Source organism: Helicobacter sp., from assembly GCF_029067145.1.
Classification (GTDB): domain Bacteria; phylum Campylobacterota; class Campylobacteria; order Campylobacterales; family Helicobacteraceae; genus Helicobacter_D.
In genome coordinates this window covers 1-57,671 of sequence record NZ_JAIEFA010000036.1, presented here as the reverse complement: position 1 = coordinate 57,671, position 57,671 = coordinate 1, and the positions used below count along the sequence as shown (strand labels likewise).

Below are 57,671 nucleotides of genomic sequence, written 5' to 3'. Positions count from 1 at the left end.
ATAGAGATTCAAGACAATCGGGCAAAGATAGCTTTTGAGCCTTTTGTGGGATTGGAGCAAAGTGCCTTTCCAACACCTGCTTTAACGCCACAAAAGAATGATGAAGTAATTTTTCGCAGTTTCAACGATCGCGCATTTTTAATTGCGCCAACACAAGATATTTATGAAAAAATTAAAGCCGCCTATCCAGAGATTACTTGGTTGCACCCTGATTTGTTTGCGGCTTATTTAATGGATGTAGGACATACTGCGCCTGTGAGGGGAGATTTTCGCAAAATCTGCACGCAATATGCGGCGGGAATTATATATATGGTGAATCTCAATGAGGGGCAAGCGTTGGATTGTCAGACTTTTCGTATGATTAAAAAGGACTACATTACAGGACGTGCACCAGTGGAGGAGCGTATGTTGCCATTTTTCTCGCGCATTGGAAGAGGCAATCAAGAATGGTTTTCTTATCTTTTTAATGATATTAAAACGCAAGACTATTATGTATATTTTGACGCTTTAGTTAAGGGTGAGATTCGCGATGAAGACGCAACATTTTTTGGAAGAATTACAAATTATTTTCTTGATGGTATAAAAGATATTTTTTAAGGATTGATGATGACAGAACAAAATATCAAAGACTTAAAAACCATTGTAGGTGAGGGTGAATGCTTTAGTGATAAAGCGCATTTGAGTGCTTATTGCTATGATGCAACAAAAGAGAGAAAGTATCCCGAATGCGTTGTTTTTCCGCATAATGAAGAGGAAGTTAGCCGTGTGCTAAAATATTGCAATGAACATTTAATACCGATTATTCCACGAGGTGCTGGAAGTGGATTTACAGGTGGAGCGCTTGCAGTGCAGGGCGGAGTGATTTTGGCACTAGAGAAACATATGAATCAAATTTTAGAGATTGATATGGAAAATATGGTAGCACGCGTGCAACCCGGTGTGGTAAATATGCAATTGCAAAAAGCAGTGGAAGCAGTTGGATTGTTTTATCCGCCAGATCCCGCAAGTGAGCATTATTCTACTTTGGGGGGAAATGTCAGTGAAAATGCAGGAGGAATGCGTGCAGCAAAATATGGAATCACAAAAGACTTTGTGATGGCATTGCGCGCAGTGTTGCCAAATGGGGATATTATCCGAGCGGGCAAAAAGACAATCAAAGATGTTGCGGGCTACAATGTTGCAGGGATTCTTATTGCGAGTGAGGGAACATTGGCTGTCGTTACAGAAATTACTTTAAAGTTGCTTAGTAAGCCAAAATATAAACAAAGTGCAATGGGGGTTTTTCCAAGTATTCAATCTGCGATGAATGCGGTGTATAAAACAATGGCAAGTGGAATCTCGCCTGTGGCAATGGAGTTTTTGGATAATCTTAGCATTAGGGCGGTAGAGGAGAAATTCCACAAAGGTTTGCCAAAAGAAGCAGGGGCGATTTTGATTACTGAAGTAGATGGAAATTTGCCCGAAGAGATTGATTATCAAATCCGCAAAATAGAGGAAAAATTCTTTGAAAATGGAGCGAGTGAGTTTGTGAAAGCAAACAATGAGCAAGAAGCAGCAGATTTGTGGTTTGCTCGTAAGAATGCAAGTCCAAGTATTACGATTTATGGAAGCAAGAAATTAAATGAAGATATTACGGTTCCGCGCTCTAAGCTCCCTGAATTATTAGAAAGAATCGCAGAGGTTTCCAAAAAATACGATGTTGTGATTCCTTGTTTTGGGCATACAGGAGATGGAAATGTGCATACAAATGTAATGGTAGATGGAAGTAAATTAGAGGAGTTAGAAAGGGGACACAAAGCAATTGAAGAGATTTTTAAAATCGCGGTGGAGCTTGGAGGCACTCTAAGCGGGGAACACGGCATTGGAATCTCAAAAGCACCTTTTATGCATCTTGCTTTTTCGGAGGAGGAAATGAATCTCTTTCGTGCGATTAAAAAAGCCTTTGACCCTAACAATATTTTAAATCCGGGTAAAATGGCATTATAATCAAATGAAAATTATGTTAAAATTTAATTTTAGTTTTAAGGATTTTGAATGATTTATGATGTGCAAAAAATTCGTGAGATTCTACCGCATCGCTATCCTTTGTTACTCGTAGATAGGATTGTTTCTATGACGCCTAATGAAAAGATTGAAGCGTATAAAAATATTACAATCAATGAAGAAATTTTTAATGGGCATTTTCCTACACAACCTATTTATCCGGGTGTTTATATCATTGAGGGAATGGCGCAAGCAGGCGGCGTGTTGGCATTTGTGAGTATGTTTGGAGATAATGCGCAAAATACAGGCGATAAAATTGTTTATTTTATGAGCATTGATAAGGCAAAGTTTAGAAATCCCGTAATTCCGGGCGATAAATTAACTTATAAATTAGAAGTTTTGAAGCATAAAGGTGGAATCTGGGTATTGCAAGGCTATGCCTATGTAGAAGAAAAATTAGTCGCTGAAGCGGAGTTAAAAGCAATGGTAGTAGATAACGCAGAGAAAAAGGCATAAAAGTGAGTGTAGCAAAATCAGCAAAAATTGCGCAAACCGCTATCATTGAAGAGGGTGCGATCATTGGTGAAAATGCAGAAATTGGGCATTATTGTGTGATTGGCAAAGATGTGAAAATTGGAAAAGGTTGTAAGCTGTATAACCATGTAACGATTCTTGGCAACACAACTTTAGGGGAAGGAAATGAGATTTTTCCAAATGCGACTTTGGGCACAAAACCGCAGGATTTGAAATATCGCGATGAACCTAATGAGTTAATTTTTGGCGATTTTAACAAAATCCGAGAATTTACGATGATAAATCCGGGCACAGAGGGCGGTGGAGGCAAAACAATCATTGGTAGTAATAATTTGTTAATGGCGTATGTGCATATTGCGCACGATTGTATTGTTGGGGATTCTTGCATTTTGGCAAATGGCGCAACACTTGGTGGGCATATCGTGTTGGGTAGTCATATTAATGTAGGTGGTTTAACACCGATTCATCAGTTTGTAAAGGTGGGAGATTATGCAATGATTGCAGGAGCGAGTGCGCTTTCACAAGATATTCCTCCTTTTTGTATGGCAGAGGGGAATCGCGCGGTCATAAGAGGGCTAAATCTGCATCGTTTGCGCAAACATTTTGAACACCACGAAGTAGATAAAATTCACAATGCCTATAAACGTCTTTTTTTTGGTAATGCACCAATTAAAGAAATCGCACAAGAAATTCTTGACGAGGGCGTAAAAGACACAAATGTCAAAAAAATGTGTGAATTTATTATTCAATCCACAAGGGGAATCCCTTTTACAAGGAAAACTAATGAGTGAAAAAGTTTGTGATTTTTGCAAGTCTAAAGAATCTCACAAAAATCCATTGATTGCTGGAAATAATGTTTGCATTTGCAAAAATTGCATCATTGCTTCTTATAGTTTGCTTGTCGGGGGTGAGCAACACTTTGAGGAAGAGTCGGAATCTCTTGAGCAAGAGCTAAATATCGTGCCTCCCAAAGAATTAAAAGCAGTTTTAGATGAGTATGTTATCGGTCAGGAGAAAGCCAAAAAGGTTTTTAGCGTCGCAGTTTATAATCATTACAAACGTGTATTGCAAACTAAAGGGCAATCAGAGGAGGACGATACAGAGATTGCAAAATCTAATATTTTGCTAATTGGTCCCACCGGAAGTGGTAAAACGTTAATGGCGCAGACATTAGCAAAATTTTTAAATATTCCTATTGCAATTTGTGATGCAACAAGTTTAACAGAAGCGGGCTATGTGGGCGAAGATGTGGAAAATATTTTAACGCGTTTGCTACAAGAGGCTGATGGCGATGCGCAAAGGGCGCAAAGAGGAATCGTATTTATTGATGAGATTGATAAAATTTCAAGGCTTTCAGAGAATCGTTCCATCACGCGAGATGTATCAGGGGAGGGAGTGCAGCAGGCATTGTTGAAAATTATAGAAGGTAGCGTTGTGAATGTTCCACCAAAAGGTGGCAGAAAGCACCCCAATCAAGAATTTATCCAAATTGATACTAAAGATATTTTGTTTATCTGCGGAGGTGCTTTTGATGGGTTAAAAGACATTATTGAACGGAGAATTGGCGGAAATAGCTTAGGATTCCACCATAAAGCAAACGAAAAAAATGCGCAAGAAAATGTTTTAGAGCAAGTAGAGCCAGATGATTTGGTGAGTTTTGGGCTGATTCCAGAATTAATCGGGCGTTTGCATTTGTTTGCGACTTTGGAGGAAATCACCAAAGAAGCAATGATAGAGATTCTACAAAAGCCAAAGAACGCATTGACAAAGCAATACAAAAAACTTTTTGCTTTTGATGGAGTGGCTTTGACTTTTAAAAACGAAGCATTAGAAGAGATTGCGAATCTTGCGATTGCGCGTAAAACAGGGGCAAGAGGGTTGCGTTCAATTATGGAAGAAATTATGCTAGATATTATGTATGAGCTACCAGAATTGAAAGGTTATGAAGTGATTATCACTAAAGAGGCGGTTTTAAAACTTGCAAAACCAATGCTAGTAAAGCAGAAAAAAGCAAGCAAAAAAAGTGCTTAAATCCATTATAAAGAGAGAAGGATATGTTATTAGATAGAGTTATTGGGTTGTTTTCACACGATATTTCAATTGATCTTGGGACGGCAAATACGATTGTTTTGGTAAAAGGGCAAGGTGTTATTATTAATGAACCCTCTGTTGTCGCTGTGCATAATGATAGGCACGGCAGGAATAAAATCCTCGCCGTAGGACACGAAGCAAAAGAAATGGTAGGTAAAACACCCGGAAGCATTTTGGCGGTGCGTCCGATGAAAGACGGCGTGATTGCGGACTTTGATATGACAGAAAAGATGATTCGTTATTTTATTGAAAAAGCACACAGAAGAAAAGCATTAATGCGTCCGAGAATTATTGTCTGCGTGCCTTATGGCTTGACAGGAGTAGAACGCAAGGCAGTTAAAGAATCTGCAATTAGCGCAGGAGCTAGGGAAGTCTTTTTGATTGAAGAGCCAATGGCAGCGGCGATTGGTGCAGGTTTGCCGGTTAAAGAACCTAAAGGAAGCCTAGTCGTAGATATTGGAGGAGGGACTACGGAAATCGGTGTGATTTCTCTAGGTGGGCTTGTGATTTCCAAATCTTTACGCGTTGCAGGAGACAAATTAGATTTGGCGGTTGTGGATTATGTGCGTCGCAAATATAGTTTGTTGATTGGGGAGAGAACAGGAGAGGAAATTAAAATCCAAATTGGTTCTGCTGTAAGTCTTGAGGAGCCACTTGTAATGCAAGTAAAAGGGCGCGACCAAGTGAGTGGATTGCTCAATACGATTGAATTAACAAGTGAAGATGTCCGTGAAGCGATGAAAGAACCGCTAAAAGAGATTTCAAATGCCCTCAAAGATGTATTGGAGCAAATGCCACCAGATTTGGCAGGAGATATTGTTGAAAATGGAATCGTCTTAACAGGCGGTGGAGCATTGATTCGTGGGCTTGATAAGTATCTTTCAGATGTCGTAAAACTTCCTGTATATGTGGGTGATGAGCCTTTGTTATGCGTGGCAAAAGGCACAGGAAAGGCGCTAGAAGAGATTGATGTTTTACAGCAATCTTCTTACGAGTAAGATTTTTTTAAGATACAATAATATAGAAAAGAGATGAAAAAAGTTTTTCTTTGGACGATTTTTTTATTCATTGCATTGTTTATTTCAATGAAAATTTCTACCGAAGTGCAAAATAGGATATTGTCTTTAAGTGATAGCATCAAGATAGGGATTTTTAACTTCAATAGCAATATATTAAAGGCAATTCAACGTCATTTTCATCAAGCAGAACAAATCAAACAGCTTTCGGATTCTTTGAGAGATAAACAGCAAATAGAATATTTGCTTGAAGCTCTAAAGATTGAATATAATGATTTGTTAGACTCTATTAATTCTCCTTTGCGTTTAAATATGCCAGAACTCGTATTTGTGCGTATGATTTCATTTGTACGTATGAATGATTATAAAAAAATATGGCTAGAATACAAAACTAATAAAACTTATCAGAATGGAACGATTTTTGGATTAATTAATGATAACAAGGTTGCGGGAATTGCGATTCTGCAAAATCGGCGTTTGGAAGGCTTTTTGAATGGAGATGAGAAATGCAATTATAGCGTTGTAGTAGGTGATAGAAAATCACAAGGAATCGCAAAATATGATATTAATAAAGGTTTTATTGTAGATTATATTCCTCTATATCCTAAAATTGAAGTTGGCGAGATTGTGCGAACAAGTGGCAATGACAATATTTTTTATCCCGGAATTTTAGTGGGTGTTGTAGAATCCATTGAGTTGCGACAGGGTTATCAGATTGCTAAGGTCAAGCCTGCTTTGGACGAAGCCACAAGATTTTATTGGCTTGTTGATGTAAATATTCCCCCTCTTGTTACTAGTGCAGAGAGCAATGCCACAGAATCCCAAGAAATGTCAGAGGAGGGTTTGGACATATCTAATCTAGCGATTCCACATTAATATTCTTCGTTAAACTTCATAAATCAGTAGTCGATTGGTTTTCCACTATTTTCGTAAAAATTGATTGTTTTAGAATCTCAGATGATAAAAGAGGAATGAAATTTGCTTCTTATTTGATAGATTAAATAAGGAGTTAAAAATGGAATTTCTTGATGAGGGACTTAGCTTTTGTAGTTTTTTTGAAGTGGTAGAACTAGAGGCGAACAAATCCACAAACCAAAGTAAAAGCGAGAATAAAAGCGGAGGTGCAATCCATCTAAACAGCACAGAACAGAATGAAAGATTGATGATTTTGTATTCCAAAGCTCAAGCTGCAAACTCAGCAAAATAGTAAAATTAACAGGGCTATTGCGGATTTGCTTGGTGGCTTTGCACACAAGGACACGATGGTTTGCTTGTCAAATCGCTTGCGATTCGTGGCAATCTATAATTTTGGATTACTTTAAGCCTGCGCCATTGCAAAAGGTGGAATCCTATTTCCTTTTTTCCTTAAACTTCTCATAATGATACAAAAATAATCATTCTTGATAATTTTGATACAAAATTCTCACAATACACTTAAAAGATTGTAATTTGTTGTTATAATATAAGCTCAAAACTTAATATTTGGAGTTTGTATTATGATAAAAATCACTGAAAATAGCCTAAGAGATGGACATCAATCCTTGCTTGCAACGCGTATGCGCACGGAAGATATGATAGAAGCGGCGCAAGCTTTTGAACAAGTGGGATTTTATAGTGTAGAAGTGTGGGGTGGAGCGACTTACGATGCCTGTTTGCGATATTTAAAAGAAGATCCTTTTGAGCGATTAGCAATCTTTAAAGAAATTTTCAAAAAAACTCCAATCCAAATGCTTTTGCGCGGACAGAATCTCATCGGTTATCGTCATTATGCTGATGATGTAGTGCGCGAATTTGTGCGACTTTCTGCTCAAAATGGAGTAGATATTTTTAGAATCTTTGACGCATTAAATGACATTCGGAATTTAGAGGTTTCTATTGATGAGGTTAAAAAGCAAGGCAAACACGCACAAGGAGCGATTTGCTATACCACTTCGCCCGTGCATACGATTCAAAGCTTTGTAGAATATGGCAAGGAATTGGCAAAACGCGGTTGCGATTCTTTGGCAATCAAAGATATGGCAGGTTTGATTACGCCCAATGCTACCTTTGAGCTTGTCAAAGCACTCAAAAGCGAGATTGGTTTGCCTTTGGCTTTGCATACACATTCCACCGCTGGATTCGCCTTTGGCTCACATTTAAAAGCCATTGAAGCGGGGGTGGATAGCTTGGATTGTTCTAACTCCGCGCTAGCAGAGGGCACAAGCCATCCTTGCACGCAATCCATTGTGGCGACATTGCAAGGCACGCAGTGGGATACAAAATTAGATTTAGAAATTATGGAAAAAGCCGCAGAGATTTTAAAGCGGAATCGCAGAAAATATAAAAAATTTGAATCTGAATACAATCAAATAGATACCCGTGTGCTTGTCAATCAGATTCCGGGCGGTATGATTTCTAATATGGCACATCAGCTCAAAGAGCAAAATGCGCTAGACAAAATGGACGAAGTCTTAGCAGAGATTCCCAATGTGCGTAAAGATTTTGGTTATCCTCCACTTGTTACTCCCTCTAGTCAGATTGTCGGCACACAAGCGGTGTTAAATGTCTTAGCGCAAACGCGTTATAAAACACTCACAACGGAATCTAAGAATATTATTAAAGGCTATTATGGCAAGACACCAGCTCCAATCGCAAAAGAATTAATAGAAAGAATCCAAGCAGAGGGAGAGGAAATCATCGCAGAGCGTCCAGCAGATAGGCTAGAGCCAGAGCTACAAAAGGCGCGTGAGGAATCTCAAGGCTTTGCCAAAAGCGAAACAGATGTGATTTCTTATGCGATTTTTGGTGGAATTGCAAAGCAATTTTTAAGCGAACGCAATGAAAATCGTCTAAGCCCAGAAGCTCTTACAACCTTTGAGGGCGCAAATGCTCCAATGGCAAAAGAATTTACCATTAATTTGCACGGAGAAACTTATCATATTAAAATTGAAGGAAGCGGGGCAAAAGATGAAAATGTGAGACCATTTTTTGTGCGCGTGAATGGAGACTTGAAAGAAGTGCTTGTAGAATCTAGCGAGAAAGATTCTAGCAAAGCCCCTAGCAAAAAATCCGATTCTTTACCCCAAGCAAGTCTGCCGGGGCATATTATTTCGCCAATGCCGGGAAATTTGACGAAACTTAAGGTGCAAGTGGGAGATAAAATCAAAGAGGGTGATGTGCTAGCAATCGTGGAAGCAATGAAAATGGAAAATCAAGTGCTAGCAACCATTGGTGGAGAAATTAAAGAAATTTATGCTAAAGAGGGGCAACAAATCAGCGCAAACCTTGCGATTATGCTTGTAGAATAATGAAAACTCTAAGTGTGAGTGAACTCAATGCGCAGATAAAAAGTCTGCTAGAGGCAACTTTCTTGCAAGTGAGCGTAAGCGGGGAGGTGAGTAACTTCACCCACCATTCTAGCGGGCATTTGTATTTCACATTAAAAGACAAAGATTCTAGCATTAAATGCGTAATGTTTCGCGGAAATGCTGTGCGTTTGCGATTCCAAATCCAAGAGGGAATGAGCCTAACATTACAAGGAGCAATTAGCGTTTATCCTCCGCACGGGGACTATCAGTTGAATTGTATTAGCGCATTGCCAAGCGGAATTGGCGAGCTTACATTGGCTTTTGAGCAGCTCAAAGAATCCTATAAAGCCAAAGGTTATTTTGAAAATAAAAAACCTTTGCCAAAGTTTCCCCAAAAAATCGCCTTACTGACTTCAAATACGGGTGCTGTTCTGCACGATATGTTGAAAGTCGCAGAAAAAAGATGGAATCTTGTAGAATTTATTGCAATCAATACGCTTGTGCAAGGCGAGGGGGCAAAAGAAAGTATTGCGAAAAATATTCAAATTGCGGACGAATTAGGAGTAGATTGTATCGTATTGGCGCGTGGTGGTGGGAGTTTGGAGGATTTGTGGGCTTTTAATGAGCCTTTAGTTATTGAAAGCATTTTCAATGCAAACACTCCCATTGTTTCGGCTATTGGGCACGAGCCAGACATCGTGCTAAGCGACTTTGTAGCGGATTTGCGCGCTCCCACTCCTTCGGCGGCAATGGAGATTTTGTTGCCAGACAAAAACGAATGGTTGATGAACCTAGACGCAATGCAAAACGCGCTTAGTGAGCGATTCTCAAGAATTTTGCAAGGGAAAGTAAATCAACTCCAAAAAAGTGCATTTTTGATAGAAAAAAATTTGCTTTTTAATAAAATAGAGCAGGCAAAACAGAATCTTAACAATCTTGATTTGTTTTTAGGGCAGAGGATTGCGCATAAGATTGCCTTGTGTGCGTTGAAATTGCAGAATCCAAGCTTCCAGATTCATTTAAAGATTCCGCAACTAATAGGCAAAAAATCTATGCAGTTAGAAAGGTTGAAGGCTGAACTTTGCGCAAAGAATCCTGAAAATTATCAGAAAAATGGCTATGCTTGCGTTTTGCGCAATGGCAAGAGGATTCAATGTTTGTCAGAGATTGCACCATATACCATTTTGGAATTGCAGGATAAGAGTGCGACGCTTCAAGTAGAAGTGAAACAGGTGTCCGTTGTAGGATTTTGTTGTGATTCTGAATAGAAGTGTTTTACTGCGTCTTTACGAGACTTCGCAAGGACGCGCACAAATCGTCATTGCGAGGCAGTGCGTAAGCACCACCTTAATAAAAGCGTTGTCTGGGTGGGGGATTTTAAGGGGGAGGGAGCGACTTCGCAATTTAAGCCCCTCCCTTAAGAGAATGTATCTTTAAATTTTGTATTTCATTTACAATTTCATTATAGAATCCTCTTTGTGCGGAATTATAGATTTGCGCTAAAGCGGGCAAACTGCTTTGCAGTGCGCCACGACTTGATAAATCAAGTTTCGCAATGACGACAAGCTAAAACTCCAAATATTCTGAAATATCCTTTTTGGAAGTTTTCCATTCCCCAATGTTTTTCCATTTGGCTAGATTGCAGAATCTGCAAAAGGGAATGGGTTTGGCTAAGAATTGCAGAATCTCATTATAATCTTTTGCCTTGTAAATATCTATGGAATCTAGCGGAGATAAGGGCAGGCTTTGATTGAAAGCGGAGTTGAAAATTTCAATGTTTGCAGCGATATTGCAAGGATAAAGTTTTCCATTTTTTAATTGCACGCAGTTGTTTGCCATTCCGCATTTTGTGAAGCTCTCTAGCGGATTACAATTTCCCTTTGGCTCTAGGACGAATTTCAAAGAAATCTTTTCTATCCGCGCATCGTTGAAAAATCGTAAGGGAATCCCATAGGTTTTGCATTTGGATTCTATGAGATTCCAATCTATTTTAATGGGATATTTTGTCGGGCGAATTTCTATGTTGTTTTCTTTGCAAGATTCCCAAAACTCCTTAGATTGTTTTTCAAGCAAGATTCCATTCGTAACAAGCCAAATAGCAGAGTTTAGAAAATACTTTCTGGTGATGGCAAAGAAATCTTTGCAATTTGGATTGAGCAAAGGTTCTCCTCCCATTAGGTGGAATCTCTCAATCAACCCATTTGTGATAAGGCTTAGTTGGCGAATGTCCTTTGTGAATTGCTCTAAAGAGGGAAACTCCTCCTTAGAAAGTTGCGAAAAATGCGAACAAGAGAAGCAGTTGAGATTACAATGCTCTGCTAAATGAATCTCTACAAGCTTCAAATAGGCTTGTGGGGTAAGTTTGATGAGTTTATTATGGGTTGCATTGTTTTGTAAGATGAGATTTTCATTTTGCTGCTCTAGTCTTTGAATCTGTGTTTTAGAATCTTGGATTATCTTTTCAAGATTTTGAAGTTTTTGCTCTGTTAAATGAAGTTTAGATTTTATCTTTTGGTGCTGTTTGGCGTTTTTAAAGAGTGAGAGAATCCAAAGCTTTTTATCGTGGATAAAGGATTCTAATTTATTTTGCCCCCCCCCCATTATTTTGTTTAGCATATTTTTCCTTTAAGGTGAAGTTTGGTTGAAATTTATAGTTTGATTTGAATAAATTTTTGGGTAAGTGGTACGCCCAAGAGGATTCGAACCTCTGACCTACGGCTTAGAAGGCCGTTGCTCTATCCAGCTGAGCTATGAGCGCACTTGGTACCAAAGGGGAGACTTGAACTCCCGACCTCCGGCTTATGAGACCAGCGCTCTAAACCAGCTGAGCTACCTTGGCATACCAAAAGCGGAAATAAAATTTTATCTTTTTTTCTTTAAAGGGGCATAAAACTTTAATGGATTTCGTTTTTATTTCGTAAAGCTATCAAAATAGCGCTCCATTCTTGGCAGAGTTTTTCAAGATTCCATTTTGCATTGGCGGGACTTGTGGAGGGTAAAGCAGTATGAGACAAAGAGGATATTACTTTAGAATCCTTAAAGGCTTTTTGGTAGATTTGTGCTGCTTTTTTGCCATTAAGAAAAATGTGTTGGATTTGTGTGTTTTGCATCAAGCTTTCTAGTGGTGCTATTTTGATGGGTTTTAGAGTGCTATCGCTTGAGTTTGTGATTTGACATTCTACACAAACATCATAGAGTGCGATTCTATGTGCTAACAAAAAGGCACATTTTTCCTCTTGCTTTTTGTTTTCTAGTTCGCATTTCAATAGATTTTCAAGCACTTTCCAAAAGCGATTGCGTGGATGAGAATAATAAAAATCTTGTTCCCTTGAAGCCACAGAGGGAAAAGAACCTAAAATTAAAATTTTGGAGTTAGAATCTTTGACTGGTTTAAAAGGGTGGTGTATGGATTCTAAAGTTTTGTTTTGGAGATATTGACTTTGCACAGAATCTTAACCTAAATCAAAATTGCTCATAGAGTAATTTTGCCGCCATTACAAAAGAAACAATGACAATTAAAGGCTTGATAATGCGGATTCCATAGGTAATTGCGGCGCGCGAACCTAGATTTGCGCCGATAAATTGTCCTAATGCCATTACGATTCCGACAACAAAAAGTATCTTTCCACCGAGCGCAAAAAAGACTAAAGAAGCAATATTGGTAGAAAAATTGTAAAACTTTGCTTGGGCTAGACTTTGTGTGAGCCCAAATCCACCCAATAGAATGAGTGCAAGCATCAGAAAAGAGCCCGTGCCCGGTCCAAAAAAGCCATCGTAAAAGCCAATGCAGGCAAAGACTAAAACTAAGAATCCTTGATGAAAGGTTGTTGCTCTTTGTTCTTCAGTAATCTTGGGTGAAAATAAGAAATAAATACCAAAGATAAGGATTAAAAAAGGCAGAATCTTGGAGAGTGAATCTGTTTGGATAAACTGCACACTTATCGTGCCAAGTGCTGAAAATGCAAAGACAAGCAGAGCAAAAGGAAGTGAGCGTTTGAGATTCAAATAACCTTTCTTGTAGAAGTGGTAAGCCGCAGAAAAGCTACCAAAAGTAGATTGAAATTTGTTGGTCGCTAAGGCTTCAATGGGCGGGATTCCACTAAGCAGAAGCACTGGGATTGTAATCATTCCACCGCCTCCCGCAATAGAATCCACAAATCCCGCTACAAATGCCGCAACAAACAAAAAAAATAACATCAAGAAATTAAATTCAGATAATATTTCTTGCATTTGTAATCCTTAGCTATTTCTGGGCAATAAATGACTGACACAATGGTTAGTTGTTATCAGTCATTTGGAGAAAAATTAATCCATTTGTCGGCGTAAGAATGCAGGAATATCCAAATAATCGTCATTAGCAAATTCTCCACCACTGACTTTTTTCCTTGCAAGTGTAATGCTATCTTGTTGATTGATTTTTTGGCTCATATCTTTAGGATTTACAAGCTTTAATGTGGAGCTTTCTTCGTTTGGACTAACTTCTTGAGGATTGGAAGTAGATTGTGCTACATCGCGTTCAAATCCTGTGGCGACGATTGTAATTCTAACTTTATCACGTTCTAAACTTGAATCGGTAGTTGTCCCAAAGATAACCTCTGCTTCTGGGTCTGTATTGCCTTCTACGATTTCCATTGCATTAGAAATTTCAGCTAATGGATAATCAGGATTGAAATAGAAATGCACCAAAACACCTTTTGCACCATTAATGGACATATTGTCAAACAGAGGAGATTCAATCGCCATTTTAATTGCTTCTTTCGCAGCATCTGCGCCGCTAGATTCACCAATTCCCATAAGTGCCATACCTTTGTGGTGCATTACGGTTTTAACATCGGCAAAATCCACATTAATATCACCGGCGCTATGGGATAAAATCACCCCACTCATTCCATTTACAGCTCGCACAAGCACATCATCAACGATTCTAAAGCTATCTTTTAATCCAAGATTTTTATCTACAATAGAGAGGAGTTTTTCATTAGGAATTACAACAATAGAATCGCTTTCTGCTTTTAATTCGCGATAGCCTTCTTCGGCTAGTTTGGCGCGTTGTCTTCCTTCCCAGCGGAAAGGTTTAGTAACAATAGAAACGGTAAGTGCGCCTACTTCTTTTGCCGCTTTAGCAATCACAGGTGCTGCACCTGTCCCTGTTCCTCCACCAAGTCCAGCAGAAATAAAGACAATATCAGTATTTTCTAAGAATTGTTTTAGCTCCTCATAGCTCTCTAATGCTGCGTCTTTGCCTACTTGAGGTTTCATTCCCGCGCCTAAACCTTTTGTAAGTTTTGCTCCAAGTTGGATTCTAATGGGTGCGCTAGAGCTATTGATAGCTTGTGCATCTGTGTTTGCAACTGCCAATTCAATTCCTTCGTAGGTTCCTGTATTGATTAGATGCCCAATCATATTGCTACCGCCACCACCGACACCAATTACTTTAATATTTGCGCCGAATTTTGGGCTAACTTCTTGAACTTCTATCATTGCTTTATTCCTCCTAAATTAAATCAAAACATTTGGGTAAGTTTTTCCCACATCTGTCTTATGAAATTGTTATTTTTGGGTTGGATTTTCTTAATCTCTGTGATATTGCTTAAATCTTGTTTAATATCTGCCGCACTTTTTGGGACGCTATTGACGGGATTTGCAATACTTGATTGCTTATCTTGCAAAGGATTGATGAGATGAATGTTTTTTGATAATTGCTCTGTCTCTTCCCCTAGCTTTTCATTGAGATAGCGAATGCGTTTTTCCGAATCAATTTCATAGTTGGTATATTTGCCTGAAGCATAAAGAACCAGCCCAATTGCTGTGGAGCATTCTGGTCCCTTTAAGTCTGTAAATAAACCATCAATTTCTATTGGATTCGCAAGACGCACAGGCGCGTTAAAGAGTGCAGCCGCTAAATCACGGATTCCATCTAGTTGCACCATACCACCTGTAAGCACGATTCCACTTCCTAGTTGGTCTTTTAGGTTGCTATGCTCTAATGATTTAGCTAGAATCATTAGAGTTTCTTCTACGCGTGCATAGACAACATTATGCACCACTGCAAGTGAAACTTGATGTTTGTCATTGTCGCTACCGCCAATGCTTGGAATCTCAATTAGATTCTCTGTATCCTCTGAAGTTCTTGGAAAGCCACCATATTGAATCTTTACTTGTTCTGCAATAGATTGCGGCGTGTGCAATGCCATTGCCAAGTCATTCGTGATATGATTAGAACCTACACCTAAAAAGTCATTATAACGCAAGGAGTTTCCAACATGAATCATTAATTCACAAGTGCTCCCGCCCATATCTATGCAAGCAACTCCTAGATTTTTTTCATCTTCAGTTAAAACAGCAATAGACGAAGCATAAGAAGCAAGCACAATGTTTTCAATCTCTATTCCCGCAGTTTTGATGGCTTTTTTGAGATTCCCTAAGCTTAATTTTTGTGCGGTAATAATGCGCACAGAAACTTCTAGGCGACCACCACTCATTCCCATAGGGTCATCAATAAAATCTTGGTCGTCCAATTTAAAATTATAGGGCAAAATATGTACCACTTCGTATTCGTTTGGGATAGAGGCATTATAAAGCGCACTTTGAATTACGCGATTGATTTCTTTGATTCCAATTTCATTGTTTAGACAATTAAGCACTCCGGAACTATCTGTGCTTTTGGTGTAAGCACTAGAAATAGAGATAACAGCTTTATTAATATTTGTGCCTGCCACACGTTTTGCGTCATTTACGGCATCTTTAATGGCGCGACTCGCTTGTTCTATATTGGTAATTGAGCCTTTTTTAAGTCCTTGCGATTTATGAAATCCTGTGCCAATGATATGAGGAACTCCATCTTTGCAGTTTGCAATGATTGCACAGATTTTTGTTGAACCTATATCAATGCCTAAAAGTATTTGCTCCAAATCCTTGTCCTTTGCTACAATTCGTTTCTATATGTTCTTAAGCATTTAGATTTTTCTAACAATTTTATAAATTTTTAATAAATGTTCCATAAAGGCGACATCAACAAGGCGAGATTTGACTTGCATACCACTTTGTGTTAAAAAATCTAAATTTTTCGCCATTATATCAGAATTTTTTAGTCTTTGGTCAAGGATTTCATATAAAATTATCTTATCTTGCAAGAAAATGTAATCTTTTGCTTTGGTTTTCGTGAAAAGTTGGGAAATGAAATCTTGACTTTCTTGTTCGTTTAAGCCCTCTAAAACTGCACGACTTTCGCGACTTAAATAACCCACATCTACGCCTTGAAAGTTTGCTAATTGAGATTTTGCTTTTTCTTCTAATAATTTTGCTTTTTCAAAATTAATAAAATCTTCTGTGGCATCTAATTTGGCTGCTTCATAGGTTTTTGGTTTGCTTGGAATAATTTTTATTACCTTTGCGGTGAGGTAGCCCTTTTTTGTTTTGATAGGTTTAATGGTGCTTTGTTCTTTGGCTTGACTAAGCAAATCTAAAAATTCTATCCCATAGGTTTCATCGCCTTCGTAGAGAATACTTGTTTTTGCTTTGGAGTTTTCTCCTTTGCGTAAAGTAATATATTCTTTTAAGGATTCCTTTTCTGCCTGTGCGTCTTTGTATTTTTCCAAAACTTGCTCTTTTGCTTCTTGGAAAGTCAAAAGTTGTCCATTAGCATTTAAGAATTGATTTTTAAAATCTTCATAATATTTTTTGAGATTCTCTTCGTTTGCTTCTATGCTGTCAGGAGAAATTAAAATGCTCGCAATTTCATAGCCACGTTCTGTTTGATAAATGTCTTGATTCTCTTCCCAATATTTTTTAATAGCTTCTTGAGTTGGAGTGAAAGTGATATCAGATTGTTTGAGAATATGGATTTTAATGTGGTCTTCTGTAAAATAGACAGCACCCATCATTTCAGTTTCAAGTGGAGTTAATGGAATCTCTAAAATAGCATTTAGTTTTTCAAGCAATAGACTTTCGCCTAATTCTTCTTCAAAATCTTTTGGACGCAGTTGATTGTCTGCTAAAAGACGTTTATAAATTTCATTGTCAAATTGACCATTATTTTGGAAAGTATCCATCGTAGTTAGGGCATTAATCACTTCTTCTTTGCTGACACGCAATCCTAAATCATAAGCATAATTAAGCCTTAGAGCACGTGAAATAAGATTGTTTAAAGCTTGTTCTTCAATCCCTATTTTTTTAGCTTGCTCGTTGTCTAATGCGCCATTAAAGAGCTGATTATAGAGATTATAGAGTTTTGCATACTCGCGTTGTAATTTTTCAATGCTAATTTTTCTATCTCCAACTACTGCAACTGCATTGCTTGTGCTTGAAAAACTATAACTTCCCCAGCCTACAAATCCTGCGCCAACAAAAGCAATAGTGCTAATCCAAATGGTAATGATTAAATATTTTTTGTGTTTTTGCATCCAGCCAATCATAAAAACTCCAAATTCTCTAAAATCTCTTTTGTTTTTTAAAAAACTCAATTAAAGCTTGAGATTCTATTCTAAAAACATTTAAAAAGCGGTAAAAGACAAATCTTTATTCTTAAAATTATTCTTTAAAAAGCGAAGAAAGAATATCAAGATTATTTTTAGGTGCTTCTTGTGGATTGTTTTCAGTTGTTTGTTTTGCGCTTTGATTGAGGTTATCAATTTCTTTTAGTTCAATTTCAAAGCCCGTGAGCATAGAGGCTAGGCGGATATTGATTCCACTTTTACCAATGGCTTTGGGCTTCTGTTCGCTTGTGATATTAACGATAGCCTTATTCTCGTCTAGTGCTACACTAATGACAAGCGCAGGAGAAAGCGCACGCGCAATGTAAATTTCAGGTTGCGCAGAATACTCTATGCAATCAATGCTTTCGTTTTTAAGTTCTTTTGAGACAGCATTAATGCGCACACCCTTAATGCCAACCGTCGCACCAACAGGGTCAATTTTTGTAGAAATGGTTTTTAGGGCAACCTTCGCGCGTTCTCCCGGAATCCTTGCACAATTGACGATTTCTACTTCCCCATCTTTGATTTCTGGTACTTCTAATCTCAAAAGTTCTTCTAGCATTTTGGGTGTTGTGCGACTTAATTCAATAGTGATTCCGTTTTGGCGGTCAATTCCAACGTGTTTTAGCACAGCACCAATCACTTGTCCTACGCTAAATTCTTCACCTTTGATACGATTTTTCTTGGGCAAAATAGCGCGGATTTCGTCAATTTCTACATAAGTATTTCCCAAATCGTCAATCCGCACGACATTTCCGCTAATGATTTTTCCAATTTGTGATTTATATTTGTCAAAAAGCTGTGTTTCAATTAAACGTTGGATTTTGTATTCAAGTTCTTTAAAGAGGGAATTTACAGCACTTCTGCTCATATCTTCTAGGCTTAATTCATAGCGCAATTCATCTCCCACTTTAATTTCATTGTCGTGTTTTTTGGCTTCGCTTAACGAGATAAAATTATTTTTATCTTCTACATCGGAGCTATCGTTTTCACATACGCTAATGACTTGGTAAAGATGAAGTGTTTTATTTTTTTTATCAATTTCTGCTTCATAATAAATATTGGAATCTAAAGTTTCTTTGGCGACTTTAATAACCGCTTCTTTAACTGCCTCTGAAACACTTTCTATTGGAAGCCCTTTTTCATAGGCGATTCCTTCAATAATATCTAGTATTTTTTCCAAAATTTGTCCTTAAATCCTTAAAATTTGTTTTGTTAATCCCAAAAATAATTAGCTTATTTTAGTTTAAATTTTCTTTATAAGGGCTTTATATTTATAAAGATTCTTGATAAGTTTGGAAGTAATATAAAAATAAATCCTTGTTGAAATTAGTTTTTAAGTAAAAAATATATATAATCAAATATTTTTCTACAAAAAGTAAGGGTGAAAAATGGATATTAAATTAGCACGCGAACATATTAATGAAAAGCCAACAAAAGTTACAATTAAAAAATTAGAGGAAATGTTGGAGGAAAAAAAATCTGATATTTTCTATTGTGATAAAGAAAATTCCCATAAAGAAATGCAATCTTTGTTGGAATATTTTGAAAAAAAGGGCAAGCGAGCCTATTTTCGTGAAGTACGTTATGGACTAGATGAGGGTGATTATATGTATGAAATGCACATTTTATAAGTGATTCCTTTGGGTAAAAAACTTTATATCCAAACTCTTGGTTGCGCAATGAATGAACGCGATAGCGCGCATATTATCGCGGAATTACAAGAAAAGGAGCATTATTTTTTAACACAGAATCCAAAAGAAGCAGATTTAATTTTAATCAATACCTGTTCTGTGCGTGAAAAACCAGAAAAAAAGTTGTTTTCAGAGATTGGACAATATGCCAAACTCAAAAAACAAGACGCAAAAATTGGCATTTGTGGTTGCACGGCAAGCCATTTGGGAGATACGATTCTTAAACGTTCTAAGGCGGTTGATTTTGTGCTTGGTGCGCGCAATGTTTCTAAAATCTCACAGATTATTCATCAAAAACGCGTTGCGTGGGTAGATATTGATTATGATGATAGCACTTATGTTTTTAGTCAAAATTTTAATTCTGCTTTAAAAGGTATGATTAATATTTCTATTGGTTGTGATAAAAAATGCACTTATTGCATTGTCCCGCACACAAGAGGAAATGAGATTTCAATCCCTGTCGCGCTGATTTTAGATGAAGCAAAACGTATGGTAGGCAATGGCGTAAAAGAGATTTTACTTCTTGGGCAGAATGTTAATAACTATGGGAAACGTTTTACAAATGAACATCGCGCAATTAATTTCACGCAACTTTTAAATGAAATTTCTCAAATTGATGGGTTGGAACGTATTCGTTTCACCTCGCCGCACCCTTTACATATGGACGATGATTTTATTTCCGAATTTGCGCGGAATCCCAAAATCTGCAAGTCCATTCATATGCCTTTGCAGAGTGGTTCTAATGCGATTTTACAAAAAATGAAACGTGGATATACTAAGGAATGGTTTTTGAATCGTATTGAAAAAATGCGCGCACTCATTCCCAGTCTAAGTGTTGGGACAGATATTATTGTAGGATTCCCAACAGAAAGCGAAGAAGACTTTTTGGATACCTTAGATGTGCTAGAAAAAGTGCGTTTTGATACTCTTTATAGTTTTATTTACTCCTCGCGCCCCCATACGCAAGCTCAAAAATGGTTAGAGGAAGATAAGAGTGTAGAATTGGTTGATGAGGAAGTTGCGAAAGAGCGTTTAATGCTTCTAAAAGAGCGTCATAAGAAAATCTTAACAGAAGATAATTTTAAACAAATAGGAAAAATTCATTCTATTTTGTTTGAAAGTTTTGATGAGAAAAACTCATTGCTTGAAGGGCGGAGTGATACGAATAAACTCGTGCGCGTGAAGGCAGAGCGCAATTTGATAGGGGAGATTTGCAGGGTAAAAATTAGTCAAGTTAAAGGCGCGCAACTTTTAGGAGAGTTAATCTAAATTTAAAGATTATTGCAAGAATTTCAATGAAGATTTTAGGCTATCCAACGCATTTTAAGAACTTAAAACAAAAGCTAAAAAGCAAGAATCGTGAAATTTCTGTTAAATTGCTACCACCCATCTTGGCTTTCATTATTAAAATTCTATCCTATTTGGTTCGTTTTGAATTTCAGATTTCTCCAAAAACTTTGGAGAAAATTGCACACGATGAAATATTTATCATTGCATTTTGGCACGGCGAGCTCTTGTTGCAGCCTTTAGTGAGTAATAAGTTTTTGAATCGCCAACAAAAAGTATCTGTGCTGATTAGTCAGCATTTTGATGGGGATTTGATTGCTCAAACGATACAATACTTTAACATTGGTTCTCTGCGCGGTTCAAGTTCTAAAGGGGGAATGCGTGCGCTTTTGGGAGCAGTAAAGAAAATTGAAAATCAAGAATATATTGCTATTACACCTGATGGTCCGCGTGGTCCTTACCATAGTGTTGCAGATGGAATCGTGCTTTTATCGCAAAAATCCAAAGTTCCTATTGTGATTTCAAGGATTCTTTATCAAAACGCTTGGAGGTTTAATAGCTGGGATAGATTCCAAGTGCCAAAGCCCTTTAGTAAAGTTATTTGTGTGATTAAAGAGCCATTGGAAGTGGAATCTTTGAATCTAGAAAGAGCAAAGAATCTTATCCAATGTAAAATGGAAGAAGATGAGCTAAATGAAGTGTTAAGGAAGATTTAACAATGAAATGGATAGTATCAAGCGTTGGATTATTGTTTTTAATCGCAGGATATTTTTATTTTTCTACTTCTTATAATTTGAGCCGCGAAGCAAAGAGAGAATTTAATAAAGGAAACTTTGAATCTTCCTATCAACTCGCCACGCAAGCCTTAGACATAGACCCTTATAATCGTTCTGCTCTAAGTATTTTTAGCCAATCAAAGCAACGTTTAAATCTTCAGAAGTTTTTGCAAAAAACAAAGCATAATTATGAACAAGCGTTAGGGATTCTAAAGCAAGGCAATTTGAGCCCTCAAGAGTTTTTGCAGTTGCGTTGGATTGTGGAGGAGTTTGAAAGAGACTATCGCGCGGTTTTAATTTTGAATAATCCAAATAAAGCCGAAGAAATACAGCTTCAGCAATATAAGGATTGGTTTGTGCAGTTGCAAAATCGCTTAAAAGAGGCACAACAATCTTTGCAAAAGACACAAAATCAAGCAAAATAGGGAAATAATATCGCTGTATTTTTATAAATTTTTATTGAAAACTTTATAAATTTTAGATAAAATCTAATCTTTACTTAAAATTAAATATTTTTTAAGGTATCCGATGAAAATTTTTTATTCCCTTTTATTGATTGCGACTTTAGGATTTGCTCAATTTGACATAATGGGTTATGACACGCACAGCGAGGAGGTTTTAAAAACTTTTGATGTAGAACCAGAGTTTTTAAACAATGAATATTTTGTTGATGTGAAAAATTCTTTTTTAAGCGATGCACGACAAGATTATTTGTTACAAAAATTCAAAAGTGGTTACGAGTTTATCCCGACTTTAAAAGAAATGTTTTTAAAAGAAGGAATCCCACAAGAATTTTTGTATCTTGCGATGATTGAATCAGGATTTTCTTTGACTGCTAAGTCTAGCAAACGCGCGATAGGAATGTGGCAATTTATGCCCAAAACTGCAAAATCTTTGGGATTGGAAATTAATGCTCAAATTGACGAACGCAAAGACCCAATCAAATCCACAAAAGCCGCGATTGCTTATCTAAAGCAATTAAAAGAAAGCTTTGGTAAATGGTATCTTGCAGCGATTGCTTATAATTGCGGTGATGGACGCTTAAGACGCGCAATCAACGAAGCAGGTAGCGATTCATTGGGTGTGCTTTTAGACCCTGAAATCAAATATATTCCATTAGAAAGTCGTATGTATATTCGCAAGATTCTTTCTGTTTCTTTGATGTTTCGTAATGTAGATACCTTGAAGACGAACAATTACGATTATTTTCTAAATCGTGGGGCAAATTCTTTGCTTGCCTCCATTGAAGTGCCACCCGCTACTCCATTGAGCAAGATTGCCGCACAAGTGGGATTGAGTTTGAAAGAGTTAAAATACTATAATCCACAATTTAAACGTAATATTGCTCCAACCTATGCGAAATCTTACCCTGTGTATGTGCCTTATCAGTTTTTGGTGCGCTATAAATCCGAAGTGCAAACTCAAGAAAAATTGCAAGTTAAATCTTATTTAGTGCATCGTGTAGGTAAGGGGGAAACGATTCATTCTATTGCCAAACGTTATGGTGTGCCAAGCAAACGTATTACGCAATACAATGCGATTCAAAATGCAAATTCCCTTTCTATCAATCAAGAAATTATTATTCCTCTTGAAAAGGATAAAGCGTGAAAGGTTTTTATGGGATTTTGTTGGGTATTGTTTGGGCAGCCTTTAGTCTAAATGGTTGCTCTTTTGGCAAGAGTGATGTTTATTATAATCCCTCTTCTGCAACGCAATCTACGCCAGATTATGGAGTGATGAATACAAGCCAACAAGCTCACAAAGCCACAATGAAACCCTATAAAGTCAATGGAAAATGGTATTATCCAACCCAAGTAGCATTGGGCGAAACTTATGAAGGAATCGCGAGTTGGTATGGTCCAAAATTTCACGGCAAAAAAACTTCTAATGGAGAAACTTATAGTATGTATGCGCATACAGCGGCACATAAAACTTTGCCTATGAATACGATTGTGCGTGTTACAAGTAAAGAAAATGGTAAATCTACGATTGTGCGGATTAATGATAGAGGTCCTTTTGTAACAGGTAGGATTATTGATTTGTCCAATAGCGCGGCAAGAGATATTGAAATGGTAGGTAAAGGCACGGCGCGCGTGCATTTGGAGGTTATTGGCTTTAATGGCGCGATTTCAGATTCTATGCCGCTCAATCAAGAAACTTTAGCAAGAAGCGAATACAAGGTCGCACATACGCAAGAAAGAATGCAGCTTTCGCATTTCCTTGTGCAAATTGGTGCTTTCAAAAACAAAAGTGGTGCGGTGAAATACCAAAGCACCCACGCAAATGCACACGGCTATCAAGCAGTGATTCGGGAATATGTTGCGCAAGGCTCTCCTATTTATCGTGTTTTATTGAGTGGATTTAAGAGTGAGGCAGAGGCAAGGGATTTTATCGCTTCACAAAAAATAGCAGGAGCATTTATTACCACAGAGTAGTTTGATGTAAAGAATCCAAAGTTGAAGTTATTTTAAAGAAAGGCAGATTATGAAAACTCTTACACGCAATACCAAAGAAACGCAAATCACCGCAACTTTAGAAGTTTATGGTGAGGGTAAGGCAGAGATTTCAACAAAGATTGGATTCTTTAATCATATGTTAGAATCGCTTTGTAAGCACACAAATTGGAATCTTAAATTGCAATGTGTGGGTGATGTGGAAGTAGATTTTCACCATAGCGTGGAGGATTGTGGAATCGTGCTTGGGACTTTGTTGAAAGACTCGCTTTTCCCAATTCAAAAAGTGGAACGTTTCGGGAATGCTTCTATCGTAATGGACGAAGCTTGTGTGGAGTGCGACTTAGACCTTAGCAATCGCCCTTTTTTGTTTTTTAATTTGGAGACTAGAGGCAAAGTTGGCGATTTTGATTGTGAGCTAGTAGAGGAGTTTTTTCGTGCTGTGGTTATAAATGCTGGAATTTCTGCACATATTGTTCAAAAACGTGGCAAAAATCAACACCATTTAATTGAAGCTGCCTTTAAGGCTTTTGCTGTTGCTTTGCGTAGAGCAAGTGCGAGGAATGAGGCACTTGGAATCCCAAGCACAAAGGGGATTCTATGATTAGACTCATTGTATTAGATGTTGATGGCACTTTGAGTGATGGGAGTTTGATTTATAGCAATGAGGGCGTAGAGATGAAGGCGTTTAATGTAAAAGACGGCTTAGGAATTGCGGCGTGGATTAAGCTTGGAGGAGAAGTTGCAATTATCACAGGGCGCGAATCTAAGTTGGTTGAAAACCGAGCACGAGAACTTAAAATCACCTATCTCAAACAAGGTGTAAGCGACAAGGCAAAAGCTTTAGAGGAGATTCTAAAAGAAGCGAATCTTTCGCTTAAAGAAGTTGCAATCATTGGAGATGATTTGAATGATTTGAGAATGCTAAAGCTTGTCAAATATTCCTTTGCACCCTCCGATGCAGTAAAAGAAGTGAAGCGAAATGTCCATAAAGTGCTTAAACACAAGGGTGGTAAGGGTGCTGTGCGTGAGATGATTGATGATTTGATTCAAAAAGAAAAATTACAAGTTAAACTTTATGAAATCTTTGCATAATCAACTTAAAAGTGGTCGCTTAGTTCCGATATTTTTTCTTTCTCTTTGTGTGTTGAGTCTTGTAATGGTCGTGGTTTTGAATGGTAAGAAAACGCAGGACTTAAAAGAGAAAGAGGAAGTTGCAAGATTTGAGGTTTTTAATTTTGAATATTATCGGATAGGCACACAAGGAGTGAGCGTGGTTGCGCTTGGAAAGAAAGCGCGTGAGAATGTGAAAGGAATGAATGAATTGGAACATTTTAGTGTAACGAATTTCATTTTTCCAAGTCAAGAATCTCTTCGCAAAGAAAAGGTGTCGGGGCAAGAAAATTTACAATCTAGCTTTGCACTTTATAATAATCAAGAGATTTTTTTTCCTCAAGGCGTGAATTATCAGCGTAATGAAACAAAGTTTTGGAGTCAAATCGCGCAATATAATCCCGATACAAAAGAGCTAAAAGGAGAGGGGGAATTTATTGTTTTGGACGAAAACTATAAGATTCGCGGGCAGAACATTGCGTATAGAGAAAATAAAATCTATGCGAAAAACATTTATGGAATCTTAAAGGCAAAAGAATGAAAAAATTGTTTAAAGTTTTGCTTTTATTGTTGATTCCTTTTGTTTGGGCAGAGGAGATTGAAGTAAGCGCAAAGGAGCTCATTGGAGATGAGCGACGCAAATTAACCCAACTGAAAGGCAATGTAGAAGTGAAGCGCGCCAAGGATAATTTGAAAGCAGATGAGGCTTTTATTTATCTTGATTCTAATAATCGCCCAAACAAAATGCAAGCTATTGGAAATGTGCGCTTTTGGCTTACTTTACAAGATGGACGCAGGATTGAGGGAAGGGCAAACGAAGCACTTTATTTGCCCTCCAATCAAGAATATCAGATTTTAGGTAATGCGGTGGTAAAAGAGATAACTAAAAACAATGTCGTAAGAGGCGATAAAATCATTATTCGTTACAAAGAGGGTTTTATTAATGTTTTGGGCAACGAAGAGAAGCCTGCGCGCTTGATTTTTAAACTTGAAAAAGAGCCAAAATGAATCGTTTTATCCTAAAATCCGCTCAATTTCAAACTTCCGCGCAAACCTTTGCACAATGTCCTCCACCGATGATTTCTGAAGTAGCATTTTTGGGGCGTAGCAATGTGGGTAAAAGCACATTGATTAATTTGATTTGTAATCAAAAAAATCTTGCCAAAAGCTCTTCTACGCCCGGAAAAACGCAACTCATCAATTTCTTTTTAACAGAATGGAAAGAAAAAATTACTCAAGAGGGCTTGGAATCGGATACTTTAAAGGTTATGTTTGTGGATTTGCCCGGTTTTGGTTATGCCAAAGTGGCAAAAAGTCAGAAAGAATTGTGGAATCGCAATTTGGTAGAATTTTTGCGCAAACGCGACAACATTCGGTTGTTTGTGCATTTGGTGGATAGTCGTCATCCTCATTTGGAGATTGATTTGAATCTTGTCGCTTTTATTTCGCAGTTTCTTAGGGCTGACCAACATTTGGTGCAGATTTTTACAAAATTTGATAAACTAAAAGCAAACGAGCAAAGTAAGCTTAAATCTGCATTTCCCAAAGCTCGGTTTTCTAGCTCCCTAAAAAGGCAAAGTCAAAATGAAATCATAGATTTTATTCTTGAAAATGCACTAGGGAGAAAGGTTTTGGAGGAAGTATGATTATTGCACGACCTGTTTTAAAAGATATTTCTATGATGCGTGAAATTGTGCGTCCAGAAGTGGAACGTGGTGTAATTTTGGAAAGAAGCACGGAAATTATGGCAAATATGATTCGTTCTTATCGTGTAGCTTGGGAGGAAGAATCTGTGCTAAAAAGTGTCCAAAAAACTCCCAAAGCTAAATTAAAGTTAGAATCTGCAAGCTTAAATACGCTAAAAAATCCCATTATGTTGGGATTCTGTGCCTTGCATATCCATTCTTTGGAGTTGGCAGAAGTGCGCAGTTTGATTGTTGCACCTTTTGCGCAAAGGTTGGGCGTAGGAAGTGAGTTGATTTTGGATTGTGAAGTGGAGGGCAAGACACTTGGGATAAAGGAAATTTTAGTTTTGACTTATAAGCGGGCTTTATTTGAGAAATTGGGATTCCAAGAAGTGAGTAAAGAAAATATACCAAATCAAAAAATATGGGCGGATTGTATTTTATGCAAACATTTTCCACTATGCGAAGAAATAGCACTGATAAAAAAAATCTAAAAATCTTTTTTTTGATTTTTATCCTTGTAATTTATCTTTCTTTAACAGATATTTTTTATTTTTTGCCTCCGCTTTTTGGCGTGATGTATGTGATAACCCAAGAAAAATACGAGGAGCATTCCTTTGGAATTTTTTATTTTTTAGTGCCATTCTTTTTGTATTTTGAGGCAAGTAAAGGATTGCCCTTTTTTAGCGTGATTCTATTTATTGCAATGTCTTTTGAAATTTTATTGCCTAAATTTCGTAAATTTTTTGGGTATAGCAAGGTTTTTATACCTCTATTTATCACTTATGCGTATCTTGGTTATTTCGCATTTTTAAAGATTTTTGGATATTTTTTAGACATAGATATGCCGCAAATTTCGTGGTTAGTTGGCTTGTATATTGCATGTGAAATCGTGCTAATATGGTTTATAATGTGGATTTTATGATGAATACGCGAATAACGATATTTTTTGTAATGTTTGTGCTTTTTTGGGTGGTGTTATTAGTAAGAATTTTTGATTTAAGTATTTTAAACCAAAAATTTTTTCAAGAACAAGCCGAAAATAATATTTTGCGTGAGGAATACATTGCGCCTGTGCGTGGGCAGATTTTAGACCGATATGGAGAACCACTTGCTACAAATAATGTGGGTTTTATGCTCTCCTTGCCTCCTCGTCTTTCTCTGCGCTCTAATTTGCCTTTGTTGGAAAAAGAAATAGAAAAGCTTTTGGTATTTTTTCCACAATATTCTAAAGAAGAATTGATTAAAAATTATCGCCACAAGGATTCCCCTTATAATCACGATTATATTCCTGTGATTGAGTTTGCAGAGCATTCTTTCATTGTGCAGCATTATGCACAGCTTGTCCAAAGTGAAATCTTACGCATTATTCCTTTGGCACGCAGATACTATCCCAATCTCACTTCCGCTTCGCATGTGATTGGATATGTGAGTAAAGCAAACCAAAAGGATATTGAGGGGCAACCTATTGCTAAATATACAGGAAATATTGGTAAAGAGGGATTGGAGCGACAATATGATGCTTATTTACAAGGAGAGATTGGAAAGCGAATTGTTAAGGTAACGGCGCTTAATCAAGAAATGGAAATGGTTTCTTATAAAGAAGCGATTGAAAATCACGATTTAATTACGACATTAGATATTAGGATTCAACGCGCAATGGACGAGATTTTTGAGGATAAAAATGGTGCAGCAATCGTGATGAATGCGCAAAATGGCGAAATTTTGGCTGCGGGAAGTTATCCAGAATATAACTTAAACCATTTTGTCGGCGGAATCTCTTATGAGAATTGGAATCTCTTGCGCGATAGCCCTTACAAACCTTTAATTAATAAGTTTATTAATGGCTTATATCCACCCGGCTCTGTGATTAAAATGGGAATGGGGTTGGCTCTTTTAGAATATGCAGGGATTAGTGAAACAACAGAGATTAAAACCCCAGCTTTTATAGAGCTTGGAGGAAGGAAGTTTCGTGATTGGAAAAAAGAGGGGCACGGAAGCGCGGATTTGTATAAAGCCTTGAAACGAAGCGTAGATGTGTATTTTTACATTCTTTCTTTGCGCGCAGATTTTGAAAATATTGCCAAAGTGCTCCAAACAATGGGATTAGGAAAAAAAACGGGAGTGGATTTGCCCAATGAATTTACCGGAATCGTGCCAAGTCCAAGCCTTAAAAAAGCACGCTTTAAACAAGATTGGTATTCAGGGGATAATGTTGTAAGTTCTATCGGGCAAGGGTTATTTTTGACTACTCCTTTACAAATTGCAAATTATACTGCTCTCATTGCGAGTGGCAAGCTACCGATTCCTCATTTTGCCAAAAAGAAAATGGAAGAAGAGGTGGTTTATTACCCTAGAGATGTCTTAAGTGATTTTCAAAAGAGCAAGTTAAATGTGTTAAGAGAGGGAATGCGTCAAGTTTGTTCCGAAGCAGGTGGCACAGCAAATTTAGCTACAAGGGAATCCAAAGCCTATCTTGCTTGCAAAACAGGCACGGCGCAAGTGGTGGGTATCTCGCAAGCAGATAAGGATAGAATCAAAGAAAAAGATATGGATTATTTTCATCGCTCGCAAGCTTGGATTACCGGTTTTTTGCCAGCGGATAATCCAAGTTATGTTATTACCGTGATGGTAGAGCACGGAGGAAGCGGTAGTGGGTCGGGCGGTCCGGTCTTGGCAAAACTCTCCAATGTGTTGGTGGATTTGGGTTATGTGCAACCTCGCAAAGGCGTAAAAGCTCCCAAAGTTGTGAATCTGGCGGATTCTAACTTTGAAGCAGAGGCGGAGTAGGGAATGGAAAGTTTAAGTCAAGAACCCCAAGCAGAGTTTATAGAATCCCTGCCTAAACTATTAGAAAACAAAAAGATTATTTTGGGCATAAGCGGTAGTGTTGCGATTTATAAGTCCTTAGAAATAATAAGAATCTTGCAAAAACTTGGTGCAAGTGTGCGTGTCGTGATGAGCGAAAGTGCGCAAGAGTTTATTAATCCTTTGCTTTTTGAGGCGATTTCACATTATCGGGTTTTGACGCAAAAGACGCAAAGTTGGGGGCAGAATCCCTGCAATCACATTGAGCTTGCAAGTTGGGGCGATGTGTTTTTGGTTGCGCCAAGCACCGCAAACACCTTGAATAAAATTACAAATGGAATCGCGGATAATATCCTGCTAGAGAGCTTTTTGGCTTTTGATAAAATAAAGCTCCTTGCGCCTGCGGCAAATACTAAAATGCTAGAAAACCCCGCTACTTTAGAATCGCTAAAGATTCTACAAGCGCGCGAGATGCAGATTGTTTTTCCGCGATGCAAGGAGCTTGCGTGCGGAATCGTAGGTAATGGCGCGTTAGCAGAGCCTTTAGAAATCGTGTTTCACCTTTTACGCGCATTGTTTAGGGATTCCTTTTGGGAAAATCGCGCTGTGTGCGTAAGTGGCGGCGGGAGCAAGGAAGCAATAGACGATGTGCGCTATCTCTCAAACTTTTCTAGTGGCAAAATGGGAGCGTCTTTGGCATTAGCTGCTTATTTTTTGGGCGCAAATGTTTGCTTTGTGAGCTCCAAAATGCCCTATCCTCTGCCTTTGGATATAGAGATTTGCAAGGTAGAATCTAGCGAGGACTTTTACAATGCGATTCTTTCTTGGCAAAATAATCTCTTGAATCCACAGCAACCCTTTTTGTTTATGAGCGCAGCAATCAGCGACTATCTTCCACAAAAAACACAAGGCAAACTCAAAAAACAAGAAATTGGCGCAGTGTGGAATCTAAAATTACAAGAAAACAAAGATATTTTAGCTACTTTACCTAAAAAGCAAAAAACAATCGGATTCAAGCTTGAATCGCAAATGAAACAGGAAGCAAGTTTGCAAAATGCACACAATGCGTTAAAGAAAAAGCAGCTAGACGCGATTTGCCTAAACTGCATTACAGAAGCAAATAATCCGCTAGATTCTAAGCAAAATCAGGTGTTTTGGATACAAGACGCGTTAGAGGTAGATTTGGGATTCTGCGATAAGCTAAGTTTAGCTTTTAAGATTCTACAACAGGCGAAAAGTTTATGATAAAGCAACTAAGTCAGCTTGCACAAGTCCAAAATACATTGCAAAATTCTGCAAGCAAGCCCACGCAGTTTAATGCCTCATTGCCGATGAAGTTAGAAGTAATGGAAAAAATGCAAGGAATCCGCTATATGCTGAAAGTTGGCAATATTGCAATGGAGACAAAAAGCCTAAAAGAGCTAGAGATTGGAGGGAAATATTGGGCGCAAATGGCGCGTGGAAGTGCGGGAGGGATTACGCTTTCTAATCTCATCAAGCAGCCGGATTTGCTTAAAGAACAAAATGTCCCGCTAAGGCTTAGTAGCGAGACAATGCGAGAGTTTTTACAAGGAGAGAATCCCTTTGATGTGATGAAAGGATTTTTGAGTGAGCGTTTGGCAAATGCAGAGTCTAGGTGGGAATTTGCATTTTTAAGCCATATGCTAATGTCGTTGAAGCAAAAGGTTCTCACACTTCCTTTGCATTATGATGATGAAAACAAAGAAGGCTTAATGCAAATGCGCAAAAAGAAAGTAGGCTCGCAGGAATGTTTAGAGTTTTATTCTGTGTTTGCGAATCTCGGAGCAACTTGGGGGTTGCTTTGGGATTTCAAAGAGGGTGTGCGGTTGGATATTAGCGTGATGTATGAGGGTGTAGCGCGTTTGTTGCGTGAGAATCTAGGTGAATTGGAATTTATTTATGAAGCAAACATTAATGTAGATAGCGGAATCGTGCCTTTGTATGACTTTAGCGATTCTTTACTAGATTTAGAGGGTTAAATGCACCTAGCACTGATTATGGACGGCAATGGCAGGTGGGCGAAACAGCACCTAAAACCTCGCATTTTTGGACATAAGGAGGGCGCAAAAAAGATTCGTGAAATCACAGAATTTTGCGCTAAAAGTGGAATCAAATATTTGAGCCTTTATGCCTTTTCTACGGAAAATTGGAAGCGTCCCAAAGCGGAAGTAGAATATCTTATGAAGCTTTTGGGGGAATATTTGGTAAAGGAGCGACAAACTTATTTGGAATCCAATATCGTTTTTAAAAGTATTGGAGATATTAGTAAGTTGAGTTTAGAGCTACAACAAGAAATCAAATCTTTAGAGGCACAAACACAAGCAGAGTGTAATGGACTAACACAGATTTTGGCATTAAATTATGGTGCGAAAGATGAGTTAAGGCGCGCCTTTATAACTTTAAGCCAAAAATGTGAGATTACTGAAGAGAGCATTGCGCAAACCCTAGATACAAGCGGGATTCCTGATGTAGATATGCTTGTGCGCACAGGAGGAGAAATGCGCCTTTCTAATTTTCTTTTATGGCAGAGCGCGTATGCGGAATTGTTTTTTACACAGACTTTGTGGCCTAGCTTTAGCACGCAAGAGTTAGAATCTATGATTGCAGAGTTTTATCAAAGAAACCGCCGCTTTGGTGGGCTATAATTTACTTGTCTCTCGTCCTTGCGAGGTGAAGCCGAAGCAATCCATAATCTAGTATAAATTAAACTTTACAGTAGAATCTTAAAGGTGGAATTTTGCATTTAGATTGCCACGAAAAGCTAAAACTTTTCTCGCAATAACAAGGTAGTAGATTTTTAAAGCAATCCAAAAAATTATAGATTACCACGACTTGTAAGCAAGCCTGCTTCGTAGAGAAAGATAGAACCCTCATAAGAAATATTTTTCAACGTGTCTTTTTTGGCGTAGCTTAGATATAAAATCTCCTTTGCCCGCGTAACCGCGACATAAAATAGCCTACGCTCTTCCTCCAAGCTTCCCCCTTGATTCATTAGCTTTTTATTTGGAAATCTCCCTTCCATTAAATCCACAATATAGACTTCTGCGAACTCCAAACCCTTGCTTGCGTGAATACTTAGCAGGTTGATTCCCTCTCCCTCACTCATTTCACTAGAGCCCAAAACCATTGCATTAAGGAATCGTCCAAGCTCATTGTAATGGCTTGCCAAATCCTTTAATAACGAGATTTTACGACTGATGCGCTCCAGCGATTCTACGCGTCTTTCTTCGCTAATGCCTCCCTCTTTTGTGATAGAACGTTCTTTTGCAAGTTTTTGTGCGACAATCTGAAAAATCGGCAAGGAACTGATTTTTGAAATCAATTCATAGGGCTTGTCGTTTGCACTAAAGGAATCAAAAAAGCAGTAAAGCGCATTAAGAAATTCTACACCTTCTTTGGTGAGTTTGGGGTGCGTGAGGATTGGATTGTCCTTGAAACCTGCTTGCAGATTCATTGCAGAAAAGCGCGCGGAGCTGCTAAACTCTATCCAGTCATCAAAAAGCCCTAATTGTGTATTCTGTGCCTTTTTCTTAAAGGGTTCTTTAATGGCTTTGTCAGGGTGGAGCAAGCCTTGTATGGGGCGGTTGTGTCCCAAAACCAAAAGGGCTTCGTAAATATCCTTTGCTAGAGCATTTCCGATTCCTTTTGCTTGAGCTAAAACGTGGATAAAAGACATCATATCCTTGGCGTTAAAGAGCAGGGAACAGAGATTGAGCATATAAACAATTTCTTTGGAATCAAAAAAGCTCACACTTCCCTTGCGCTTGGAAGGGATTCCAATTTCACGCAGGCAGGCTTCGATTCCGTCTGCACTAGAATTGTTGCGAAAAATCACCGCAATTTCACTAAAGGGGCGGTTAGAAAGTTTGATTTTGTTCGCGATTCCGCTATATTGCGCGAATAATTCCTTATAAACCAATAAAGTAGGCGTCCCAAAGTTTTGCATTTTGACAACTTCTAGTTTTTTAGGATAAATGCGAGGATTTTTTTCAATCACGCGATTAGCAAGGTTTAAAATCGGTTCGGTGGAGCGATAGTTTTTGGTGAGACTAAAGATTCTGCCGTCTTTATATCTCTCCTTGAAGCTTCCTATAATACTAATGTCCGCGCCATTAAAAGCATAAATACTTTGGTCATAATCCCCTACGCAAAAGATGGATGGGGGATTGAGGGCTTGGAGAATAGAATCTTGCAAGGGATTTGTGTCTTGATATTCATCAACAAGAACTTCTTTGTAAGGGGATTGAGACTTTTGTATCGCATTTTTGTAGTTGAGCAATAAGTCATTATAATCCACATAATGGTATTCGTTTTTGAGTGCTTTAAATTCTTCCCAAACATCTAAATAAATTTCTGCATATTGGAGCTGCTCGGAGTTTTTGCGCTCCAACCAAGACTTAAAATCCTCATTAATGGTTGCATTAAAATAAAGAGAAAATAAATCATACAGATAATTTGCTCCATAGGGAGAAACACAGGAAGCATTTAAAAAAACGCGTTTGTCATAGAGGCTTTTAAATAGAACTTTCAGCTCTTTTGGTTGTTTTAAGATAACGGATTCTTTTGACTTTAAATACCGATAAGCCACCGCGTGAAAAGTGCCAGCTTCAATTTGCTGGATAATCTTGCCATCAAACTTCATCGCAAGGCGCGCTAACATTTCTTGAGCGGCTTTATTGGTAAAAGTGAGCAATAAAATTTCGCTTGGAGTGATTCCGTTTTGCAATAAATGAGAGATTCTACCAACTATCGTGGAAGTTTTGCCTGTGCCCGCAGAGGCAATGATAAGATTATGCCCGCAAGGAGCTTGTGAAGCTTCCTTTTGCTGGGCATTGAGGGTTGAGAGGGGCAACCCGACTATTCTTTAATGTAGTTTTTGATAGATTCTGCTACGCCAAAATTTGGATATTCTTTGGCATTTAAAACGACTTGCGCTAAAGTCTTGTTGTCGTCATTTAAAATAATAGGTGCTAAGAAGTTGATACGAATCTCGGATTCTTTTTCGCGCACAAAGACACAAAATACTTTTACCTTTGAGTTTTTATGAATATCAAGCAAGGTTTGAATTGCGACAGGCACTTCAAAGGAATACTCACGCACTTTGTAAGGATTAATCAGCAACAACTCTACATCTTGCCCTTGTAAGGATAAAAATCCTAATGCCCCGTCATCTACTTCTGCAAATTCTACTTCGCTAACATTATCAAACCCTAAAATCGGGGATTTTATATGAAATTTTTCACCTTTCATTACGAACTCCTTTTTTGATATGATTTCGCATTTTACCATAATTTTTAGCTCTAAATCCAGTTTTAAGCATTTTTAAAATGAAAAATAAAGAAATTTAAATTTTTATTGGTAAAATTCTAAATTCAAATCAAAAGCTAGCAAAAACTATTCCAATTTTTATTTTGCTAGGCACAAAAGGGCTTTTATGCAAAACGATTTAGAGAAAAATCCACAAGAAGAGCAAAACTCCAAAGCGCAAAATACCTACCAACCCAAAGAAGTAGAATCTGCTTATTATCAATTTTGCGAGGAAGCGGGTTATTTTGAAATCAATGGAAATCAAGGAATCCAAAAGTCAGGCAAGAGATTCTGCATTATGCTTCCGCCTCCTAATGTTACAGGCAGTTTGCATATTGGACACGCACTCAATCATACCTTGATAGATATTATCGTGCGTTATAAACGAATGGACGGCTTTAAGACGCTTTGGCAGCCCGGACTTGACCACGCAGGAATCGCAACACAAAATGTTGTAGAAAAGCAACTTCTCGCACAAGGAATCAAGAAAGAGGAGTTAGGGCGCGAGAAATTTGTCCAAAAAGTGTGGGAATGGAAAGAAAAAAGCGGTGGAATGATTCTAAATCAAATGCGCAAACTTGGCAGCTCTCCTGCGTGGAGTAGGACGCGATTTACTATGGATACGGGATTGCAAAATGCAGTGAAAGAGGCTTTTGTCAAGCTTTATGATGAGGGATTGATTATTCAAGGCAAATATATGGTGAATTGGTGCACCCACGATGGTGCGCTTTCTGATGTGGAAGTAGAATACAAAGAAAACAAGGGCAAACTTTACTATTTGCGCTATTTTCTAAAAGATTCTAAAGATTATGTTGTAGTGGCTACCACGCGTCCAGAAACTTATTTTGGCGATAGTGCGGTAATGGTAAATCCTAGCGATTCTAGGTTTTCTCATCTTGTAGGCAAAAAAGTGATTTTGCCGCTTTTGAATCGTGAGATTCCAATTGTTGCCGATTCGCACGTGGATATGGAGTTTGGGACAGGTGCTGTCAAGGTAACGCCCGCACACGATACAAACGATTATGAAGTGGGCAAGCGGCATAATTTAGAGCAGATTGTGGTGTTTGATAAGTATGGAATCCTCAATGAAAATGCAGGAGAGTTTGCAGGATTGGAGCGGCTAGAAGCACGCGAGCAGATTATAAAGAAGCTAGAATCACTAGGTTTTGTAGAAAAGATTGAGGATTACCAAAACAAGACAGGGCATTGTTATCGTTGTGGAAACATCGTAGAACCTTACATTTCTAAGCAGTGGTTTTTGAAAAAAGAGGCGGCGCAAAAAGCGATTACTAAAATCAACGCAAACGAGAGCAATTTTTTCCCTGCACAATGGAAAAATAATTATAATGCGTGGATGCGGGAGCTTAGGGATTGGTGTATTTCACGCCAACTTTGGTGGGGACATCGGATTCCGGTGTTTTATTGTGATTCTTGTGGAGGGCAGTTTGCAAGTGTGGAATCTCCAAAGGTTTGCAAACATTGTGGAAGTGAGGCAGTAAGGCAGGATTGCGATGTGCTAGATACTTGGTTTAGTTCTGCGCTTTGGCCCTTTTCAACGCTTGGTTTTGGCAATGGCAAATGGGGAGAGGGCGAGGTATGGCAAGCAAACGATTTAGAGGAATTTTATCCTAATTCTTTGCTGATTACAGGCTTTGATATTTTGTTTTTTTGGGTTGCTAGAATGCTTATGATGGGGGAACATTTCCTCTCCAAGCTCCCTTATCCTGATATTTACCTGCACGCACTTGTCCGAGATGAGTTTGGCAATAAAATGAGCAAGTCTAAGGGAAATATTGTAGATCCTTTAGAAAAGATTGAAGAATATAGTGCCGATGTGTTGCGCTTCACTCTTGCGATTCTTTGTGCGCAAGGACGCGATGTCAAGCTCGTGCCAAATCAGTTAGAAATTAGCAAAAATTTCACAAACAAGCTTTATAATGCGTGCAACTTTTTGCTCTTGAATGAAAAGAAATTCCCCAATCTTAGCGAGTTAAAAGAAATTAAAACTCCTCTTGGTAAGTATTTGGCACAGCTTTTAAGCCAAAATATCTCCGAAGTGCGCGGACATTTGGAATCCTATCGCTTTAACGATGGCGCAAGCACGCTCTATCGCTTTTTGTGGGGAGAGTTTTGCGATTGGGGGATTGAGCTTAGCAAGGCAGATAAGGATTCTATTGTAGAACTTGGTGCGATTTTCAAAGAAGCAATGAAGCTTTTACACCCTTATATGCCTTTTATTAGCGATTATTTGTGGCATAAGCTAGATGGTAGCACATTGGAGCAAAGCGGCTCTATAATGGTGCAAGAATATCCAAATTTTACCTATCAAGACGCAGAAAATTTCGCTACTTTTGAATTGATTTTGGATTCTATTGTTTCTATTCGGCGGGCAAAAGCTACGATTGATTTAGCAAATCAAAAAATAGCAAAAGCTTATGTAAATGCTAAGATTCCAGAATCTATGCGTGAGCTTTTTATAAGATATGTTTGCAAGTTAGCAAAAGTAGAATCCCTAGAGATTGTGGAGGCTAAGATTCCAAATTGTATAGTAGATATTGCAGAAAAGTTAGAAACTTATTTGCCCACAGCAGAAATTGATTTAGCCCCTATCATTGCAAGACTAAGCAAGCAAGCGCAAAAAACGCAAAAAGAGATTGATAAGCTAGAGGGAATGCTTAAAAACGAAAAATTCTTAGCCAATGCGCCTAAAAATGTGTTAGAAACAAATCAACAAGCTTTAGAGGAGCAAAGGCAAAAGCTAGCTAAAATCACAAAGGAGCTAGAAGCATTGGGTTTGCAAGGGTAAGGCGGTAAGTGCCCTTTACAAGCCGATTTATCTTCGTAGCAATCCAAATCTTGCAAGAAGAAAATCAAACAATAGAATCGTAAAAGATGGTTTTTGTTTGGATTTGCAAGCTTAGGCAAACTCTTTGTAGTGTGCTATGAAGTAATTTTTTGCAAGGAAGAAGCAATGAAGCACTCTTTGCAACAAAACACAATAGAATCCTTATTTAGGATTCTATTGATTTCACACAGGAAAAACGCGAATACTAGAATCTAGGTTTTCTTGCAAAACCGATTCAATCGCAAACAATGTGCCTGTCGCACCGCTCGCACACCCGCTGCAAGCACCTAAATATCTAATATACACATCGGTATAGCCATCACTTGCATTTTTTAAATCAATAATTTCCATATTACCTCCGTCCATCATCAGCATTGGGCGGATTTTTTCATCAATTACGGATTCAATGGCTTTGATTTTTTGCACAATCGTCATATTGGCAAATTCTGAATTGTCTTTGGAATCCAAATCGGTTTTGCTTTGGAGTTCATTTTCCATTTCCGCGCGCACTTCACGCAAAATATCTACCAAATAGTGTTCCCTCTCCTCGTGTCCTCCGGGTTTAATGCAGCTTTTGCAAAACGCACCCGCTTTAGTGTATTCCGTGATTTCCTCAATCGTTTTAAGATTGTTTAGTCTAATCACTTCTTTGAGCGTGCCCAAGCTTACCCGTGCGCATTCGCAGACGATAATTTCATCTTCAAAGTCCTCTGGATTCTTACCTAGATGAAGTGCTGCTGCCTTTTTAATCACATCATAAGCCATTACAGAGCAGTGCATTTTTTGTCCGGGCACTGCGGGAGTATCAGGATCATCACGCAAAGCGTGTTCCACATCAAGGTTTGTAATTTTTACAGCTTCTTGCACCTTTTTGCCCAAGCAAAGCTCCACCATCATATCACTGCTTGCAATCGCAGTTCCACAGCCAAAGCTTTTGAATTTTGCATCAACAATCGTGTCCTTATCGTCTATAAGCCAATAAAGCCTAACCGCGTCGCCGCAGGCTTCTGCGCCATAATCTGCTACGATAAGCTTCAAGCCTCTTTTGTCTGCTTCCTCTTGTGTGATAACTCCCAAATGGGTTGGGTTGTCCATTCTCTCGCTTACTTTTTTGCTATATGCGTCCCATAACGCGCCACCTAATAATTCATTTTTTGCCATTCTTTTTCCTTTGATTCTTAATTTGTTTCTCTAATAACTGCTTGAAATAGAGCGCAAACGCGCAATAGATTTTTTAAAAACTTCAATGGCATAGTCAATTTCTTCTTTTGTGTTAAAGCGACTAAGTGAGATTCTAATTGCGGTATGTGCCAATTCTTTATCCGCGCCAATCGCGCTCATTACAGGATTTGCTTCCAAGTCCTCACTCGCACACGCACTTCCTGTGGAGCAAGCAATGCCATATTTGTTTAAATCCCACAACATTGCCTCTCCCTCTACCCCACGAATGCTTACTAGAATCGTGTTTGGCACACGCAAAGCCCGCTCACCCACGACAAAGACATCGGGAATCTCTAGTAAAGCATCTTCTAATCTATTGCGTAAATGACGCACATTGTTGCGTTCAAAATCCAAATGAAGTGTAGCTTGTCGCATTGCTTCCCCTAATGCCACGATATAAGGAACATTGAGTGTTCCGCTGCGTCTGCCACCCATATGTTCTCCTCCGTGAAACAAAGGAGTAAGCTTAACGCCTTTCCGAATATAAAGCCCCCCGATTCCTTTAGGAGCGTGGAATTTATGCCCGCTAAAGCTTAGAAAATCCACATTTGCTTTTTGCACATCAACAGGGATTTTGCCGATAGCTTGCACGGCGTCTGTGTGAAAAAGCACGCCTTTCTTTTTACAAATTGCTCCAATTTCTTCAATAGGGAAAATAATCCCCGTTTCGTTGTTTGCCCACATTACGCTAACCAATGCGGTTTTGTCTGTAATGGCAGCTTCAACCGCATTTGGGTTTAGAGTGCCATTTTCTCCAATGGGTAGATAAGTTACTTCCACGCCTAGCGTTTCCAAGAACCGACAGGTAGATAGAATCGCAGGGTGTTCTACTTGTGTCGTGATGATATGATTCTTTTCGCCAAAGCGCAAAGTATCAAAATACACGCCTTTTAAAACCCAATTGTTGCTTTCTGTCGCACAAGAAGTGATGATGATGTCGTCCTCATCGTGCGCGTTAATCCCTTCATAGAGATGATTAAATGCCTCACGAATCGCTGTATGTGTTTCTGTGCCAAAACTATGTAACGAGTTTGGATTGCCATATTTTTGACAAAAATAAGATTCCATTAACTCTTTGGCTTGTGGGTCTAGCATAGTTGTTGCATTATTATCTAAATAAACTTTTTTAGATTCCATAATAAAACTCCCTAGAGATGATATTTTTTAGTTTTTATTTTTAATTTTGCTTGCTTGAAATTTTTGCAAAACAACTTTTGGCTTTTACCCTAAAAAAGCTTAATGTAATCTTATATTTATCTTGAATCACTCGTCCTTAGCTGCGACATTATAGATTTGCAAGTTTGGGTTTTGCAAAATTAATCTTTAACAATGACAGCTTATTTTTTCGTCATTGCGAGCGAGGCAAAGCAATCCATAATCCAAAATCTAGCCTTTAACTTTTACGATTCCATTGTTTTGTTTTTCTATTTGCAAAATTATAGATTGCCACAATCTCTAATGAGGCTTTGCAATGACGCGCATACCAAGATTCCTTACAGAATCTCATCACGATGAGGTGGAAAGTCTCTTGCCAAACATTTTCAAGGCGCGCTCCAAGTCCTCTTTCGTGTCAATCCCAAAAGATTGCGATTCTACTTTTGCCATTACGATAGTTTTAGAATGCTCTAATGCACGCAACTGCTCTAGTTTCTCTATGGATTCTAAAATAGATTTTGGTAAATTGCAAAAAGCTTGCAGGCTTTCGCCACTAAACGCATAGATTCCTAAATGTCCCAAATACTGCTCATTATGTTGGATAAGATTTTCTCTATCATAAGGAATCAAGGAGCGCGAAAAATAAATCGCTTCATTTTTGGCATTCAAGACAACTTTCACAAGGTTTGGGTCGTTGGCTTCTTCTTTGGTAATGGGTTTGGCGCAACTCCCCATAAAAGGAATCGCACCGCGTTTTTTTGCTTCCTTTTCCATCAAGGTTTTAAGGCGCAAAATCACTTCTTGTTCTAAGAAAGGTTCATCGCCTTGTAGATTGATGATGATTTCCTTTTTATCAAGTTTTAAAATCCGCGCACATTCTGCGATTCTGTCTGTTCCGCTTTCGTGCGTGTTGCTTGTAAGGATTGAGCGCACACCATAGCGCGTGCAAACCTCTGCGATAAGAGAATCATCACAAGCGACGATAACATCATCAATCGTCTTGGCAAGTTCTGCCGTGCGCACAATCATAGGGATTCCACGAATTTGCGCCAAAACCTTGCTGGGAAAACGCGTGGATTTGAGCCTTGCTGGGATAATAATCATCGGTTTGTCTCCTTTAAGTTAGATATGCAAATAATCCAAAGCGTCCGCATTGGGGATTTTTGCGATAAGAAAAGTAAGCAGAAGTGCAGCAAGTGCAATGCGTTGAAATGTCGTAATTTGTGATGTTTGCGGCTCTAAATTGAGATTCTATAATCGCGATTAAATCTAAGTAAATCTTGCCTTGACGCACGATTTTGCCTGTTTGCAAGAGAGAATCTCTTAAGACTTCCTCACCTACTTCATAACAACACGCGCGAATAGAGGGTCCAACATAGGCAAACAAATCGGAGGCTTGCGTGTTAAATTCTTGCTGCATTTGTTCTAGGGCATTGGGAATAATGCCTTTTTGCAAGCCTGCGCGTCCGCCGTGTAGCAATGCTAGGGCTTTATGCTTACTATCAAAGAGCAAAATCGGATTGCAATCCGCTACCATAACTAGCCCGATGATATTTTTTTGCGCAATCAAGATTCCATCACCATCACCTAATAATCCTCCCCTTTGCGCCTTTAGAATCTTATTGCTATGCACTTGATTGAGATAAGCAAGAGAGGAAAGAGGGAAAGGGGCAATACAAAGGGAGCGATGGGATTCTACATTTTCTTTAGAATCTCCTCCCGCGTGAAAGGCGATATTAAGCGGTGCGCGACTTAAAAAGGCTTGGATTCCACTTGGTGTGGCAAGGGGTTCAAGCAAAGAGTGAGAATCCATTATAAACTTTTTTCAAAAGATTCATAATCTTGCATAATCCGCCAAACACCTTTGGAGATGTCCAAAAGCGGGTCGGGGGTAAGGTGGATTTGCATTCTAAGTTCTTTTTCCAAGAAATCCTTAATACCCGGAATCAGTGCTAAGCCACCCGTCAAAGTTGCTCCATCTTCAATCAAATCAGGCGCAATTTGCGGGGGCGCATTATGGATAGCTTCAATGATAATGTCTTTGATTTTGTAAAGACTACTTAAAATAACGCCCTTAAACTCCTCTAAATCCAATTCACATTCTATGGGCATACTATTGGCAAGGTTTTTTGCGCCAATGTGAATGGTGGGATTCTTAGCAAAAACATTGATTTTGCGTTTTAAGCTCTCCGCCATTTCCTTACTGATTCCAATATTTTTGTTGTGGCGACAATATTCTACTAAAGCAAAATCTATGAAATCCCCTGCTTCTTTGGTAAAAGCACTCGTAATTAGTCCATTTAAAGAAATAATGCTGACTTCTACAAGTCCTCCTCCTGCATCAATAATCATTTTTGCGCGTGCAGTAGAAATGTCTAGCCCAGCTCCGACACTTGCACTAAAAGGGTCTTCTATGAGTAGCACTTCTTTTGCTCCAGCAAGCATTGTTGCTTCATAGAGAGAATGTCTCTCTACTTGCGTGAGGTTTTGGGGGATACTAATGCCCACGCGAGGAGAGAGCGAACCCGCCTTTGCTTTTTGCAAAATTGCGTTCATAAAGATTTTAGTGGTTTCAAAATCGCTGATTGCTCCATTTAAAAGAGGATTAATCACTTCTATTTCGTCGTGGGTGCGTCCTAGCATTTTTTTTGCCGAATCACCAATTGCTAGAATGCGACGAGAATTATATTTTTTTTCAAGAGCGATACAAGTTGCTTCGCAAAAAAGTGTTGTTTCCATATCATTGCGCACGATAGTATTCACTGTGCCTAAGTCAATAGCAATATCGTTTCGTTCAAAAATTCCCATATAAAATTCCCAATTATTTTAATACAATTTTTGGATTATACATTATTAAACAATAATTTTATATATGCTTTTGTTATAATACGCAAAATTTTGGAAATTTTATTTCATTTGGCTTTTTGAAAAATTGACGCATTAAAGAATTTTTTTAAGATTCTTTTAATGAAAATCATCTTTTTCTTTTTGGCATTTTTTTATTAATTCCCCATCTTTGTGGTGGGGAGAAGCTTCCTTTCTACCTAGAGAGATTCGGCTAAAGAATTGCCCTTTGATTTTTATCATACAAGGAGAATTAGAAAGTCATTTAGTTGAGAAAAAGTCTTTTTTGAGTGCGCAATCTCTTGCAAATAGAATCACGCAAGAAAGTGCTTGTGTGGTGTATTTTAAAGTTTTGAGGGGCAAACGCACGGAATCGTGATTGAAAAGGATATGAAGTTTGCCCTAGAAAACTTTTAATCCAATCCATTGAAAGGTTTATAAATGAATTTAATTGTGTGCTATGCTTTATTTTTTAGTCTTCCGAAGCTGATTCTTTCTTTGTTGCAGTGGAATTTTATCCGACAAGAAAGAGCCAAGCCACCTTATATTTTGGAATCTAGTGCGTTTTTAAAGGCAGCAGATTATGCAAGTGTGCGTGAAAAAATCGCAATCTATAGCGTGAGTTTAGATTTTTTGCTTGTGAGTTTTTGGATTCTTTTTGGTTTTTCTGCCTTAGATTCGGCTTTGGAGCTATCTCCTTTGATGAAATCTGTCGTCTTTGTGCTTGTGTTTCTTGTTGTCGGGGTATTAGTAAATTTGCCTTTGGAAGCCTATCAGACTTTGGTTGTTGATAAAAGATTTGGTTTTGCAAAAGGCGGGTGGAAGCTTTTTGTCGCAGATACTCTGAAATCTTTTGCTTTATTGTTGGTTGTGGGCGGAATATTGATTTTTGTTTTTAGTTGGATTATTTTAGAAGTGCAATTTTGGGAAGTTTATGTCTTTCTTTTTGGAGCGGTTTTGCTCCTTGGGGTGAATTTCTTGTATCCTCTTTTGATTGCGCCGATGTTTAATAAATTCACTCCGCTTGAAAATCCAGAACTACAAGATAAAATCACTGCTTTGCTAAATCGTGTGGGATTCCAAAGCAAAGGCGTTTTTGTAATGGACGCTTCTAGACGCGATGGGAGATTGAATGCGTATTTTGCAGGGCTAGGACGCGCAAAACGCGTGATATTGTTTGATACTTTGTTAGAAAAAATCTCAAGTGATTCCATTCTTGCTGTTTTGGGGCACGAGCTTGGACATTTTAAACATTATGATATTTACAAAATGCTAGGGCTTGTGCTTGGATTCTTTGGTATTTTATTGTTTGTGGTGGCAAACTTGCCTGAATCTTTGTTTGTTGAAGCAAATTTAGAGCGAAGCACGCACGCATTGATTGTATTTTTGTTGCTTTTAAGCTCGCCGATTGGATTGTATTTTATGTTGCTAGTCAATTGGAGGAGTTGTCAAAACGAATTTGCAGCCGATAGATTTGGTGCAGAGCTAACAAGCGCAGAATCTCTTGCAAATGCACTATTGGTCCTTGTTAAAGAAAACAATTCCTTTCCTTTGGCTCACCCTTTGTATATGCGATTTTTTTATAGCCACCCGCCTTTAATGGCGCGCTTAATGGCATTAGGTTGTGCAAATCTCGCAAACAAACCACAGAATCTCAAAAGTTTAAGTGAAGTCTAAGTAATGGAATCGCAATGGAGTATTCAAAAAGCCCTCCAATATGGCGCACAAAAACTAAAAGAACAAGGGATTCCGCGCCCGCTTTTAGAATCCGAAATCTTGCTTGGGTTTGTTTTAAAGCAGCCTAGAGTTGCTTTGCATTGTAATTTTGAAACAACGATTCCGCCTTTTTGGTTGGAATCTTTTAAGAAATTGATTCTGCGCAGAAGTCTTCACGAGCCGATAGAATATTTAATAGAGAGCGTGAGCTTTTATGGTGAAGAGTTGTATGTTTCGTATGGTGCGTTGATTCCGCGTCCAGAAACAGAGATTTTAGTGCAAAAGGCGTTGGATTGGATTGTGCAAAAATCTTGCAAAAGAATCGCAGAAATTGGGGTAGGGAGTGGGGCAATTAGCGTGTTGCTTGCCTCAAAGAATCCCAAACGAGAATTTCACGCAAGCGATATTTCACCCGAAGCCCTTTTTAACGCCTATGTGAATAAAGTGAGATTTGGAGCAGAGAATTTAACTTTGCATAGAAGTGCGTATTTGGATTTTAATAAAACATTAAAGATTTCTTTTGATTTATTGCTTGCAAATCCTCCTTATATCAAGGAGGGCGAGATTCTGCCTCCCTCACTGAAGTTTGAACCTCAAAATGCTCTTTTTGGTGGGAAAAGAGGCGATGAAATGCTGTTGCATATTATTCAGCTTGGCTTTGATTGTAAGATTCCGTTTTTAATTTGCGAAATGGGTTACAATCAAAAAGAAAGTGTGGAATCTTATCTGCAAACTTTGCCGCATAAAAGTTTGCAGTTTTATCAAGATTTTGCAGGTTTGAATCGTGGCTTTGTTGTAGAGTTTTAGCTCCACTTTTACGATTCCATTGCTTTATTTTCTGTTTGCATTATTATAGATTGCTTCGTCTCCCACTTCGTTTATTTCTCGCAATGACAGCTTATTTTCGTTATCGCGAGGGCTTAACCCTAAGCAATCTATAATCTTGCATAAATCAACCTTTACAATGGAATCTTAAAAGCGAGATTCTACATTAATAGATTGTCGCATATTTTTTACAAAAATGCTTGCAAAGACGCAGTGGCAAAATTGCAAAGGCACAAAAGAACACAAGGGCAAGAGTAAAATCAATCACAAAATAATTGAATATTTTAATCTTGCTTATGATAAAATCTAAGTTTTCTAAAATATTATATAAGGTTGATAAATGTTGCGATTTGCGCCCTCTCCAACAGGAGATATGCACACAGGAAATTTGCGTGCAGCGGTATTTAATTATATTTTAGCCAAACAAAGAAATGAAAAATTTTTGCTTCGCATTGAGGATACAGACACCGCACGCAATATTGAGGGCAAAGATAAAGATATTATGTTTTTGCTTCATCTCTTTGGAATCACTTGGGATAATCTCGTCTATCAGAGTAATAATTTTCCACATCATCGCCAACTTGCCGAATATTTGCTAGCACAGGGTAGTGCGTTTTATTGCTATTGCACCAAAGAGTTTTTGGAAAATAAACGCGAGGAAGCAAAGGCGCGGCACGAGGCGTTCCGCTACGATGATTCTTGGGCAGAATTAGAAAAGGCAACGAATCCTAAGCCTGTCGTGCGTTTGCGTGGCTCTCAAGTGGAGATGAAATTTGTAGATTGTATCAAGGGTGAAATTGAATTTGCTCCCAATGAAATAGATAGTTTTGTGATTTTAAAAGAAGATGGAATCCCAACTTATAATTTCGCTTGTGCCGCAGACGATATGCTTTATGATATAGATTTTATTGTGCGTGGTGAAGACCATGTGAGCAATACTCCTAAGCAAATGTTGATTCATCAAAGTTTGGGCTATAATAAAGAAATTAAATTTGCTCATTTGCCCATTTTGCTAAATGATGAGGGTAAAAAGATGAGTAAGCGCGATAATGCGTCTAGCGTGCAATGGCTGCTAGATTCTGGATTTTTACCGCAAGCCATTGTGAATTATCTTATTTTAATGGGAAATAAAACGCCTTGTGAGGTTTTCACACTGCAAGAATCTTTGGAATGGTTTGATATAAGTAAAATCGCAAAGGCTCCGGCGCGGTTTGATATTGATAAACTAAAATTCCTTAATCGTGAGCATTTTAAGCGGCTCTGTGAGCAAGATTTGGCGGTGCTTTTAGGTTATAAAGATTCCTCTATTGGCGCATTGGCAAAGATTTATTTGCAAGAGGCAAGCACATTAAATGAAATACGAGAAAAAATTGATAGAATCTTTGTCAAAAAAACATTGATTTTAAATCAAATAGAATCTTTGGATAAAAAAGATTTATCGGAGGCAGAATCCCAAAATACAGAGATTTTGGAGTTTAAAGCAGAAACCTTGAGTTTGCAAAAAACGCTTTTGGAAATGCTAGAGGAGCAAGATTGGACAAGAGGCGAGTTTAACGCATTTAAAGAAATTGCAATGCAAAAAAGCACTCTAAAAGGCAAGAAGTTTTTTAAACCCTTGCGCTTTTTGCTTACCGGCTTTACGCATGGTCCAGAATTAAGTGATTTGTTTCCTATTTTGCGTCTCTATCTAAAAGAGATTGTAAGGAGTTAGAATGGTTTTAAGCACATTGATTGAAGCTCTTGCGCAGATTTTAAGTATGGTGATTAACATTTATATTTGGGTTGTGATTATTGCTGCATTGATTACTTGGGTGCGTCCTGACCCTTATAATCCGATTGTGCAGATTCTCTACAAACTCACAGAGCCTTTATATGCAAAGATTCGCAAAGTTATTCCCACGCTGATTGGTGGCATTGATATTGCACCGATTATTGTAATTTTGGCATTGAAGTTTGTAGATTTATTTGTCGTCAAGCTGCTTTTTGGGTTAGCACATAGTTTATAAAGGGTGAGTAGATGAAAAGTTTTTTATTTTTATTGATTTTTGTTGCTTCGCTTTTAGCGCAAAATACGCAAGAAGCGAAGCAGAATCCCAAGCACACTCCAAGCAAACAAACCACAACCAAAAAGGAATCCAAACCTACAAAGACAACCCAATCCAAAAACGCAAATGCAATTCCAACACTTAACCAAAAGATTACTTTAGATTATCTCAAAAAGCAACCCGCTGGGGTTTCGCGTGATTTTTATATTTGGCTGTTTTTGCAACAAGAAATTACCCCGCAAGAAGCAAAAGAGGCTTATAATCTTGCGATTCGTAAAAACGCAAAACTTTTTGGATTGTATTTTAAAAAGGGAAGCAATAAAACACTTTCACGCAAAACAATTTGCGAGCGAATGAGTTTAGAGAAGCTTTTAAAGGAGGATTCTCAATGTATCGCCCTTGCACTCACTGCGAAAAAAGCAGAATCCTTAGATAAAAAAACATTGAAAAAGCTTTCGCAAAATGTGCAACCTCATAACCAAAAACTTGCAAAAAATTTACAAATTTTAGCCGCTAAAGACCCTTTTGCACATCTTATCACACAAGACGCAAAAACTTTTGGAGATTTTTATTTTGCAATTTCACCGAGTTATCGCAATCGTTTAGACTTTGCGATTTCCAAAGAAACCTTAACAAGGCTATTAAAAGAACGCAATGCAACCTTTAATCGCGCGCTTAAAAGTATGATTATGCACACAAATTTAGATAACTTCAATCGCTCCTTAACCGCGCTAAATTCAGAGGAAATTTTGAGTGCATTGGACGCAGAAAGCGCGTTTTATTTGGGCTTAAACGCAATGAGGTATCAGAAAAATCAACAAGCCCTTAGCTTTTTTGCGTATTCACAAACGACAGCAAAGCATATTTTTAATAAGAATCGTGCGAATTTTTGGGCATATTTGGCAAGTGGGGACAAAAAATATCTACAAACCTTAAGCGATTCTAAAATGGTAGATGTCTATGTGCTTGCAAGTCTTGAGATTATGCAGGTTGAGCCTAAATTTACGCTTGTGTATGATGTGCCAACACAGCAAAAAAATGCAAGTTGGAATTTTAAGAATCCTTTTGAATGGGAACGTATTCGCGATTCCTTTAAGTCTATTAAAGGCAAGGACGCAAACTCTCGTCGTCAGCAATTATTGGCAAAGGTAGATAGTGAGGAGACAAAGGCACATTATATTTGGCTTGCGCGTCAAAAAGATACCGAATACTTTTTAATGCCCTATAAGGAAGTTTTTTCACGTTTTCCTCAAGACAAACAAGCTTTGCTATATGCTCTTGCAAGGCAAGAAAGCTTGTTTATTCCCACTGCAATTTCTACTTCGTATGCGCTAGGTCTTATGCAGCTTATGCCCTTTAATGTCAAGGCGATTGCTAAGGAGCTAAAAGAAGAGGATAAGGTGGGATATTTTGATATGTTTGACCCTGCTGTAAATGTGCCTTATGCGGAATATTTCACGCGTCCTCTCGTGCGAGAATTTAACCACCCGCTCTTTATTGCCTATGCTTACAATGGAGGTCCGGGATTTACGCGTAGATTATTGGGGAAAAACCATTTGTTTAAAAAGAATAATCCCTTAGACCCTTGGTTTAGTATGGAGATGATTCCTTATGAGGAATCGCGCGTATATGGTAAAAAGGTGCTAGCAAATTATGTCATTTATCAAAAGAAACTTGGAAAAGAAATTAAAATGTTAGATTTGTTGCAAAAAAGTTTAGTGTATTAGTATTAAAATGGTGTGTTTGAATGAAACGAGTTTATTAAGAACTTTTTGCAAAATATTAATTTTAAAAATAAATTTTAGATTTTTTGGTTATAGTTTTGCAAACTTTAATATGCAATCTATAAGGATAGACAATGAATACAATTAGCCAAAATATTGGGAGTTATGGTAGTTTTTATGCTGTGGGTGTTGGACAAAATACAATGGATACCACTGCGACAGATTCAACGAGTGTTTCACAAGGGACTTTGGAGAGCTCTAATGTAGATTTGACGCGTGAAATGACAGGGCAAATCGTGGCACAAAGAGGAGCGGAGGCGAATGCACAAAGCATTCAAACAGAGGATTCTATGTTGCAGACTTTATTAGACATAAAAGCATAAGTGGGTTGAAGTAAAAATCAGGTGCAATAAAGGTTGATAAATGGTAGATTATGGGATTGAATATTGGGGAAAAGATGATTTTATTATTGAAGATGGGCAGGTAAAAGTCAATCATCAAAATAAACCTGCATTGATTAACATTGTTAAGCAAGTGCGGGAAGATGGCTATCGTGGTCCTCTTTTGGTACGCTTTCCTCATTTGATGAAAAAGCAAGTAGAAAAAATTTTTACAAGCTTTGAGAGTGCTATTAAAGAATATCATTACAAGGGCAAATTCAAAGCAGTTTTTCCTATCAAAGTCAATCATTATCCTAATTTTATCCTGCCTCTTATGGAAAATACAACGCATCGTTGTTATGGGCTAGAAGCAGGAAGTAAATCCGAATTGATTGTTGCTATGGCTTATACGAATGAGAATGCACCCATTACGGTCAATGGCTTTAAAGACAAAGAAATGATTTCTTTAGGGTTTATTGCCGCTAAAATGGGGCACGATATTACCTTGACGATTGAGGGATTAAATGAGCTTGAAACAATTATTGAAGTTGCAAAAACACTCGGCAAACCTTACCCAAAAATTGGGCTTAGAATCCGCTTGCATAGCACGGGAATTGGAATCTGGGCAAAAAGCGGAGGGATTAATTCCAAGTTTGGCTTGACCGCAAGCGAGCTTGTAGAAGCGATTGCGTTACTGCGTAAAAATGATTTGCTAAACAAATTTACAATGATTCATTTTCATATTGGTAGTCAAATCAGTGATATTTCTCCGCTCAAAAAAGCTCTAAGAGAAGCAGGGAATATTTACGCAGAGTTGCGCAAAATGGGAGCAAAGAATCTTAATAACGTCAATATTGGCGGTGGGCTTGCGGTGGAATATGCACAACACGAAAATCAGCAGAATCGCAACTATACACTTGCGGAATTTAGCGGAGATGTTGTTTTTACGCTCAAAGAAATTGCCAAAAACAAAAAAGAGCCTGAGCCAAATATTTTCATAGAATCCGGACGCTATGTTTCTGCTAGCCACGCGGTATTGATTGCGCCTGTTTTGGAGTTATTCTCTCAAGAATATGATGAAAAGGCATTGCACTTAAAGGAGAAAAATCCCCCTTTGATAGAGGAACTTTTTGACTTATACAATACAATTAATGAGCGTTACGCGATAGAATATCTGCACGATAGCTTAGAGCATATGGAATCTTTGCTAACGCTTTTTGATTTGGGTTATATTGATTTGCAAGATAGGAGCAACACCGAAGTGCTTGTGCATTTGATTATCAAAAAAGTAATTAAGATTTTAAAGCACAAAAACCATAGCGATATTATTCGGATTCAAGAGCAGGTGCAAGAGAGATACTTGCTAAATTGTAGCTTTTTTCAAAGTTTGCCTGATTATTGGGGATTGGCGCAGAAATTCCCTGTAATGCCATTGGATAGGTTGAATCGTCGTCCTACGCGTTCTGCGAGCCTTTGGGATATTACTTGTGATAGTGACGGAGAAGTGGCATTTGACAAAAACACCCCATTATTCCTACACGATATTGATGTCAATGAAGAAGAATATTTCTTGGGATTCTTTTTGGTGGGAGCATATCAAGAAGTGTTGGGAATGCGTCATAATCTATTCACGCACCCCACAGAATTTAGCGTCGTTTTTGACGAGGAAGAGGGCGGATATAAGATTGAAAATCTGCTAGAATCGCAAACAATCCTAGATGTGTTAGAGGATTTGGATTATGATACCAAAGAGATTGAACGTTGCCTCAAGCAGCGACTAGAAGAGAGCAAAGAGATTCCAGAGGACGCCAAAAAGGAGGTTTTGGGGCAACTTTATGTAATGCTTAGTGAAAATGGCTATTTAAGAACGGTATTCAAGAGTGAAGGAGAAAAATCTTGAGCTATGCCACCACACTTTTTGGCACGATTAAAGAAGATTTTGCAGTCATTTTAGAGAAAGACCCTGCGATTAATTCTAAAATTGAATTGTTTTTTAATTATCCCGGATTGATTGCTTTGGTGCATTATAGAATCGCTCACAAGCTTTATTATCAGGGCTTTAAAGTCATAGCAAGAATCTTTATGGGAATCACGCAATGGCTTACAAATGTGGATATTCACCCTGCGTGTAAAATTGGACATCGGGTATTTATTGACCACGGGCACGGCGTAGTGATTGGTGAGACGGCAGAAGTAGGCAACGAAGTCGTGATTTATCAAGGTGTAAGCCTTGGGGGCGTGAGTTTGGAGCGCACAAAGCGACACCCGACGATTGAAGATTTTGTAATTATTGGCGCGGGGGCTAAGGTGCTAGGAAATATTGTCGTAGGAGCACATTCAAAAATTGGCGCAAATTCTGTTGTGATTCGCCCTGTTCCTCCTAATTCCACCGCAGTTGGAATCCCTGCAAAGACGATTATCAAAGGAATGAGTGATGATTTAAATAAGATTCCAGATATTCAATATCAACTTTTTAATTATTTGCAAAAGCGTTTGGAATTATTAGAATCTGTCGCACCAAAAAATATAGAATATATAGAATCTCGCAAGAAACTAGAAACTTTGTATCAAGAGTTTTTAAAAGCAAAAGTTTAAAATCTCACTAATGGTGATTTACTTTTGATTCATTGTGGATTTTGGGTTCAAAGCGTGCGTGCGTGCGTGAGCTTGTTTGCGCAACTGCTTCGTAACTACGCCACGAAAGGCTAAGGTTTTTTGCAAGAATGCAAAACTAGCCACCACGTCCTTGCGAGAGCTTTACCCGAAGCGATTCAAATGAAAGAATCTTGCCCATTAAGATTCCACAAAAAATGGAATCCAAAAACAAAATCACAAAAGATTTGAAGTGAATTTTTAAAAATTAATAAATTTTATATATAATTTCAAAATTTTATTTTTAGAGGTGTGAAATAGACAATTTACTTATTGTTATCTGTGTTTTGGCTATGGCGGTAGTTTCTGGGATTGTTTTAAATAAACTCAAAATTCCCGCAATTATTGGCTACATTGTTACAGGAACACTGACGGCTTATATTTTTGGATTTCGCGTTGAGGATTCTGTGGATTTAAACGAAGCTGCGGAACTTGGAATCGTGTTTTTGATGTTTATGATAGGACTTGATTTTAGCTTCAAAAAAATCACACAGATGAAGCAAGAAGTTTTGCTCTTTGGCGGGTTGCAAATTGGAATCTCCATAGCCGCATTTTATGCTATTTGTCATTATTTGATAGGATTTAATCTTGACACTTCTATTATTTTAGCAAGCGCGGTGAGTTTGTCCTCTACGGCAATCGTTTTAAAAAGTCTCAATGAAACCAATCAGACCAAAACGCCTTATGGAATGGCAGCAGTAGGCATTTTAGTTTTTCAAGATATTGCAGTGATTCCTATTTTGCTAATGATTAAACTTTTGAGCAATCAAGATTTAAGTATGGGTGAAATGCTGTTAAGCACAGGCGTTTCGGCAGTCATTGTCTTATTGCTTTTGATGTTGCCCGGTAGATTCCTTGCGCGTATTGTGTTGCGTTCAAGTGCCAAGATGAAAACAGATGAAATTTTTGTCGGGACGGTGTTTTTAATCGTGCTAGGTTCAGCGTATCTTAGTAAATACTTTGGCTTTTCTCTCTCGCTTGGAGCATTTTTAGCAGGAATGCTTGTCTCTAATTCGCCTTTTAAACATCAAGTGGCAAGCGTTTTGGTGTATTTTCGTGATTTGCTTTTAGGAGTTTTTTTTATCACGATTGGTATGCAAGTAGATGTGATTTTTTTAGCAAAATATTTTATCGTCGTGCTCTTACTTGTCGCGTTGATGTTGCTGATTAAAACTTTGATTATGTTTGCGTTTTTAAGTTTTTTAAGAGGGGCAAAAGTTGCAATGCGTATCGCGCTTTCTCTCTCGCAAATTGGAGAATTTTCTTTTGCTATTTTCTTGCTTGCTAGCCAACATAAGATTCTAAATTTAAGATTAGATGGCGGAATCTTGAATGGGGTTTTTGGAAGTGAATTTGTCGCTTCTATTACTCCAAATGAAATTTATCAATTCTTAACCTTAATGGTAATTTTCTCAATGATTGCGACGCCTTTTATCTTGGATAGATTGGATTTGTGTGTTAAATTTGCTCTAAAAATTTTTAGGATTCCGCTTAAGATTGCAAAAATTGGCAGCAAGGCTGGGATTAATCAAAAATCGCAGGCGGAGCATTCCTATGAAGTTGTGATTTGCGGATATGGAACTTTGGGCAAAAAGGTGTTAGAGTTTTTTAGTGGTTGTGATGTTGCAACGCTTGTGGTGGATTCCAATTATGAACGCGTAGAAGAGGGAATCAAAAAGGGTTGCAATATTGTGTATGGCAATATCACAGATAAAATGATTTTTAGAGAAATTGGAATCCAAAAAACAAAAGTTGTCATCTTGTGTGTGGAATCTCCTTTGGCGATTGAAAAGGCTTGTCGGCATATTATGGATATTTCACATCTTGTAAGAGTGATTGCCCAAACCGATGAGGAGACAATAGAGGCAGACTTAAGAGGAATCGGACTTTATGAAGTCATTAATGGCAGTCGCGAAGTTGCAGAAATGTTGGCAAATTCTGCCTTAGAAGCTATTAAAGAATCTAAAGAAATGGGAATTAATAGGGAAGAGGAGAGCTAAGAGACAATGAAATCTTATCCTGAAAATTTTGCAAAACTTGTAGAATCTTTAGAGAAACTTCCAAGTATTGGCAGAAAATCTGCTACGCGTTTAGCGTATTTTTTGGCATTTGAGGATAAGTTTAGCGCGTTAAGTTTAGCGCATAATATTGAATGCTGTGTCCAACAACTACGAATTTGCGAGGAATGTGGTGGAATCTCCAATGATTTTTTATGCTCTATTTGTAGTGATAATACGCGCAATAATGGCGAATTGTGCATTGTTGCGAATCCTAGAGAGATTTTTTTGTTAGAGGAGAGTGGAGAGTTTTTGGGTAAATATTTTGTAATAGAAAGTCTTGAAAAATTGGATTTGAAACATTTAGAGAAAATCATACAAAAAAATCATACAAAAGAGATGATTTTTGCTTTTAGCCCGACTTTGGGCAATGAAAGTGTAATGTTGTATTTGGAAGATAAATTAGAATATTTGGGGTTGCAATTTACCAAAATTGCACAAGGCGTTCCCACAGGCGTGAGTTTAGAAAATATTGACCAGCTTTCAATTATTCGCGCTTTGCAATCCCGAGTGAAGATTTAGGATTCTAAAGGAGAAATTTTGACAGAAATTGTGAATAATTTACATCTTTATATCATCGCGATTGGAGCCATTTTATTTATTAGTGTTTATGCGAGTAAGGTTTCAGAAAAAGTCGGATTTCCTTTATTGCTTGTATTTTTGATTTTGGGAATGTTGTTAGGAAGTGAGGGGATTGTTGGAATCAAGTTTGATAATGCACTTTTGGCGCAAGCGGTTGGCTCGGTTTCACTGATTTTTATTCTTTATAGCGGAGGGCTTGATACGCATTGGGGGCAGATTAAACCGGTGGTTGTTAGCGGGGTGATGTTGGCAACACTTGGAGTTTTGATTACGGCAGTGATTTTGGCTTGCTTTATCTATTTGATGTGGGATATTGCGATTTTGGAAGCCTTGCTGCTAGGCTCTATCATCTCTTCTACCGACGCTGCGGCAGTGTTTATGATTTTTCGCTCCCATCAAATCAGGCTTAAGCACAATATTAAGCCACTTTTGGAGTTGGAATCCGGGAGTAACGACCCTATGGCAATTTTTTTAACAATTACAATCTTGCAATTAATCGTAATGCACAATGTAACTTCTGTTGCGGAATGGATTGTGCAATTTGTCGCACAATTTGCGATTGGAGGAGTGATAGGCTTGCTGTGTGGTTATACTTTTCCAAAGATTTGTGAGCGATTAAATATTTCTCAACCCGGTCTTTATCCTTTGATTAGCGTTGCGTGGCTTTTTATGATTTTTGGACTTTCTGTAACTCTTAATGGAAATGGCTATTTAAGCATTTATATAGCAGGGATTCTGACAAACAAATTTGCCTTTCCTTACAAGTCGCATATTATTGCATTCCACGACGCGATTGCGTGGATGATGCAAATCCTCGTATTTTTGGTGCTTGGATTGCTTGTTTTTCCTTCGCAGCTTCCAGAAATCGCACTTCCAGCCTTGTGCTTGGTTTTGGTATTAATGTTTGTCGCGCGCCCTGTGAGCGTATTTGTGTCTTTGGCAAACAGCAAATACAGCAAAAACGAAAAAGCATTTATCTCGTGGGTTGGTTTGCGTGGGGCAGTACCGATTATTCTTGCAACTTATCCTTTTGTGTATGAGTTGGAGCAATCACAATTAATTTTTAATGTCGTCTTTTTTATGGTGCTTGTGTCTGTATTAGTGCAGGGAACGACTTTAGGATTTGCTGCACGACATTTAGGTATCGTAGAGGAGGACGAAAAAAATTAGATTTTGTTGCTTTTGCAAGGACAGATTCTTTATCCTATCCTCACACATTAATATCTACAACAACAAAATTTTAGCATATTTCTTAAAAATTAAATTTAATTAAAAAATTTAAGTTTAAATTTTGTAAAATCCTTTTGAAAATTTAAATAAGGAAACAGAATGAATAAAATTTACAAAGTTGAGATTATTACGCGCTCGGAAAAGCTGAATATTTTAAAGGATTCTTTGGCTCAAAAAGGTATCAAGGGAATGACCGTGAGCAATGTAATGGGCGCGGGAAACCAAAAAGGCAAGACAGAAGTGTATCGCGGCAATGAAACAACGATTGATTTGTTGCCAAAAATTCGTATAGAAATCATTACCAAAGAAAGCCTGCTTCAAGCGATTATTGAAGTGGCAAAAACGACTTTAAAAACAGGGAGTGCAGGGGACGGCAAGATTATTATTTTGCCTGTTAGCAATGTGATTAGGATTCGCACAGGTCAAGAGGGAGAAGACGCAATCTAGTGCCCAACCTTAAGACGCAGTGAAAGGAATACAATGAAAGCAATCTTATTATTTTTTGGTTTATATGGCTTTGTCTTTGGTGCAGATTCCGAAGTTTCTGCTGTGGATACTTTGTTTTTAATAGGGTGTTCGGGGTTGGTATTGTTGATGACGCCGGCACTTGGAATGTTTTATGGCGGAATGGTGAATCGTGGCAATGTCTTAAGCACAATGATAAATTGTGTAGTGTTTTTTGCTCTGATTTGTATTCAATGGGTGATTTTGGGCTATACTCTTGCATTTGGAGATGATATAGGGCAGTTGATTGGGAATCTAAATCATCTTTTTTTGGGTAATATCCAAGATTCTACGATTGGCTTAGTTTCTGAAAATCTTTTTGCTTTTTTCCAAATGCTTTTTGCTGTGATTGGTGCGGCGATTATCACAGGTTCATTTGTGGAGAGAATGCGCTTTGGGGTATTGCTAATTTTTATCCTTTGTTGGAGCACTTTAGTTTATGATGTTTTAGCGCATTGGGTATGGGGCGGCGGTTGGCTTATGGAGATTGGCTCACTTGATTTTGCAGGTGGTGGTGTAGTGCATATTGCAGCAGGTGTAGCAGGACTTGTGGGTTGTTTAATGCTTGGCAAACGCAAATTCAAAAAAGGAATCCTCCCGCATAGTTTGCCCCTCTCTTTTGTTGGAGCGATTTTCTTATGGATTGGTTGGCTTGGTTTCAACACAGGAAGTGCGCTTAGTGTAAATTCTGTTGCAGTCAATGCGTTTTTGACAACAAACTTCGCAGTAGCGGGTGCAATGATTTCGTGGATGATTATAGAATGGACAAAATATGGCAAACCTACTTTGTTAGGCAGCATTACAGGGATTGTGGCGGGACTTGTAGCGATTACTCCCTCTGCGGGATTCGTAACGCCATTTTCTGCGATTGTGATTGGATTTTTTGTTTCTCCTATTTGTTTTTTTGCTATTAGCGCAATGAAATCTAAGTTTGGTTATGATGATACGCTTGACGCATTCGGATTGCACGGAGTAGGTGGGATTTGGGGCGGAATCGCAACAGGACTTTTTGCGACAAGTTCAGTCAATGAAATTGTGAGCAAGGAAGCCGCAGGCGAGGGGCTGTTATATAGTGGAGATTGGAGTTTGCTTAGTGTGCAAATTATCGCAATCATTGCGTGCTTTGCGCTTTCTGCTGCGGTCAGCTTTGTGGTGCTAAAGATAATGAGTATTTTTGTGTCCTTGCGTGTAGAGGAAATGCAAGAGGAAAATGGTTTAGACCAGTCTTTGCACGGAGAAATTGCCTACCGCTAGGGTTTATAGAATCCTGTAAGGACAACTTTCTTTGCCCTTGCAAACAAATCCGAAATAATCCATAACCCTGCATAAATCAATCTTTACAATAAAATCTTTAAAGCAGGA

General features: G+C 38.2%; 58 protein-coding genes and 2 tRNA genes (1 of these 60 running past the window's edge). 43 read left to right on the top strand and 17 right to left on the bottom strand.

Annotation, left to right across the window (positions count from 1 at the left end; all coding sequences use genetic code 11):
- The 10 genes from K2N75_RS04055 to xseA form a co-directional block, all read left to right on the top strand.
- Window positions 1-597, top strand: the 3' portion of a protein-coding gene (locus tag K2N75_RS04055) for a plasminogen-binding N-terminal domain-containing protein (protein ID WP_297679525.1). Its footprint begins 228 nt before the window's first position; the window shows 597 of its 825 coding nt (coding positions 229-825); its start codon lies off the left edge, out of view; it ends in the stop codon at window positions 595-597.
- Window positions 598-606: 9 nt separating this feature from the next.
- Window positions 607-1,986 carry a glycolate oxidase subunit GlcD gene (gene glcD / locus K2N75_RS04050; RefSeq protein ID WP_297679524.1) on the top strand — a complete coding sequence of 460 codons (1,380 nt, stop codon included), beginning with the start codon at window positions 607-609 and terminating at the stop codon, window positions 1,984-1,986.
- A 48-nt stretch (window positions 1,987-2,034) separates the two neighbouring features.
- Window positions 2,035-2,499, top strand: a complete 465-nt coding sequence (gene fabZ, locus K2N75_RS04045; protein ID WP_297679523.1) for a 3-hydroxyacyl-ACP dehydratase FabZ — start codon at window positions 2,035-2,037, stop codon at window positions 2,497-2,499.
- Window positions 2,500-2,501: 2 nt separating this feature from the next.
- Window positions 2,502-3,308 carry an acyl-ACP--UDP-N-acetylglucosamine O-acyltransferase gene (gene lpxA / locus K2N75_RS04040; protein WP_297679522.1) on the top strand — a complete coding sequence of 269 codons (807 nt, stop codon included), beginning with the start codon at window positions 2,502-2,504 and terminating at the stop codon, window positions 3,306-3,308.
- The gene (gene clpX, locus K2N75_RS04035; RefSeq protein WP_297679521.1) at window positions 3,301-4,548 is read left to right on the top strand and encodes an ATP-dependent Clp protease ATP-binding subunit ClpX; all 1,248 of its coding nucleotides are present in this window, start codon (window positions 3,301-3,303) and stop codon (window positions 4,546-4,548) included. Before lpxA ends, clpX begins: the two co-directional genes overlap by 8 nt.
- A 23-nt stretch (window positions 4,549-4,571) precedes the next feature.
- Window positions 4,572-5,606, top strand: coding sequence for a rod shape-determining protein (locus tag K2N75_RS04030; RefSeq protein WP_115551044.1), 1,035 nt, complete (start codon window positions 4,572-4,574; stop codon window positions 5,604-5,606).
- Between the two features lie 33 nt (window positions 5,607-5,639).
- Complete coding sequence (gene mreC, locus K2N75_RS04025; protein WP_297679520.1) at window positions 5,640-6,500, top strand: rod shape-determining protein MreC; 861 nt, start codon at window positions 5,640-5,642, stop codon at window positions 6,498-6,500.
- A 139-nt stretch (window positions 6,501-6,639) separates the two neighbouring features.
- On the top strand, window positions 6,640-6,831 hold the full coding sequence (locus tag K2N75_RS04020) for a hypothetical protein (RefSeq protein WP_297679519.1): 192 nt from the start codon (window positions 6,640-6,642) through the stop codon (window positions 6,829-6,831).
- Between the two features lie 289 nt (window positions 6,832-7,120).
- Window positions 7,121-8,911 (top strand): sodium-extruding oxaloacetate decarboxylase subunit alpha, encoded by a 1,791-nt coding sequence (gene oadA / locus K2N75_RS04015; RefSeq protein ID WP_297679518.1) that lies wholly within the window; start codon window positions 7,121-7,123, stop codon window positions 8,909-8,911.
- Window positions 8,911-10,179: an exodeoxyribonuclease VII large subunit gene (gene xseA / locus K2N75_RS04010; protein ID WP_300120001.1), complete on the top strand. Its 1,269-nt coding sequence runs from the start codon at window positions 8,911-8,913 to the stop codon at window positions 10,177-10,179. The genes oadA and xseA overlap by 1 nt, the downstream gene beginning before the upstream one ends.
- Window positions 10,180-10,477: 298 nt before the next feature.
- Here xseA and K2N75_RS04005 read toward each other — a convergent pair whose 3' ends face one another.
- The 9 genes from K2N75_RS04005 to nusA all read right to left on the bottom strand — a co-directional run bounded on the left by K2N75_RS04005 (window position 10,478) and on the right by nusA (window position 18,568).
- Window positions 10,478-11,527, bottom strand: coding sequence for a radical SAM protein (locus K2N75_RS04005; RefSeq protein ID WP_297679516.1), 1,050 nt, complete (start codon window positions 11,525-11,527; stop codon window positions 10,478-10,480).
- 65 nt (window positions 11,528-11,592) lie between these two features.
- A tRNA-Arg gene (locus K2N75_RS04000) sits at window positions 11,593-11,669 on the bottom strand.
- A 3-nt stretch (window positions 11,670-11,672) separates the two neighbouring features.
- Window positions 11,673-11,750 (bottom strand) — tRNA-Met (locus K2N75_RS03995).
- Window positions 11,751-11,805: 55 nt separating this feature from the next.
- Entirely contained in the window at window positions 11,806-12,357 is a 552-nt protein-coding gene (locus K2N75_RS03990) for a DNA-deoxyinosine glycosylase (protein WP_297679515.1), read from the bottom strand.
- A gap of 16 nt (window positions 12,358-12,373) precedes the next feature.
- Entirely contained in the window at window positions 12,374-13,141 is a 768-nt protein-coding gene (locus tag K2N75_RS03985) for a TSUP family transporter (RefSeq protein ID WP_297679514.1), read from the bottom strand.
- Between the two features lie 75 nt (window positions 13,142-13,216).
- Window positions 13,217-14,392 (bottom strand): cell division protein FtsZ, encoded by a 1,176-nt coding sequence (gene ftsZ, locus K2N75_RS03980; RefSeq protein WP_297679513.1) that lies wholly within the window; start codon window positions 14,390-14,392, stop codon window positions 13,217-13,219.
- 23 nt (window positions 14,393-14,415) lie between these two features.
- Window positions 14,416-15,822 carry a cell division protein FtsA gene (gene ftsA / locus K2N75_RS03975; protein ID WP_297679512.1) on the bottom strand — a complete coding sequence of 469 codons (1,407 nt, stop codon included), beginning with the start codon at window positions 15,820-15,822 and terminating at the stop codon, window positions 14,416-14,418.
- Between the two features lie 45 nt (window positions 15,823-15,867).
- Complete coding sequence (locus K2N75_RS03970; RefSeq protein WP_297679511.1) at window positions 15,868-17,325, bottom strand: peptidylprolyl isomerase; 1,458 nt, start codon at window positions 17,323-17,325, stop codon at window positions 15,868-15,870.
- Between the two features lie 115 nt (window positions 17,326-17,440).
- Entirely contained in the window at window positions 17,441-18,568 is a 1,128-nt protein-coding gene (nusA, locus tag K2N75_RS03965) for a transcription termination factor NusA (protein ID WP_297679510.1), read from the bottom strand.
- A 208-nt stretch (window positions 18,569-18,776) separates the two neighbouring features.
- On the opposite strand from nusA, the gene K2N75_RS03960 reads away from it, so the two are divergent.
- From K2N75_RS03960 to K2N75_RS03880, 17 genes are all read left to right on the top strand, one after another.
- A complete protein-coding gene (locus K2N75_RS03960) occupies window positions 18,777-19,019 on the top strand; it encodes an HP0268 family nuclease (RefSeq protein WP_115551032.1) in 243 nt (80 codons plus the stop codon).
- Window positions 19,020-19,028: 9 nt separating this feature from the next.
- Entirely contained in the window at window positions 19,029-20,348 is a 1,320-nt protein-coding gene (gene miaB, locus K2N75_RS03955; RefSeq protein ID WP_297679509.1) for a tRNA (N6-isopentenyl adenosine(37)-C2)-methylthiotransferase MiaB, read from the top strand.
- A gap of 26 nt (window positions 20,349-20,374) precedes the next feature.
- Entirely contained in the window at window positions 20,375-21,082 is a 708-nt protein-coding gene (locus K2N75_RS03950) for a lysophospholipid acyltransferase family protein (protein ID WP_297679508.1), read from the top strand.
- 2 nt (window positions 21,083-21,084) lie between these two features.
- Window positions 21,085-21,567, top strand: coding sequence for a hypothetical protein (locus K2N75_RS03945; RefSeq protein ID WP_297679507.1), 483 nt, complete (start codon window positions 21,085-21,087; stop codon window positions 21,565-21,567).
- A gap of 103 nt (window positions 21,568-21,670) precedes the next feature.
- Window positions 21,671-22,750, top strand: a complete 1,080-nt coding sequence (locus tag K2N75_RS03940; protein ID WP_297679506.1) for a lytic transglycosylase domain-containing protein — start codon at window positions 21,671-21,673, stop codon at window positions 22,748-22,750.
- Window positions 22,751-22,878: 128 nt separating this feature from the next.
- Window positions 22,879-23,577, top strand: a complete 699-nt coding sequence (locus tag K2N75_RS03935; protein WP_297679533.1) for a septal ring lytic transglycosylase RlpA family protein — start codon at window positions 22,879-22,881, stop codon at window positions 23,575-23,577.
- Between the two features lie 49 nt (window positions 23,578-23,626).
- Window positions 23,627-24,199, top strand: coding sequence for an imidazoleglycerol-phosphate dehydratase HisB (gene hisB / locus K2N75_RS03930; RefSeq protein ID WP_297679505.1), 573 nt, complete (start codon window positions 23,627-23,629; stop codon window positions 24,197-24,199).
- Complete coding sequence (locus K2N75_RS03925; protein WP_297679504.1) at window positions 24,196-24,690, top strand: HAD-IIIA family hydrolase; 495 nt, start codon at window positions 24,196-24,198, stop codon at window positions 24,688-24,690. Before hisB ends, K2N75_RS03925 begins: the two co-directional genes overlap by 4 nt.
- Window positions 24,674-25,249 carry a hypothetical protein gene (locus K2N75_RS03920; RefSeq protein ID WP_297679503.1) on the top strand — a complete coding sequence of 192 codons (576 nt, stop codon included), beginning with the start codon at window positions 24,674-24,676 and terminating at the stop codon, window positions 25,247-25,249. The genes K2N75_RS03925 and K2N75_RS03920 overlap by 17 nt, the downstream gene beginning before the upstream one ends.
- Window positions 25,246-25,716 carry a lipopolysaccharide transport periplasmic protein LptA gene (lptA, locus tag K2N75_RS03915; protein WP_297679502.1) on the top strand — a complete coding sequence of 157 codons (471 nt, stop codon included), beginning with the start codon at window positions 25,246-25,248 and terminating at the stop codon, window positions 25,714-25,716. The genes K2N75_RS03920 and lptA overlap by 4 nt, the downstream gene beginning before the upstream one ends.
- Complete coding sequence (gene yihA / locus K2N75_RS03910) at window positions 25,713-26,354, top strand: ribosome biogenesis GTP-binding protein YihA/YsxC (protein ID WP_297679501.1); 642 nt, start codon at window positions 25,713-25,715, stop codon at window positions 26,352-26,354. Before lptA ends, yihA begins: the two co-directional genes overlap by 4 nt.
- Window positions 26,351-26,887 (top strand): GNAT family N-acetyltransferase, encoded by a 537-nt coding sequence (locus K2N75_RS03905; protein WP_297679500.1) that lies wholly within the window; start codon window positions 26,351-26,353, stop codon window positions 26,885-26,887. Before yihA ends, K2N75_RS03905 begins: the two co-directional genes overlap by 4 nt.
- Complete coding sequence (locus K2N75_RS03900) at window positions 26,854-27,318, top strand: hypothetical protein (RefSeq protein ID WP_297679499.1); 465 nt, start codon at window positions 26,854-26,856, stop codon at window positions 27,316-27,318. The genes K2N75_RS03905 and K2N75_RS03900 overlap by 34 nt, the downstream gene beginning before the upstream one ends.
- Entirely contained in the window at window positions 27,318-29,183 is a 1,866-nt protein-coding gene (gene mrdA, locus K2N75_RS03895) for a penicillin-binding protein 2 (protein WP_297679532.1), read from the top strand. The genes K2N75_RS03900 and mrdA overlap by 1 nt, the downstream gene beginning before the upstream one ends.
- 3 nt (window positions 29,184-29,186) lie before the next feature.
- Window positions 29,187-30,446, top strand: coding sequence for a bifunctional phosphopantothenoylcysteine decarboxylase/phosphopantothenate--cysteine ligase CoaBC (gene coaBC, locus K2N75_RS03890; protein WP_297679498.1), 1,260 nt, complete (start codon window positions 29,187-29,189; stop codon window positions 30,444-30,446).
- The gene (locus K2N75_RS03885) at window positions 30,443-31,201 is read left to right on the top strand and encodes a hypothetical protein (RefSeq protein WP_297679497.1); all 759 of its coding nucleotides are present in this window, start codon (window positions 30,443-30,445) and stop codon (window positions 31,199-31,201) included. Before coaBC ends, K2N75_RS03885 begins: the two co-directional genes overlap by 4 nt.
- Window positions 31,202-31,867 carry a di-trans,poly-cis-decaprenylcistransferase gene (locus tag K2N75_RS03880; protein ID WP_297679496.1) on the top strand — a complete coding sequence of 222 codons (666 nt, stop codon included), beginning with the start codon at window positions 31,202-31,204 and terminating at the stop codon, window positions 31,865-31,867.
- 170 nt (window positions 31,868-32,037) lie between these two features.
- On the opposite strand, the gene K2N75_RS03875 is transcribed toward K2N75_RS03880, so the two are convergent.
- Together K2N75_RS03875 and fliW are read right to left on the bottom strand one after the other, a co-directional pair.
- Window positions 32,038-34,074, bottom strand: a complete 2,037-nt coding sequence (locus K2N75_RS03875; RefSeq protein WP_297679495.1) for an ATP-dependent helicase — start codon at window positions 34,072-34,074, stop codon at window positions 32,038-32,040.
- A 5-nt stretch (window positions 34,075-34,079) separates the two neighbouring features.
- The gene (gene fliW / locus K2N75_RS03870) at window positions 34,080-34,472 is read right to left on the bottom strand and encodes a flagellar assembly protein FliW (RefSeq protein ID WP_297679494.1); all 393 of its coding nucleotides are present in this window, start codon (window positions 34,470-34,472) and stop codon (window positions 34,080-34,082) included.
- A gap of 184 nt (window positions 34,473-34,656) precedes the next feature.
- Here fliW and K2N75_RS03865 point away from each other — a divergent pair, with 184 nt between their 5' ends.
- Window positions 34,657-37,335: a valine--tRNA ligase gene (locus K2N75_RS03865; RefSeq protein WP_297679493.1), complete on the top strand. Its 2,679-nt coding sequence runs from the start codon at window positions 34,657-34,659 to the stop codon at window positions 37,333-37,335.
- 222 nt (window positions 37,336-37,557) lie between these two features.
- Here K2N75_RS03865 and K2N75_RS03860 read toward each other — a convergent pair whose 3' ends face one another.
- Complete coding sequence (locus tag K2N75_RS03860) at window positions 37,558-38,535, bottom strand: iron-sulfur cluster assembly scaffold protein (RefSeq protein ID WP_297679492.1); 978 nt, start codon at window positions 38,533-38,535, stop codon at window positions 37,558-37,560.
- Window positions 38,536-38,565: 30 nt separating this feature from the next.
- Entirely contained in the window at window positions 38,566-39,732 is a 1,167-nt protein-coding gene (locus K2N75_RS03855) for a NifS family cysteine desulfurase (protein ID WP_297679491.1), read from the bottom strand.
- Window positions 39,733-39,924: 192 nt separating this feature from the next.
- Between K2N75_RS03855 and K2N75_RS03850 the strand changes: the two genes are divergently transcribed.
- Window positions 39,925-40,110: a hypothetical protein gene (locus tag K2N75_RS03850; protein WP_297679490.1), complete on the top strand. Its 186-nt coding sequence runs from the start codon at window positions 39,925-39,927 to the stop codon at window positions 40,108-40,110.
- Here the strand turns inward: K2N75_RS03850 and kdsB are convergent.
- Genes kdsB through K2N75_RS03835 form a run of 3 tightly spaced genes read right to left on the bottom strand, consistent with a single transcriptional unit; the run spans window position 40,102 to window position 42,558 of the window.
- On the bottom strand, window positions 40,102-40,854 hold the full coding sequence (gene kdsB / locus K2N75_RS03845; protein WP_297679489.1) for a 3-deoxy-manno-octulosonate cytidylyltransferase: 753 nt from the start codon (window positions 40,852-40,854) through the stop codon (window positions 40,102-40,104). The two genes, K2N75_RS03850 and kdsB, sit on opposite strands and share 9 nt — an antisense overlap.
- Before the next feature lie 13 nt (window positions 40,855-40,867).
- Window positions 40,868-41,563, bottom strand: coding sequence for a peptidoglycan editing factor PgeF (pgeF, locus tag K2N75_RS03840; protein WP_297679488.1), 696 nt, complete (start codon window positions 41,561-41,563; stop codon window positions 40,868-40,870).
- Window positions 41,563-42,558 (bottom strand): rod shape-determining protein, encoded by a 996-nt coding sequence (locus tag K2N75_RS03835; RefSeq protein WP_297679487.1) that lies wholly within the window; start codon window positions 42,556-42,558, stop codon window positions 41,563-41,565. Before K2N75_RS03835 ends, pgeF begins: the two co-directional genes overlap by 1 nt.
- 265 nt (window positions 42,559-42,823) lie before the next feature.
- On the opposite strand from K2N75_RS03835, the gene K2N75_RS03830 reads away from it, so the two are divergent.
- The 9 genes from K2N75_RS03830 to cysE all read left to right on the top strand — a co-directional run bounded on the left by K2N75_RS03830 (window position 42,824) and on the right by cysE (window position 51,879).
- Window positions 42,824-42,973 carry a hypothetical protein gene (locus K2N75_RS03830; RefSeq protein WP_297679486.1) on the top strand — a complete coding sequence of 50 codons (150 nt, stop codon included), beginning with the start codon at window positions 42,824-42,826 and terminating at the stop codon, window positions 42,971-42,973.
- A gap of 62 nt (window positions 42,974-43,035) precedes the next feature.
- Window positions 43,036-44,271: a M48 family metallopeptidase gene (locus tag K2N75_RS03825; protein ID WP_297679485.1), complete on the top strand. Its 1,236-nt coding sequence runs from the start codon at window positions 43,036-43,038 to the stop codon at window positions 44,269-44,271.
- 3 nt (window positions 44,272-44,274) lie between these two features.
- On the top strand, window positions 44,275-45,117 hold the full coding sequence (locus K2N75_RS03820; RefSeq protein WP_297679484.1) for a HemK/PrmC family methyltransferase: 843 nt from the start codon (window positions 44,275-44,277) through the stop codon (window positions 45,115-45,117).
- Between the two features lie 358 nt (window positions 45,118-45,475).
- Complete coding sequence (gene gltX, locus K2N75_RS03815; protein WP_297679483.1) at window positions 45,476-46,846, top strand: glutamate--tRNA ligase; 1,371 nt, start codon at window positions 45,476-45,478, stop codon at window positions 46,844-46,846.
- A 1-nt stretch (window position 46,847) separates the two neighbouring features.
- Complete coding sequence (locus K2N75_RS03810; RefSeq protein WP_297679482.1) at window positions 46,848-47,141, top strand: YggT family protein; 294 nt, start codon at window positions 46,848-46,850, stop codon at window positions 47,139-47,141.
- An 11-nt stretch (window positions 47,142-47,152) separates the two neighbouring features.
- Window positions 47,153-48,907, top strand: a complete 1,755-nt coding sequence (locus tag K2N75_RS03805) for a lytic transglycosylase domain-containing protein (protein ID WP_297679481.1) — start codon at window positions 47,153-47,155, stop codon at window positions 48,905-48,907.
- Window positions 48,908-49,038: 131 nt separating this feature from the next.
- Window positions 49,039-49,287 carry a flagellar basal body rod C-terminal domain-containing protein gene (locus K2N75_RS03800; protein ID WP_297679480.1) on the top strand — a complete coding sequence of 83 codons (249 nt, stop codon included), beginning with the start codon at window positions 49,039-49,041 and terminating at the stop codon, window positions 49,285-49,287.
- A 40-nt stretch (window positions 49,288-49,327) separates the two neighbouring features.
- Window positions 49,328-51,184, top strand: a complete 1,857-nt coding sequence (gene speA, locus K2N75_RS03795) for an arginine decarboxylase (RefSeq protein ID WP_297679479.1) — start codon at window positions 49,328-49,330, stop codon at window positions 51,182-51,184.
- Window positions 51,181-51,879 (top strand): serine O-acetyltransferase, encoded by a 699-nt coding sequence (cysE, locus tag K2N75_RS03790; protein WP_297679478.1) that lies wholly within the window; start codon window positions 51,181-51,183, stop codon window positions 51,877-51,879. Before speA ends, cysE begins: the two co-directional genes overlap by 4 nt.
- Window positions 51,880-51,897: 18 nt before the next feature.
- Here the strand turns inward: cysE and K2N75_RS03785 are convergent, their stop codons facing one another.
- Window positions 51,898-52,023, bottom strand: coding sequence for a hypothetical protein (locus tag K2N75_RS03785; protein WP_297679477.1), 126 nt, complete (start codon window positions 52,021-52,023; stop codon window positions 51,898-51,900).
- A gap of 191 nt (window positions 52,024-52,214) precedes the next feature.
- Between K2N75_RS03785 and K2N75_RS03780 the strand changes: the two genes are divergently transcribed.
- The 5 genes from K2N75_RS03780 (at window position 52,215) to K2N75_RS03760 (ending at window position 57,563) form a co-directional block, all read left to right on the top strand.
- Window positions 52,215-53,936 carry a cation:proton antiporter gene (locus K2N75_RS03780; protein WP_363318422.1) on the top strand — a complete coding sequence of 574 codons (1,722 nt, stop codon included), beginning with the start codon at window positions 52,215-52,217 and terminating at the stop codon, window positions 53,934-53,936.
- 6 nt (window positions 53,937-53,942) lie between these two features.
- Window positions 53,943-54,515, top strand: coding sequence for a recombination mediator RecR (gene recR / locus K2N75_RS03775; RefSeq protein ID WP_297679475.1), 573 nt, complete (start codon window positions 53,943-53,945; stop codon window positions 54,513-54,515).
- A gap of 18 nt (window positions 54,516-54,533) precedes the next feature.
- Window positions 54,534-55,745 carry a potassium/proton antiporter gene (locus K2N75_RS03770; protein WP_297679474.1) on the top strand — a complete coding sequence of 404 codons (1,212 nt, stop codon included), beginning with the start codon at window positions 54,534-54,536 and terminating at the stop codon, window positions 55,743-55,745.
- Window positions 55,746-55,904: 159 nt separating this feature from the next.
- Window positions 55,905-56,252, top strand: coding sequence for a P-II family nitrogen regulator (locus tag K2N75_RS03765; protein ID WP_297679473.1), 348 nt, complete (start codon window positions 55,905-55,907; stop codon window positions 56,250-56,252).
- 33 nt (window positions 56,253-56,285) lie between these two features.
- The gene (locus tag K2N75_RS03760; RefSeq protein ID WP_297679472.1) at window positions 56,286-57,563 is read left to right on the top strand and encodes an ammonium transporter; all 1,278 of its coding nucleotides are present in this window, start codon (window positions 56,286-56,288) and stop codon (window positions 57,561-57,563) included.
- The last annotated feature ends 108 nt before the right edge of the window (window positions 57,564-57,671 follow it).

Bases quoted from the DNA above. Each gene is read 5' to 3' on its own strand.
- glcD (WP_297679524.1), top strand. From the start codon at position 607: ATGACAGAACAAAATATCAAAGACTTAAAAACCATTGTAGGTGAGGGT.
- fabZ (WP_297679523.1), top strand. From the start codon at position 2,035: ATGATTTATGATGTGCAAAAAATTCGTGAGATTCTACCGCATCGCTAT.
- clpX (WP_297679521.1), top strand. From the start codon at position 3,301: ATGAGTGAAAAAGTTTGTGATTTTTGCAAGTCTAAAGAATCTCACAAA.
- K2N75_RS04030 (WP_115551044.1), top strand. From the start codon at position 4,572: ATGTTATTAGATAGAGTTATTGGGTTGTTTTCACACGATATTTCAATT.
- mreC (WP_297679520.1), top strand. From the start codon at position 5,640: ATGAAAAAAGTTTTTCTTTGGACGATTTTTTTATTCATTGCATTGTTT.
- K2N75_RS04020 (WP_297679519.1), top strand. From the start codon at position 6,640: ATGGAATTTCTTGATGAGGGACTTAGCTTTTGTAGTTTTTTTGAAGTG.
- oadA (WP_297679518.1), top strand. From the start codon at position 7,121: ATGATAAAAATCACTGAAAATAGCCTAAGAGATGGACATCAATCCTTG.
- xseA (WP_300120001.1), top strand. From the start codon at position 8,911: ATGAAAACTCTAAGTGTGAGTGAACTCAATGCGCAGATAAAAAGTCTG.
- K2N75_RS04005 (WP_297679516.1), bottom strand. From the start codon at position 11,527: ATGCTAAACAAAATAATGGGGGGGGGGCAAAATAAATTAGAATCCTTT.
- K2N75_RS03985 (WP_297679514.1), bottom strand. From the start codon at position 13,141: ATGCAAGAAATATTATCTGAATTTAATTTCTTGATGTTATTTTTTTTG.
- ftsZ (WP_297679513.1), bottom strand. From the start codon at position 14,392: ATGATAGAAGTTCAAGAAGTTAGCCCAAAATTCGGCGCAAATATTAAA.
- K2N75_RS03970 (WP_297679511.1), bottom strand. From the start codon at position 17,325: ATGATTGGCTGGATGCAAAAACACAAAAAATATTTAATCATTACCATT.
- K2N75_RS03960 (WP_115551032.1), top strand. From the start codon at position 18,777: ATGGATATTAAATTAGCACGCGAACATATTAATGAAAAGCCAACAAAA.
- K2N75_RS03950 (WP_297679508.1), top strand. From the start codon at position 20,375: ATGAAGATTTTAGGCTATCCAACGCATTTTAAGAACTTAAAACAAAAG.
- K2N75_RS03945 (WP_297679507.1), top strand. From the start codon at position 21,085: ATGAAATGGATAGTATCAAGCGTTGGATTATTGTTTTTAATCGCAGGA.
- K2N75_RS03940 (WP_297679506.1), top strand. From the start codon at position 21,671: ATGAAAATTTTTTATTCCCTTTTATTGATTGCGACTTTAGGATTTGCT.
- K2N75_RS03935 (WP_297679533.1), top strand. From the start codon at position 22,879: ATGAATACAAGCCAACAAGCTCACAAAGCCACAATGAAACCCTATAAA.
- hisB (WP_297679505.1), top strand. From the start codon at position 23,627: ATGAAAACTCTTACACGCAATACCAAAGAAACGCAAATCACCGCAACT.
- K2N75_RS03925 (WP_297679504.1), top strand. From the start codon at position 24,196: ATGATTAGACTCATTGTATTAGATGTTGATGGCACTTTGAGTGATGGG.
- K2N75_RS03920 (WP_297679503.1), top strand. From the start codon at position 24,674: ATGAAATCTTTGCATAATCAACTTAAAAGTGGTCGCTTAGTTCCGATA.
- lptA (WP_297679502.1), top strand. From the start codon at position 25,246: ATGAAAAAATTGTTTAAAGTTTTGCTTTTATTGTTGATTCCTTTTGTT.
- yihA (WP_297679501.1), top strand. From the start codon at position 25,713: ATGAATCGTTTTATCCTAAAATCCGCTCAATTTCAAACTTCCGCGCAA.
- K2N75_RS03905 (WP_297679500.1), top strand. From the start codon at position 26,351: ATGATTATTGCACGACCTGTTTTAAAAGATATTTCTATGATGCGTGAA.
- K2N75_RS03900 (WP_297679499.1), top strand. From the start codon at position 26,854: ATGCGAAGAAATAGCACTGATAAAAAAAATCTAAAAATCTTTTTTTTG.
- mrdA (WP_297679532.1), top strand. From the start codon at position 27,318: ATGAATACGCGAATAACGATATTTTTTGTAATGTTTGTGCTTTTTTGG.
- coaBC (WP_297679498.1), top strand. From the start codon at position 29,187: ATGGAAAGTTTAAGTCAAGAACCCCAAGCAGAGTTTATAGAATCCCTG.
- K2N75_RS03885 (WP_297679497.1), top strand. From the start codon at position 30,443: ATGATAAAGCAACTAAGTCAGCTTGCACAAGTCCAAAATACATTGCAA.
- K2N75_RS03880 (WP_297679496.1), top strand. From the start codon at position 31,202: ATGCACCTAGCACTGATTATGGACGGCAATGGCAGGTGGGCGAAACAG.
- fliW (WP_297679494.1), bottom strand. From the start codon at position 34,472: ATGAAAGGTGAAAAATTTCATATAAAATCCCCGATTTTAGGGTTTGAT.
- K2N75_RS03865 (WP_297679493.1), top strand. From the start codon at position 34,657: ATGCAAAACGATTTAGAGAAAAATCCACAAGAAGAGCAAAACTCCAAA.
- K2N75_RS03860 (WP_297679492.1), bottom strand. From the start codon at position 38,535: ATGGCAAAAAATGAATTATTAGGTGGCGCGTTATGGGACGCATATAGC.
- K2N75_RS03855 (WP_297679491.1), bottom strand. From the start codon at position 39,732: ATGGAATCTAAAAAAGTTTATTTAGATAATAATGCAACAACTATGCTA.
- K2N75_RS03850 (WP_297679490.1), top strand. From the start codon at position 39,925: ATGACAGCTTATTTTTTCGTCATTGCGAGCGAGGCAAAGCAATCCATA.
- kdsB (WP_297679489.1), bottom strand. From the start codon at position 40,854: ATGATTATTATCCCAGCAAGGCTCAAATCCACGCGTTTTCCCAGCAAG.
- pgeF (WP_297679488.1), bottom strand. From the start codon at position 41,563: ATGGATTCTCACTCTTTGCTTGAACCCCTTGCCACACCAAGTGGAATC.
- K2N75_RS03835 (WP_297679487.1), bottom strand. From the start codon at position 42,558: ATGGGAATTTTTGAACGAAACGATATTGCTATTGACTTAGGCACAGTG.
- K2N75_RS03825 (WP_297679485.1), top strand. From the start codon at position 43,036: ATGAATTTAATTGTGTGCTATGCTTTATTTTTTAGTCTTCCGAAGCTG.
- K2N75_RS03820 (WP_297679484.1), top strand. From the start codon at position 44,275: ATGGAATCGCAATGGAGTATTCAAAAAGCCCTCCAATATGGCGCACAA.
- gltX (WP_297679483.1), top strand. From the start codon at position 45,476: ATGTTGCGATTTGCGCCCTCTCCAACAGGAGATATGCACACAGGAAAT.
- K2N75_RS03810 (WP_297679482.1), top strand. From the start codon at position 46,848: ATGGTTTTAAGCACATTGATTGAAGCTCTTGCGCAGATTTTAAGTATG.
- K2N75_RS03805 (WP_297679481.1), top strand. From the start codon at position 47,153: ATGAAAAGTTTTTTATTTTTATTGATTTTTGTTGCTTCGCTTTTAGCG.
- K2N75_RS03800 (WP_297679480.1), top strand. From the start codon at position 49,039: ATGAATACAATTAGCCAAAATATTGGGAGTTATGGTAGTTTTTATGCT.
- speA (WP_297679479.1), top strand. From the start codon at position 49,328: ATGGTAGATTATGGGATTGAATATTGGGGAAAAGATGATTTTATTATT.
- recR (WP_297679475.1), top strand. From the start codon at position 53,943: ATGAAATCTTATCCTGAAAATTTTGCAAAACTTGTAGAATCTTTAGAG.
- K2N75_RS03765 (WP_297679473.1), top strand. From the start codon at position 55,905: ATGAATAAAATTTACAAAGTTGAGATTATTACGCGCTCGGAAAAGCTG.
- K2N75_RS03760 (WP_297679472.1), top strand. From the start codon at position 56,286: ATGAAAGCAATCTTATTATTTTTTGGTTTATATGGCTTTGTCTTTGGT.